This is a genomic window from Mesorhizobium sp. M0500, from assembly GCF_040321165.1.
Lineage (GTDB): Bacteria > Pseudomonadota > Alphaproteobacteria > Rhizobiales > Rhizobiaceae > Mesorhizobium.
The window spans coordinates 284,240-331,739 of record NZ_JAMYRB010000006.1 but is presented as its reverse complement, the minus strand read 5'-3'; the positions used below and the strand labels follow the sequence as shown (position 1 = coordinate 331,739).

Annotated in this window: 40 protein-coding genes and 4 pseudogenes (1 of these 44 only partly in view); 28 read left to right on the top strand and 16 right to left on the bottom strand. The window is 61.2% G+C overall.

What is annotated here, in order from left to right; genetic code table 11:
• Positions 1–594 precede the first annotated feature (594 nt).
• The 10 genes and pseudogenes from NKI70_RS14910 (at position 595) to NKI70_RS14865 (ending at position 10,879) form a co-directional block, all read left to right on the top strand.
• On the top strand, positions 595–1,365 hold the full coding sequence (locus NKI70_RS14910; RefSeq protein WP_352724691.1) for a restriction endonuclease: 771 nt from the start codon (positions 595–597) through the stop codon (positions 1,363–1,365).
• A 212-nt stretch (positions 1,366–1,577) separates the two neighbouring features.
• A pseudogene (locus NKI70_RS14905) lies at positions 1,578–2,345 on the top strand (YoaK family protein); the annotation flags it as partial.
• 462 nt (positions 2,346–2,807) lie between these two features.
• The gene (locus tag NKI70_RS14900; RefSeq protein WP_023675522.1) at positions 2,808–3,122 is read left to right on the top strand and encodes a helix-turn-helix domain-containing protein; all 315 of its coding nucleotides are present in this window, start codon (positions 2,808–2,810) and stop codon (positions 3,120–3,122) included.
• Positions 3,119–5,141, top strand: a pseudogene (gene hyfB / locus NKI70_RS14895) (hydrogenase 4 subunit B). Before NKI70_RS14900 ends, hyfB begins: the two are co-directional and overlap by 4 nt.
• A complete protein-coding gene (locus NKI70_RS14890) occupies positions 5,132–6,088 on the top strand; it encodes a respiratory chain complex I subunit 1 family protein (RefSeq protein WP_023675520.1) in 957 nt (318 codons plus the stop codon). The pseudogene hyfB and the gene NKI70_RS14890 overlap by 10 nt, the downstream one beginning before the upstream one ends.
• Positions 6,088–6,750 (top strand): hydrogenase-4 component E, encoded by a 663-nt coding sequence (locus tag NKI70_RS14885; protein ID WP_023675519.1) that lies wholly within the window; start codon positions 6,088–6,090, stop codon positions 6,748–6,750. Before NKI70_RS14890 ends, NKI70_RS14885 begins: the two co-directional genes overlap by 1 nt.
• Positions 6,747–8,198 carry a hydrogenase 4 subunit F gene (locus NKI70_RS14880; RefSeq protein WP_023675518.1) on the top strand — a complete coding sequence of 484 codons (1,452 nt, stop codon included), beginning with the start codon at positions 6,747–6,749 and terminating at the stop codon, positions 8,196–8,198. Before NKI70_RS14885 ends, NKI70_RS14880 begins: the two co-directional genes overlap by 4 nt.
• A gap of 18 nt (positions 8,199–8,216) precedes the next feature.
• Positions 8,217–9,734 (top strand): hydrogenase large subunit, encoded by a 1,518-nt coding sequence (locus NKI70_RS14875; protein ID WP_352690536.1) that lies wholly within the window; start codon positions 8,217–8,219, stop codon positions 9,732–9,734.
• Positions 9,735–9,746: 12 nt separating this feature from the next.
• Complete coding sequence (locus tag NKI70_RS14870; protein ID WP_352586695.1) at positions 9,747–10,286, top strand: NADH-quinone oxidoreductase subunit B family protein; 540 nt, start codon at positions 9,747–9,749, stop codon at positions 10,284–10,286.
• A gap of 335 nt (positions 10,287–10,621) precedes the next feature.
• Positions 10,622–10,879 carry a hypothetical protein gene (locus tag NKI70_RS14865; protein ID WP_352586693.1) on the top strand — a complete coding sequence of 86 codons (258 nt, stop codon included), beginning with the start codon at positions 10,622–10,624 and terminating at the stop codon, positions 10,877–10,879.
• Positions 10,880–11,053: 174 nt separating this feature from the next.
• Here the strand turns inward: NKI70_RS14865 and NKI70_RS14860 are convergent.
• Together NKI70_RS14860 and NKI70_RS14855 are read right to left on the bottom strand one after the other, a co-directional pair.
• Positions 11,054–11,308, bottom strand: a pseudogene (locus tag NKI70_RS14860) (FAD-dependent oxidoreductase); the annotation flags it as partial.
• A 98-nt stretch (positions 11,309–11,406) separates the two neighbouring features.
• Positions 11,407–12,738 (bottom strand): PQQ-dependent sugar dehydrogenase, encoded by a 1,332-nt coding sequence (locus NKI70_RS14855; protein WP_352724690.1) that lies wholly within the window; start codon positions 12,736–12,738, stop codon positions 11,407–11,409.
• A 341-nt stretch (positions 12,739–13,079) separates the two neighbouring features.
• Here NKI70_RS14855 and NKI70_RS14850 point away from each other — a divergent pair, with 341 nt between their 5' ends.
• Positions 13,080–14,039, top strand: a complete 960-nt coding sequence (locus tag NKI70_RS14850; protein WP_352469816.1) for a DMT family transporter — start codon at positions 13,080–13,082, stop codon at positions 14,037–14,039.
• A gap of 68 nt (positions 14,040–14,107) precedes the next feature.
• On the opposite strand, the gene NKI70_RS14845 is transcribed toward NKI70_RS14850, so the two are convergent.
• Positions 14,108–15,304 carry an ROK family transcriptional regulator gene (locus NKI70_RS14845; RefSeq protein ID WP_352697494.1) on the bottom strand — a complete coding sequence of 399 codons (1,197 nt, stop codon included), beginning with the start codon at positions 15,302–15,304 and terminating at the stop codon, positions 14,108–14,110.
• A gap of 143 nt (positions 15,305–15,447) precedes the next feature.
• Between NKI70_RS14845 and NKI70_RS14840 the strand changes: the two genes are divergently transcribed.
• The 12 genes from NKI70_RS14840 to NKI70_RS14785 all read left to right on the top strand — a co-directional run bounded on the left by NKI70_RS14840 (position 15,448) and on the right by NKI70_RS14785 (position 28,018).
• A complete protein-coding gene (locus NKI70_RS14840) occupies positions 15,448–16,713 on the top strand; it encodes an ABC transporter substrate-binding protein (protein ID WP_352697492.1) in 1,266 nt (421 codons plus the stop codon).
• A 57-nt stretch (positions 16,714–16,770) separates the two neighbouring features.
• Positions 16,771–17,709 carry a carbohydrate ABC transporter permease gene (locus NKI70_RS14835; protein WP_352697490.1) on the top strand — a complete coding sequence of 313 codons (939 nt, stop codon included), beginning with the start codon at positions 16,771–16,773 and terminating at the stop codon, positions 17,707–17,709.
• On the top strand, positions 17,702–18,634 hold the full coding sequence (locus tag NKI70_RS14830) for a carbohydrate ABC transporter permease (protein WP_352697488.1): 933 nt from the start codon (positions 17,702–17,704) through the stop codon (positions 18,632–18,634). Before NKI70_RS14835 ends, NKI70_RS14830 begins: the two co-directional genes overlap by 8 nt.
• A 10-nt stretch (positions 18,635–18,644) precedes the next feature.
• Positions 18,645–19,742, top strand: a complete 1,098-nt coding sequence (locus NKI70_RS14825) for an ABC transporter ATP-binding protein (RefSeq protein WP_352454145.1) — start codon at positions 18,645–18,647, stop codon at positions 19,740–19,742.
• A 4-nt stretch (positions 19,743–19,746) separates the two neighbouring features.
• The gene (locus NKI70_RS14820; RefSeq protein ID WP_352454144.1) at positions 19,747–20,520 is read left to right on the top strand and encodes an SDR family NAD(P)-dependent oxidoreductase; all 774 of its coding nucleotides are present in this window, start codon (positions 19,747–19,749) and stop codon (positions 20,518–20,520) included.
• A 37-nt stretch (positions 20,521–20,557) separates the two neighbouring features.
• Entirely contained in the window at positions 20,558–21,559 is a 1,002-nt protein-coding gene (locus tag NKI70_RS14815; RefSeq protein ID WP_352448127.1) for a sugar phosphate isomerase/epimerase family protein, read from the top strand.
• A complete protein-coding gene (locus NKI70_RS14810; protein ID WP_352448128.1) occupies positions 21,556–22,368 on the top strand; it encodes an SDR family NAD(P)-dependent oxidoreductase in 813 nt (270 codons plus the stop codon). The genes NKI70_RS14815 and NKI70_RS14810 overlap by 4 nt, the downstream gene beginning before the upstream one ends.
• Positions 22,369–22,568: 200 nt before the next feature.
• Positions 22,569–23,816 carry an ABC transporter substrate-binding protein gene (locus NKI70_RS14805; RefSeq protein ID WP_352454143.1) on the top strand — a complete coding sequence of 416 codons (1,248 nt, stop codon included), beginning with the start codon at positions 22,569–22,571 and terminating at the stop codon, positions 23,814–23,816.
• A gap of 4 nt (positions 23,817–23,820) precedes the next feature.
• Complete coding sequence (locus NKI70_RS14800) at positions 23,821–24,774, top strand: carbohydrate ABC transporter permease (protein ID WP_023675501.1); 954 nt, start codon at positions 23,821–23,823, stop codon at positions 24,772–24,774.
• Between the two features lie 7 nt (positions 24,775–24,781).
• Positions 24,782–25,597, top strand: a complete 816-nt coding sequence (locus NKI70_RS14795; protein ID WP_023675500.1) for a carbohydrate ABC transporter permease — start codon at positions 24,782–24,784, stop codon at positions 25,595–25,597.
• 22 nt (positions 25,598–25,619) lie between these two features.
• Positions 25,620–26,954, top strand: a complete 1,335-nt coding sequence (locus NKI70_RS14790; RefSeq protein WP_352697486.1) for a sulfatase family protein — start codon at positions 25,620–25,622, stop codon at positions 26,952–26,954.
• 68 nt (positions 26,955–27,022) lie between these two features.
• Positions 27,023–28,018 (top strand): LacI family DNA-binding transcriptional regulator, encoded by a 996-nt coding sequence (locus NKI70_RS14785; RefSeq protein WP_352568066.1) that lies wholly within the window; start codon positions 27,023–27,025, stop codon positions 28,016–28,018.
• 12 nt (positions 28,019–28,030) lie between these two features.
• Here the strand turns inward: NKI70_RS14785 and NKI70_RS14780 are convergent.
• A pseudogene (locus NKI70_RS14780) lies at positions 28,031–28,470 on the bottom strand (DUF2267 domain-containing protein).
• A 120-nt stretch (positions 28,471–28,590) separates the two neighbouring features.
• The gene (locus NKI70_RS14775) at positions 28,591–28,905 is read right to left on the bottom strand and encodes a hypothetical protein (protein ID WP_352697484.1); all 315 of its coding nucleotides are present in this window, start codon (positions 28,903–28,905) and stop codon (positions 28,591–28,593) included.
• 300 nt (positions 28,906–29,205) lie between these two features.
• Here NKI70_RS14775 and NKI70_RS14770 point away from each other — a divergent pair, with 300 nt between their 5' ends.
• Positions 29,206–29,577: a VOC family protein gene (locus NKI70_RS14770; RefSeq protein WP_352568068.1), complete on the top strand. Its 372-nt coding sequence runs from the start codon at positions 29,206–29,208 to the stop codon at positions 29,575–29,577.
• Positions 29,578–29,653: 76 nt separating this feature from the next.
• Here NKI70_RS14770 and NKI70_RS14765 read toward each other — a convergent pair whose 3' ends face one another.
• From NKI70_RS14765 to NKI70_RS14745, 5 genes are all read right to left on the bottom strand, one after another.
• Positions 29,654–30,850 (bottom strand): glycoside hydrolase family 172 protein, encoded by a 1,197-nt coding sequence (locus NKI70_RS14765; RefSeq protein ID WP_352697482.1) that lies wholly within the window; start codon positions 30,848–30,850, stop codon positions 29,654–29,656.
• 24 nt (positions 30,851–30,874) lie between these two features.
• A complete protein-coding gene (locus NKI70_RS14760; RefSeq protein ID WP_352697480.1) occupies positions 30,875–31,717 on the bottom strand; it encodes a carbohydrate ABC transporter permease in 843 nt (280 codons plus the stop codon).
• On the bottom strand, positions 31,710–32,636 hold the full coding sequence (locus NKI70_RS14755; RefSeq protein WP_352568071.1) for a carbohydrate ABC transporter permease: 927 nt from the start codon (positions 32,634–32,636) through the stop codon (positions 31,710–31,712). The genes NKI70_RS14760 and NKI70_RS14755 overlap by 8 nt, the downstream gene beginning before the upstream one ends.
• Positions 32,637–32,657: 21 nt before the next feature.
• On the bottom strand, positions 32,658–34,013 hold the full coding sequence (locus NKI70_RS14750; RefSeq protein ID WP_352539309.1) for an ABC transporter substrate-binding protein: 1,356 nt from the start codon (positions 34,011–34,013) through the stop codon (positions 32,658–32,660).
• Positions 34,014–34,086: 73 nt separating this feature from the next.
• Positions 34,087–35,091, bottom strand: coding sequence for a LacI family DNA-binding transcriptional regulator (locus NKI70_RS14745; RefSeq protein ID WP_352690525.1), 1,005 nt, complete (start codon positions 35,089–35,091; stop codon positions 34,087–34,089).
• Between the two features lie 896 nt (positions 35,092–35,987).
• Here NKI70_RS14745 and NKI70_RS14740 point away from each other — a divergent pair.
• On the top strand, positions 35,988–36,446 hold the full coding sequence (locus tag NKI70_RS14740; RefSeq protein WP_352724689.1) for a hypothetical protein: 459 nt from the start codon (positions 35,988–35,990) through the stop codon (positions 36,444–36,446).
• Positions 36,447–36,485: 39 nt separating this feature from the next.
• Here the strand turns inward: NKI70_RS14740 and NKI70_RS14735 are convergent, their stop codons facing one another.
• The 3 genes from NKI70_RS14735 to NKI70_RS14725 form a co-directional block, all read right to left on the bottom strand.
• Positions 36,486–37,160, bottom strand: a complete 675-nt coding sequence (locus NKI70_RS14735) for a LuxR C-terminal-related transcriptional regulator (RefSeq protein ID WP_023675488.1) — start codon at positions 37,158–37,160, stop codon at positions 36,486–36,488.
• On the bottom strand, positions 37,157–38,599 hold the full coding sequence (locus NKI70_RS14730) for a sensor histidine kinase (RefSeq protein ID WP_352724688.1): 1,443 nt from the start codon (positions 38,597–38,599) through the stop codon (positions 37,157–37,159). Before NKI70_RS14730 ends, NKI70_RS14735 begins: the two co-directional genes overlap by 4 nt.
• Before the next feature lie 148 nt (positions 38,600–38,747).
• Complete coding sequence (locus NKI70_RS14725; protein WP_352697474.1) at positions 38,748–40,265, bottom strand: S10 family peptidase; 1,518 nt, start codon at positions 40,263–40,265, stop codon at positions 38,748–38,750.
• A gap of 282 nt (positions 40,266–40,547) precedes the next feature.
• Between NKI70_RS14725 and NKI70_RS14720 the strand changes: the two genes are divergently transcribed.
• The gene (locus NKI70_RS14720) at positions 40,548–41,045 is read left to right on the top strand and encodes a hypothetical protein (protein ID WP_352586646.1); all 498 of its coding nucleotides are present in this window, start codon (positions 40,548–40,550) and stop codon (positions 41,043–41,045) included.
• A gap of 61 nt (positions 41,046–41,106) precedes the next feature.
• On the opposite strand, the gene NKI70_RS14715 is transcribed toward NKI70_RS14720, so the two are convergent.
• Positions 41,107–42,498, bottom strand: a complete 1,392-nt coding sequence (locus NKI70_RS14715) for a four-carbon acid sugar kinase family protein (protein WP_352697472.1) — start codon at positions 42,496–42,498, stop codon at positions 41,107–41,109.
• 4 nt (positions 42,499–42,502) lie between these two features.
• Positions 42,503–43,777: a 3-oxo-isoapionate-4-phosphate decarboxylase OiaX gene (gene oiaX, locus NKI70_RS14710; protein ID WP_352697470.1), complete on the bottom strand. Its 1,275-nt coding sequence runs from the start codon at positions 43,775–43,777 to the stop codon at positions 42,503–42,505.
• Between the two features lie 182 nt (positions 43,778–43,959).
• Here oiaX and NKI70_RS14705 point away from each other — a divergent pair, with 182 nt between their 5' ends.
• Together NKI70_RS14705 and NKI70_RS14700 are read left to right on the top strand one after the other, a co-directional pair.
• Complete coding sequence (locus tag NKI70_RS14705) at positions 43,960–44,673, top strand: transcriptional regulator NanR (protein WP_352577753.1); 714 nt, start codon at positions 43,960–43,962, stop codon at positions 44,671–44,673.
• Between the two features lie 333 nt (positions 44,674–45,006).
• Positions 45,007–45,951: a GlxA family transcriptional regulator gene (locus tag NKI70_RS14700; RefSeq protein WP_352697468.1), complete on the top strand. Its 945-nt coding sequence runs from the start codon at positions 45,007–45,009 to the stop codon at positions 45,949–45,951.
• Positions 45,952–46,028: 77 nt separating this feature from the next.
• On the opposite strand, the gene apnL is transcribed toward NKI70_RS14700, so the two are convergent.
• Positions 46,029–47,500, bottom strand: the 3' portion of a protein-coding gene (gene apnL / locus NKI70_RS14695; protein ID WP_352697466.1) for a D-apionate lactonase. Its footprint extends 436 nt past the window's final position; 1,472 of the gene's 1,908 nt are visible here — the last part of the coding sequence; its start codon lies beyond the right edge, outside the window; the stop codon is at positions 46,029–46,031.

Sequence of the window (47,500 nt, the reverse complement as noted above, 5' to 3'; positions counted from 1 at the left end):
CCGAACAGCCAGATCGACGACCTGCTGCCTTGGGCCTATATCCGGGTCCCTGAACTCAGGGCCGTGGCCTGAGAACACCGCTTACGTTTGTACGAAAGGATGGAGAAATGGGCCTAAATGCTCCAGCCGGCCGACACATGTCGACAAACGTTCGAGAGAATAGCACGAGAGGGCCGCAAATTTGGGCTCGGCTTGCTCTTGTCGTCGCAACGGCCTCCTGAGCTTTCGCCTACGGTCTTGGCGCAGTGCAACAGCTTCCTACTTCACCGGATCGTCAATGATATAGATCAGGGACTTGTCAGAAAATTGGTTCCCGATGCGTTGGGCGGCTTGCTGGGTGAACTTCCTACTCTGCCATCGCAACAAGCAATTCTCCTCGGATGGGCCGCTGCAATTCCCGTCTTGGTGAAAATGAGAGACCTACCCAAGGAGCATCGACCACAGTCCGATGATCCCGATTTCTGGGACGTATGGACGCACAAGGAAGCTCGCGAAATTGACTGGCTTCCTATAGCGGCGGAATGGCTCAAGGGCGCGTCGTGAGCTATAAGAGGTCCAGTGGGCGCGCCAGTAGATAGGTGAATTTTGGGTACATTGCTTGCGATTTTCTGCGAAAATAAGCAGAGGTTCTTCAAATGCGCGAACAAGGTCGAATTAAAACCTGACGGTGTTCGCCGAATTCGCGCTTCAAGCTATCGATATTGCCTCGGTGCTAACTTCTTCTACATCCCAGCTGAACAAGATGGCTTGGAGGAGGGTGACCGCGTTTGCTGGGTGCGGGATCGAGAGCTGTACTCGCTAGAGGCTCTCAACAAGGCCTACGCTTCCGGGGACATCCATTTTAGCGACGTGCGCATCGGAAACACATATACCAAGCGTAACCAGGAAAGCGATGGCAAGTTCGTTGAGGTTGAAAGGTTCATTGGGCAAGAGCTCTATGAACAGCTACAAAAAAATCCTGAAGCCCTTCCGAACGTATCGAAGGGCGACTTTGAGGGCCTTTGCGCCGAATTATTCGTGCGCCGCGGATTTGAGGTGGATCTTTTCCGTGAAACGAAGGACGGCGGCATAGATTTTCTCGCCGTAAAAAATGAGGACATCGACCCATTGATCGTCGCTGTTCAATGCAAACAGCCTGACCAACGTGATGGCAAACCACGGAAAGCGCTCGGAAGGCCCGTGGTTCAGCAGATTTATGGCGCCGCAAAAGCCTGGGACTTACATGGTGCGGTCGCCATTTCTGGCTCGACCTATTCGCGGGAAGCTGCAGACTTTGCAAAGAACAAGCCCGAAGAGATACGCCTTCACGACGCCCACGATGTGTTAGACTGGATACAAAAATACCGGTGGAACAAGGGAGAATAGACGTTGGTCGCCCTTCGATAGGGCTATGCGTAGCGACGATGGCGGCCGTGGTGTCAGGTTCCGGCATCCAGATACGCTGTTGGGCATGCCAAACTAGATCATACAAAGCGCGCCCTCGGCGCCACGCATTCACCGTCCTTCGTCTTCCTTTTCTTCCCGAAACACCCAATGAGCCTCTCCCGGCATGTCAGCTTGCGGTCCCGCTTTTCCGCATGGAAAGGCAAGGTTCGCTCATGATCCTGTATCTGCGCCGGCTGACCGGAAAAGAGCGCAGCGACAGAGCCGACCGGCACCTCGCTCGCTTTCTGACGTTCATCGCAGGAGCCGCCAATGCTGGCGGCTTTCTGGCGGTCCAACAGTACACATCCCACATGTCAGGCATCGTTTCGTCGATGGCTGATCACCTGGCACTCGGCAATGTCGAACTGGCGCTTTCCGGATTGGGGGCCTTGTTGTCGTTTGTCGCAGGCGCCGCCTGCTCAGCGGTGCTGGTCAACTGGGGAAGGCGGCAGAGTCTGCAGGGCGAGTACGCGTTCCCGCTTGTCCTGGAAGCGCTTCTGCTGATCTGCTTCGGTCTGCTCGGCAGCCATCTTGCGCGTCATGAAGCCCTGTTTGTGCCGATGACGGTGATGCTGCTTTGCTTCATCATGGGCCTGCAGAACGCCATCATCACCAAGCTGTCGGAAGCCAGAATCCGGACAACGCATGTCACTGGCCTGGTGACTGACATGGGCATCGAACTCGGCAAGCTGCTTTATTGGAACATCTCGGGGCGTGACTCGGACGAACTGTTCGTGAAGGCAGATCGAAGAAAGCTGAGGCTGCTTGCGTCGCTTGTGGCATTGTTCTTTCTCGGCGGCGTCATCGGCGCTGTGGGTTTCAAGCATGTCGGCTTCGCGGCGACGTTGTTTCTCGCGGCCATTCTCCTCGTGCTGGCCTCCATGCCAGTCCTGGAGGACGTCTCCGTTCGCATGAGGCGGCTTTGGCAGTAGCGCTGCAGAGCTTTGCCGCATGCCAGATTTGGCAGCACATTCGCGAAGGCGCTGTTCCTGGATTTCGGCAGCTATCTGTTTGGCCGATCCTGAAGCACGAACACGATGAGACCGGCCCAACGGCATGAGCAAGCGAACTCAGCCATACCCACTCATAACGTAGAGTGGGGTCGAAGAGATAGCCGACGCGCCCGCGGCGGCTCCAATCGAGTGGCCGGCCGAGATAAGGCCCATTGCCAGCCCCATCACGCGCAATCCGAGACGGCTGGCGACAAGACTGGCCGTGACGGCAATGGCCGCATGGCTTTGGTGCGCAGGGCGTATTACCCGGTTTTCTACAGCCTCAAGACAGATGCGCCACGCATCACTAATTGAATGCGCCGCATTTTAATATATGCTGCAAGACGTAGAGATAATATCTCAAAGCTGATCAAAAAGGGGGATGCGACCGTGATAACTGCTCCACAGTTGCGTGCCGCGAGGGCGCTCCTTGGCATCGACCAGCGCAGGCTTGCCGAATTGTCCGGTCTTTCCGTGCCGACAATTCAACGCATGGAAGCCAGCGAGTCGATTATTCGGGGTAACGTCGATTCTCTCATGAAGCTGATCGGGGCACTTGACCTCGCCGGCGTGGAATTGATCGCTGAAGGCGCCTCCAGCCAAATCGGCGGGCGCGGCGTGCGACTGAAAGCGGACTTTGACCCCGCCAAGATCCTTGGCGGGGTCGATACGGATGCCAAACTCCCCGTGAGGAGCGTGGCGTGATTTCGGGGGCCGCGGTCCTCCTGTGGGGCGTCGCTGCGCTCCTGGGGACTGCGGTGCTTGCGATTGCGGAAAGCCGCAGATCCGACTCGGGAACACGCCGCCTGATCTACGGCTTGACGCTAGGTATATCGTCGGCCGTGCTCATGGTTCTCGCGAGCCGCATCGCCGACAATCCCGTCACCCCGTCGACTGTGGTGTTGCCTCTTGGATTGCCATGGATTGGCGCTCATTTCCGTTTGGATGCGCTCTCGACTTTCTTCCTCATCGTCGTCAACTTCGGCGGCTCCATGGCCAGTCTTTATGGCCTCGGCTACGGCAGGCATGAGTCTGCGCCGCATCGGGTGCTGCCGTTCTTTCCGGCTTTCCTGGCCGGAATGAACCTTGTCGTGGTGGCCGACGACGCCTTCACTTTCCTGCTTTCCTGGGAATTCATGTCGCTCGCCTCCTGGGCGCTCGTCATGGCGCACCATCGCGAGCAGGACAATGCGCGGGCGGGCTACATCTATCTCGTGATGGCAAGCTTCGGCACACTCGCGCTGCTGCTTGCGTTCGGCCTGCTCGCCGGATCCGATGGAACCTACACATTCGACGCGATGCGAGCCGCCGACCCCACCCCGTTCGCCGCTGCTTTCGTCCTGGTTCTCATGCTGCTGGGCGCCGGCTCCAAGGCTGGACTCGTCCCGCTGCAGGTTTGGCTGCCACTCGCTCATCCGGCCGCGCCAAGCCACGTCTCGGCTCTCATGAGCGGCGTGATGACCAAGGTCGCAGTCTATGGCTTCATACGCGTTATTTTCGATCTGCTCGGTGAGCCGGCATGGTGGTCGGGCGTTGCCGTGCTTTTCCTTGGCGGCCTGACGGCGGTTCTCGGCATCCTCTACGCGCTGATGGAAAAGGACCTGAAGCGACTGCTTGCCTATAGCACCATTGAAAACATCGGCGTCATCTTCGTAAGCCTTGGTCTCGCGCGCTTTCAAGGCGAACGCCATGCCATCGGCTGCAGCGCTGGCGCTCACCGCCGCGCTGTTCCACGTCCTCAACCATTCCTTTTTCAAGAGCCTGCTGTTTTTCGGCGCGGGCGCCGTGCTGACGGCAACCGGAGAGCGGGATATGGAGAAGCTGGGCGGTCTCATCCACCGCATGCCCTTTACAAGTTTTGCCTTTCTCGTCGGTTGCGTCGCGATCTCGGCACTTCCACCCTTCAACGGCTTCGTCTCCGAATGGCTGGCCTTTCAGGCCATATTGCAGAGCCCCGATCTGCCACAATGGGGACTGAAGGTCATGGTGCCCGCCGTTGGCGGTCTGCTGGCGCTGTCAGCGGCACTGGCCGCGGCCTGCTTTGTAAAGGCGTTCGGGATTACATTCCTCGGCCGGCCACGCTCGGCCGCGGTGGAACTGGCGCATGAGGTCGACCGCTACTCGCTGGCGGCAATGTTCATTCTCGCTTCCCTTTGTCTCCTGGCCGGCATTCTGCCCGGTCTTGTGATAGACGGCCTCTCATCGGTGACACTGCCACTGATCGGCAGTCGGATGCCTATGCAGATGGCCCAGCCCTGGCTGTCTATCGTGCCGATTGCAGCGAGCCGCAGTTCCTACAACGGCCTGTTGGTGTTCCTGTTCATCGCCTTTTCCGCATCCGCTGCGGCATATGTGATCCATCGCTTTGCATCACATGCACTCCGTCGGGGTCCCGCCTGGGGTTGTGGCTTCCCGGATGTGGTCCCGAGCTCGCAGTACACGGCCGTCAGCTTCGCGCAGCCTATCCGCCGCGTCTTCGGCACGTTCGTATTCCGTGCAAGGGAAACCGTCGAAATGCCGGCACCTGGCGAGACCGGTCCGGCTCGTCTGAATGTCGAAATGCATGATGTGATCTGGGAGACGCTGTACCTGCCTATCGGCCGGGCCCTCGACTTTGCGACCGACCACCTCAACCATCTGCAGTTCCTGACGATCAGGCGCTACCTGACCCTCGTCTTTCTCTTTCTCATTGTCCTGCTCCTGGTGCTCGCACTATGGCCGTGATTCTCGAGTTGGCCGTTCAAGGCGCGCAGATGGCGCTGGTGCTTTTGCTGGCGCCGCTCCTGACCGGATTCGTGCGCAAGGTGAAGGCACGGCTCTTGCGCCGCCAGGGTCCTTCCCTGATCCAACCTTACCGCGATCTCTTGCGGCTGATGCGCAAGGAAGTCGTTCTGGCGGACAACGCATCCTGGCTGTTTCGCGTGACGCCCTATCTGATCTTTGCCACCACCTGGGTCGGCGCGGCGCTCATCCCGACATTCGCCGCCGGCCTCACATTCAGTTGGACCGCCGATCTCATAGCCATTGTCGCACTGCTGGGAAGCGCCCGGTTCTTCCTGGCGCTGGCAGGCATGGACGTCGGCACGAGCTTCGGCGGCATCGGCTCGAGCCGCGAGGTGATGATCGCTTCGCTGGCCGAACCCGCCATGCTGCTCATCGTGTTCAGCCTGGCGCTCGTCGCGGGTGCTACGCAACTCTCAACGGTCGCCGCCTTCATGGGGTCACCGGAGGTTGGCTTGCGGGTGTCGCTCGGGATGTCGCTCATCGCCCTCGTGATGGTGGCGATCGCCGAAAACGCCCGCATACCCGTGGACAACCCATCGACCCATCTGGAACTCACCATGGTTCATGAGGCGATGGTGCTGGAATATTCCGGTCGCCATCTGGCGATGATCGAGTTTGCCGCCTTCCTCAAGCTTCTGCTCTATGTGTCGCTGATTTCCTGCGTCTTCCTACCTTGGGGACTGGCGAGCGCCGGGGCAGGACTGGAATCCCTTGCTCCGGGTGTCGTCGCCTATGTCGGCAAGCTTGCCGTCTGTGGCGTTCTCCTCGCCGTGTTTGAGACTGCCATCGCCAAGATGCGCGTCTTCCGCGTCCCGGATTTCCTCGGGGCAGCGCTGATGCTGGCCCTGCTCGGCACGCTCCTGCTGTTCGTCTCACGGAGCCTCTGATGAACGGCCTCACCTTCGACATCGCTCACCTGCTCGCCGGCGGCCTGGTGCTGGTCAGTTTCATGATGCTGTATCAGGATCGCCTCTTTGCTCTGATCAACGTTTTTGCGCTTCATGCAATCGTGCTGGCCCTGTCCGTAGCTTGGCAGGCATACATTCAGGACGCGCATCATCTCTACGTCACGGCGGCGATCGCCCTCGTCTTCAAGGCGATCGTCATTCCTGTCGGGCTTCATCGCATCATTCAGCGGCTCGGCATCCATCGTGACGTCGAGACCGCCGTCGGCATCGGTACGACGATGCTTGCGGGGATAGGCCTGGTGACCCTGTCCATGGTCCTGATGCTGCGCGTCACTCCCGAGGCTGATCCCCTCGCCCGCGAGGACCTGGCTTTCGCGCTGTCCATCATTTTGCTGGGGCTGCTGGTGATGGTCACCCGCCGCAACGCCGTCAGCCAAGTTGTCGGATTCATGTCGCTCGAGAACGGTCTGGTCCTCGCCGCCACGGGGGCCAAGGGCATGCCTCTGGTCGTCGAGATCAGTGTCGCCTTCTCGATCCTTATCGCCTTCATCGTCATCGGAGTCTTCCTGTTCCGCATCCGCGAGAGGTTCGACTCGGTGGATGTCGGCGCGCTCGACGACTACAGGGGAGAACACCGTTGACCGCGTTTTCCCTCGATGCGGTGGCCGCCATTTTGCTGATACCGGTCTTCGCGGCCGCACTTCTGGCGGCGCTGCCGAAATACCGGATATCGGCGGGCGTCAATGTCGCTGCGAGCTTGCTGACCTTGCTCGCCGCACTGTCGCTTCTTGTCACCGACCGCCCGCAGCCTGGGCAGTATCTGCTCGTCGACGATCTCAACATCGTCTTCATCGTGCTCAACACATTCGTCGGCTTCACCACCAGCGTCTTCAGCGCTTCCTACATTGCCCACGAACTGGAGAGCGGGCGGCTGACAGTCCCGAACTTGCGGTTTTATCACGCAATGTACCAGGTCATGATGTTCGGCATGAACCTGGCGTTCGTGTCGAACAATATTGGCTTGATGTGGGTGGCGGTGGAGCTTGCCACGCTGACCACCGTGCTCATGGTCGGCATCTACCGCACGCACGAAGCGCTGGAGGCAGCCTGGAAATATTTCATTCTGGGCAGCGTCGGCATCGCGCTCGCACTGTTCGGCACCATCCTCGTCTACATGGCTGCACAGCCGGTTGTTGGCGAGGGGACGAATGCGATGGTCTGGACGGTGCTCATCGCTCACGCCGCGCGCTTCGATCCGGCTCTGCTCAATGTCGCCTTCATCTTTCTGCTGCTCGGCTACGGGACGAAGGTCGGCCTTGCGCCCTTACATGCCTGGCTGCCAGACGCGCATGCTGAGGGTCCAACGCCGATTTCCGCAGTGCTGTCGGGCTTGCTGTTAAACGTCGCACTCTATGCCGTGCTGCGCTTCAAGCTGTTGCTCGCGGCAAGCCCGGAAGCGATCGCACCTGGGCCATTGATGATCACGATGGGACTGACGTCGCTTGTCTTCGCGGCCTTCATGCTCTACCGCCGCCGCGACATCAAACGCCTGTTCGCGTACTCCTCGATCGAGCACATGGGCATCATCGTGTTCGCCTTCGGCATAGGAGGCCCGCTCGCCAATTTTGCCGGGCTGCTGCACATGGTCATGCACAGCCTGACCAAGTCGGCGATCTTTTTCACGGTCGGCCACATTGCCCAGGTCAAGGGGACACAGAACATCGCCGAAATCCGGGGACTGACGGAAACACATCCTGCCCTTGGCTGGGCGCTCGTCATCGGCGTCGTTGCCATTGCCGGCCTCCCTCCGCTCGGTATCTTCATGAGCGAATTCCTGGTCGTGAGTTCGACATTTGCAAGACACCCTCTTTTGGCGATGCCGTTGGTTTTCGGGATTCTGCTCGCTTTCGGCGCCCTGCTGCTTCGACTGACCGGCGTCGCTTTCGGCGAACCGCGCGGCAGCACTGCACCCGCCGAGGCGTCCTACATTCCGATGTATTCCCACTTGGCGTTGGTGTTTGCCGCCGGCATCTATCTGCCGCCACCGCTGGTCACATGGTTCCAGCACGTCGCAAGTATCCTGGGGTGAGCAGAGGAGAGAAAGAGCATGCCCGCGCTGATCGACCTCATCCTTGCTGGCCAACGTGTCGAATATCATTTCCCGTGGTCGCGCGCCGTGGTGACTCCGAAAAAATGGGGCTTTGCCGTCGAGCAACTGGCCGAGGGCCACTGGAGCTTGCTCGGCCTATGGGGTGAGCCAGGCGCCGTCCACATGGCACTTCTCGATGAAAGCGCCGGGGACATCGGCGTCGTCAGCCTGGAATGCCCCAGTGGCCGCTACCCATCGGTCGGCCGGCTGCATCCGCCCGCACTGCGGCTCGAACGTGCGGCTGCTGACCTGTTCGGGCTCCTGCCACAAGGCGCGCCTGATACGAGACGGTGGCTTGATCATGGCCACTGGGGTGTCAGCTATCCGTTGAGTACCCGCGTCCGGACGTCTGCTGCGACTGCCTTCCCGTACAGTTTCCTGCCTGCAGAGGGGGAGAGCCTGCATCAGATCCCGGTCGGGCCCGTGCATGCCGGCATCATCGAGCCGGGCCATTTCCGGTTCACGGCGAGCGGTGAAACGGTCGTCCGGCTGGAGCAGCGCCTCGGATACGCGCACAAGGGTATAGAAGGCCTGATGGCGGGGTCCGACATCGACCGTGCAGCCAAATTGGCGGGCAGAACCTCTGGCGACAGTACCGTGGCATACTCCCTCGCTTTTGCCCGCGCGGTCGAGGCGGCGCTGGGTGTCCAGGTTCCCCCACGCGCGGTCTGGCTGCGAGCGCTCATGGCCGAGTTGGAGCGCCTGGCCAATCATCTGGGCGACATCGGCGCTATCTGCAATGATGCCGCCTTCGCGCTCATGCATGCCCACTGTGGGGTGCTGCGTGAGCGCGTATTGCGGGCAAGCGATGCTGCCTTCGGTCATCGTTTGATGCGCGACTGCATCGTGCCCGGAGGCGTGGCAAGCTTCCTGAGCGATGAGGGCACGACAGCGCTCAGGTCCCTGATCGCAGAGATCAGGCAGCGGTTTCCCGCGCTGGTCGAGCTTTACGACAACACGGCGTCGCTGCAGGATCGGACTGTCGCAACTGGCCGGCTGAAGGTGGAACTCGCTCGTCAATATCGCGCCGGAGGCTACGTTGGCCGGGCCTCCGGTCGGGACTTCGATGCCCGACGCAATCTCGCTTATCCACCCTATGGCGAACTCGCCTTCGATGTACCTCTCCTCCAGGAAGGCGATGTGAACGCCCGTGTATGGATTCGTATCCACGAGGTCGAACAGAGCCTGTCCCTGATCGAACAAGTCCTGCGACAACTGCCAGACGGGCCGATCCGCGTCGATTTCGCGCAGACAAACCGATCGCATGAAGGCATGGCGCTCGTCGAAGGTTTCCGCGGCGACATTCTGGCCTGGCTGCGCATTGGCAAGGGCGGCTTGGTCGAGCGCTGTCACCTCCGTGATCCGTCATGGTTTCAATGGCCGCTCCTTGAAGCGGCGATCGAAGGAAACATCGTTGCCGACTTTCCGCTGTGCAACAAATCGTTCAACTGCTCTTATTCGGGCCATGATCTCTGAAGGCACGCTATCATGCGCAAGCTTCTTTTTGAAAGCCTGATACGCCCCCCTCTCACCGAGCATCCGCCGTTGGCAAGCAGCACGGCAGTCGACGAACTCGCACGCGCGCTCGATGGGGCTGCTCACAAACGATTGGGGCGAAGCCTGTCGATCCGGGCGGTCGATGCCGGTTCCTGCAACGGCTGCGAACTTGAGATGCACGCGCTGAACAACGCCTTCTATGACATCGAGCGTTTTGGGATCCGGTTCGTCGCATCACCGCGCCATGCCGATGTACTGCTCGTCACCGGGCCGGTCACAAAAAACATGCGCGAGGCATTGAAGCGGACCTACGACGCAACACCCAACCCAAAATGGGTGGTCGCACTGGGAGATTGCGCAGGCAATGGCGGCTGTTTCTCCGGCAGCTATGCGGTGGTGCGCGGAGTGTCCGAGGCCTTGCCTGTCGATCTGCACATTCCAGGTTGTCCGCCGCCGCCAATCGAAATTCTGAAAGGCCTGCTCGCCTTGCTTGAGGGCGTGAATTCCAAGACTGGTGCTGCCCGAAGGTGACTATGTAGAGGCTTTGCCAAGGTTGGCCTTGTCGCTGCATAGATCCAACCAATGCGTAGCCGTGAGTTTAAGGGCATCAGCCAACCTCTGTCCCAAACTTGGAAGGCGCTCGGCGGCGAGAACGGCTAAAACGCCTGCTTTTTCGCCGGCAGCCCAGCGCTTTCGATCGAAGGGGAACCCGTTCCCTAGTCCGAAATGGTTACTTGCGCTGCAGCTAATGTAGTTACAATCTTGTGCAGTCGGAAGCTGCATGGGCCGGCCAGGCGCGAGTACCGTCTTCGCCGGCGTCTCAAGGCAGTCGACCACACGTTTGCGGTGCTCTAAGGGGGAAATCAATGAGATTGACGATTATTTGTGCGGCAATTGTGATGGCCGTATCCACCGCCGCCGTTGCACACGAGAAAAAGAGGGTGGTCAGTACAGCAGTAACGTCGTGCTGCGCCGACCTGTCGGGCAGCACGATCAAGAAAAACAGGGAAACAAAATTGGACTGCAGTTCAACCGGAACTGTCTCCAGCGCGATTTCGAAAGACAAATCGGAGCCGCGCCTGGGATATGAAACGGTTAATCCTGCAATCATATCGATCTATTAGCTGAGGAAATACCAGGCAGGTCTATCGGCGCTCAGGCTTCGGGAGCAGGGCCTGGACCGACTCGCGGCCATTGCCTGCGGACCATATTCAAGCATCGATCAAGTCGGACGCCGCCGCGAAATCAGCCGTTAATCGCTTGGTGGCGGCGCTCGGCCTCATTGCGCATGCCTGCGCTCAATGTTTGATGCGGTCACGCATTGCGTACCAAAGCATGCCGAGCACATAGAGCGGGCCGCGCAGCGCCGTGCCGCCGGGGAACGGCAGCGGGCTTAGGGTCGAAAACAGATCGAGCCGCGAAGCATCACCGGTGATCGCCTCAGCGAGCAGCTTGCCCGACAGCGTCGACAGGATCACCCCCTTGCCCGAATAGCCATGCGCAAAATAGACGTCGCCATAGCGACCGACATGCGGCAGGCGCGATGTCGTCACCTGGCATTTGCATCGAAATCGCAGCCGAATGCAGCCATATCGGGCGTGGCGCAGTAGCCGAAGGCTGGTGAGGTCGGAATCAGAAAGGCCACCTGCGCTCAACGGCCATTCGCCCGGCGGACCCGCCAGATGACATTACCGACGTCATCGGCGACGAGCAGTGCGCCAGTCTGATCGATAGCGACGCCGACCGGCCGGCCCATCGCCTCGCCATTACGCCCGATGAAGCCAGTGAGCACATCTTCCGGTGGACCGCTCGGTTTGCCACCATGGAACGGCACGAAGATGACCTTGTAGCCGCTGTGCACGCTTCTATTCCACGAGCCGTGCTGGCCGACGAAGGCGCCGTTGCCGTAGGCCGGACCGAGCCGCGCGCCTTTGGAGAAGGTCAGTCCCAGCGAGGCGGTATGAGAGCCCAGGGCGTAATCGGGCTTGATCGCTGCCGCCACGAGATCGGGGCGCTGCGGCTTGGCACGTTCGTCGACGTTCTGTCCGTAGTAGCTGTAGGGCCAGCCGTAGAAAGCGCCGTCACGAACCGAGGTCATGTAATCCGGCACAAGGTCGTCGCCGATCTCGTCACGCTCGTTCACGGCGACCCAAAGCTGGCCAGTCTCAGGATTCCAGGAGAGCCCGTTCGGGTTGCGCAGGCCCGAGGCGAAGACCCGAGTGCGGCGGGTAGACCGATCCACTTCAAGGACAGCGGCGCGGTTCTTCTCCGCGGCTATGCCGTTTTCTCCAACGTTGCTGTTGGAACCAACGGTGACATAGAGCTTGCGTCCATCCGGAGTTGCGATCACGTCCTTGGTCCAATGATGGTTGAGGTCCCCGGCCGGCAAGTCGATGATCTTTTCCGGCGACGTGCTGACTCGGGTCTGGCCATTGGAGTAGGGGAAAGCGACCAGCGCGTCGGTATTCGCGACAAAGAGTTTGCCTTTGGACAGCGTCATGCCGAAGGGCGAATTGAGGCCTTCCGCGAACGTCGTGCGTACATCCGCAATGCCGTCGCCATCGGTGTCGCGCAGGAGCGTGATGCGGTTGGCGCTTTTGGTCGCGGCGCCAGCCCGCTTCATAGCCAGGTCCATGAAGACCTTTCTAAGACTGAAGCCTTCGTCATGCTTGGCAGGGGCATTGGTTTCAGCAACCAGCACGTCGCCGTTCGGAAGCACATGTAGCCAGCGCGGATGATCGAGGCCGGTGGCGAAGGCGTTCACTGTCAGCCCCTTCGCCGGGGTCGGCATACCTTCTTTCTGCCAGCCTTTCGCCTCGGCGATGTTAACAGTCGGGATCAGCGTCGGTCTTGGTTTCGGTAAAGTGGGGTTGGGGCCATAGCCGGTTATTGCACCAGTTTTTTGCGCCGGAATGCCAGCGCAGCTCGCCATGACGGTGCCCAACACCGCTACGAGTACGCTTCCTGGGAAGCCGGCATGCATCGGACGTCCTCCGCATGGATTTGTGTCGCGCTCTTTGTGCAAACGGAAGTCAGTGGCTTATTCTTCCAATTGCCTCGAAACAGCGGCGCTCGTGATCCCAGGGCCAGGAATTCGCGACAGATCTGCGCTCGGTAGAAATATGGCGCGAGAAGATTGTGGCAACCGCGCGAATATCTGTCGCGCAATATGAATCATGGGCCAACATGCGTTCGAATGGAAGGAGACCGTGAACGGCGGGACCCACAATGACCCACCGATTGCACCAGCTGGTGAAACAGCTGTTGTTGCTGCTTAGCAAGACGCTGCAAATCTGCTAAAGTCTGCGGTGGGAGGAGACGGATATCCAATCGCTGCCGATAGCACATCCAAGTGTAGCGAAGGCGACACCCGGCGCATCACTTCCGCTCGCCTATTCCCTCGCGACGCTCTGCTGGCTCCTGTCGGCCGGCGTCTATATCGCCGCCAAGTGGGTTGCCCCCGAGATGCCGCCTTGGGCGCTCTGCTTCTGGCGGCTGACGCTCGCGTGCGCGATCCTGCTGCCTATCGTCCATCGTCATCACGGGGCGATGCTCGTGCTGATCCAATCCCGGGTGATCGAGGTGCTGGTCATCGGCACTATCGGGCTAACCTTGTGTCAGGGCATGATCTACACGGGCCTCAACTACACCAACGCGACAACCGCCGGCATCATCATGGCGCTGTCGCCGATCATGACCATGGTGCTTGCCCGCTTCGTGCTCGGCGAGCCCCTCGGTGTCTGGAAAGCGCTTGGAGCGCTGGTCGCTCTGGCCGGGATGGTGGTGATCGTGGCGCGCGGCGACCTTGCCGCGCTGATGCAGCTGCAGTTCAATCCCGGCGAGTTGTGGATCGTCGGCAGCGCGTTTTGTTGGGGCCTCTATACCGTGCTGCTGCGTCGCGCCAAATTCGCTATCGAGCTTCTGCCGATGGTGGTCCTGCTGCTGGGAGCCGGCGCGCTGGCGGCACTGCCCTTCTATCTCTGGGAACTGTTTTCCGGGGATCGTTCGGCACTGCATGCGAACGGCCTTCTGGCTCTCGCCTATGTTGCCGGCCCCGGCGGCGCTCTGATGTACTATCTCTACAACCGTAGCGTCGAGACGCTTGGTGCGGGGCGCGCCAGCATGCTGCTCTATCTCCAGACCGCCTTCGTCGCCGTTCTCGCTTATCTGGTCCTTGGCGAAAGCTTGCACGACTACGATCTCGCCGGCGCCGCCTTCATCATCGCCGGCCTGCTGCTCGCCACCGCGATCAAGCCGAGGCAGCGCACGGTGCGTGTCGCGTAGGCAAACATCAGTTCCGCTGCTTCGGCGAGCAGCTCGCAAAATCAGAGCGCCACCCGAAGCAAGCCGGGTCACTGAAGCCGGCTGTTGTGGCGCAGCACGAGGCCGACCGCGCCGAGCAATGCATCGTTCTCCGTGTGCTTGCCAACGATTATCCGCGTGCGCAGCGCAGGCGCCACATCGCGGGACTTGATGAGCGTGTGGCGTTCATATGATGCGATCAGTGGCGCCAGGAGAATGTCGCCCGCCAAGGCCATGCGGCCGCCGATGATGATGAGCGGCGGATTGAGAACCGAACCGATCAGGCCAAGGCCACGGCCGGCGAACTCGGCGGTGTCCTCGATCATCCGCAGCGCCCTCACGTCGCCCTGCTCGGCCATCATGATCACGTCGTCCATCGTGACCGACCGCCGCACGATGCGCGAAATCTGCTCGAGCGGTCCGGCAAAGCTGGCATAGAGCTCCAGGCATCCTCGATTGCCGCACCGGCAAAGCTCGCCGCCGGGATCGATGCTAATGTGCCCGAATTCGCCGGCGCCGCCGGCGATGCCGCTCACCAGCCGGCCATGTTGGACAATGGCCCCGCCGACGCCCAGATCGATCTTGAACAGCACGAAATCGTCCTGGCCGACGGCCGCGCCCCACATCAGCTCCGCAATGGCCGAGCAGTTGCTTTCATTGTCGGCGAAGATCGGCTGTTCGAGAACCGGCCCGAACACATCGCGGATGTTGACCCCGGCCCAGGTCGGAACGATACTCGCGCGCAGCACCACTCCTTCGCGGCTGACTGGGCCCGAGACGGAGACCCCAACCCCCAGGAGCCCCGCCATCGGCAGACCGTTCTCTTTGTAGCATTGGGCAATCACTGACTTGGCGAGCTGGGCCGCCTGTTGCGGCTGGTAGTCCAGACCCATGGGGATAGTTTGTTCGGCAATGAAAGAATGCGAAACGTCAGCGACGACGCACCGCATCTCGTCGAGGGCCAGATGGATGCCGACGCAAGTGCCTGCGGCGGGATTGAGCGTCAATGTCATGGCAGGCCTGCCGATACCCCTGGCCGAGTCATGATGGGCCGAGGATTCGATCACCATCCCGGACTTTCTCAAGCCGTTGAGCGCGGTTGAAACCGTCGACCGCGCCAAACCGGTAATGCGGGTAATTTGCGACGCAGAAAGCACGCCGCGCTCGCGCAGGCATCGGACGATCAGGCTCTCCGGCGACGCGGACGGCCTGTCGATCAGCCAATTTCTAAGCGAAGGTTTGTTCATGATGGGCACAAAGCACGTTGACTGATAGCCCAAATATGTCATCTTGGAAAGAACGGAGATTACTGAATCTCGCCGGCCACGACCTCAAATCGCGGGCCACAAGCGGTCGATACGAACCGTGCATCACATATGGGAGTGAAACGATGAAATACCTGAGGACGGCCTTTGCGGCCGCTACCGCCTTCACCTTGATTACCGGAACAGCCCTCGCGGAGCCGAAGACCAACCTCTTGCATCAATGGGCCACCGGATCGGACGCCCAGGCTATCGCCAAGCTCGGCGAGATGTTTACCGCCAAGGGTGGCACCTGGCAGCAGACCTCCATCGCAGGCCATACGGCCAATACCCTGGCCAAACTGCGTGCTGATGTGATCGCCGGCAACGCACCTCCCGCTGTGCAGCTCAAAGGCCCCGAGATCGCCGAATGGAACGAGACGGGCATGACAGCCAATCTCGACGACCTGGCGAAGGCGGAAAATTGGGAGAAGGTCGTCGCTCCCGAATTGCTGCCGGTGATGAAGCCGACCGGGAATTGGGTGGCCGCGCCGATGAACATCCACCGCATCAACTGGCTGTGGGCATCGCCGAAGGTCATGAAGGACGCGGGCGTCACCGAGATGCCGAAGACATGGGCGGAATTCAACGCCGCCTGCGACAAGATCGTGGCCAGCGGCAAGATCTGCATTTCGCACTCGACCGCCGACTGGACCGACTCGACCGTCTTCGAAGTGGTCGTGTACGGTCAGGACCTCGATCTCTACAAGAAAGCTTTCGTCGAGGGCGGCGTCGATGCCATGCGCAGCGACGGCATGGTCAAGGCCTTCGAGCAGTTTCGCACCATGACCTCGAAGTACATGGACCCCGGCATGAACGGGCGTGACTGGGATACCATGTCGCATCTCGTCGGCCGCGGCGAGGCCGCCTTCCACATCATGGGCGACTGGACGATCGGCCTGCTGACGGCCGGCGGCTTCAAGGAGGGCACCGACTATGTCTGCGCTCAGGCGCCGACCGATTGGGGCAAGCCCGGTTTCATCTTGAATTCAGACTCCGTCGTGTTCTTCAAGCAGAAGGACCCGGACTATATCGAGGGACAGAAGCTGCTTGCCAGCATCATCCTGTCGCCCGAATTCCAGACCATTTTCAATCAGACCAAAGGGTCCATTCCGGCCCGCCTCGACGTCGATCTTTCGAACGGCTTCAATCCCTGCCAGCAACTCTCGCAAAAGGATCTGCAAGCCTCGATCGCCGCCGGCACGCTCGTGCGTTCGATGGCGCACAACATGACGGTTCCGCAAAAGGTCCGCGGCGCAATAATGGATAGCATCACGGAGTTTGTAGCAACGCCGGATATGAGTGCGCAGGACGCGGCCAATGCGATGGCGGATGCGGCCGAAGCGCAGAAGTGACGCTGCCGATGATGGCCGGGGGCGAAGCTCCCGGCCAGACCTCGCCGGAGCAGCCCGATGTCCACCCATGATCTGATTGTACCAGCCGCAGCTGCCGCGGCCCGTCCGTGGCGCGAGCGCCTGGGCACGATGGTGCCCATTCTGGTGCTGGCGCCGTCGATAGCGGCGAGTTTCATCTATGTTTTCGTCTTCACGCTCTGGACACTCTACATCTCGCTGTCCAATTCGTCGCTGTTGCCGACCTATGGGTTCGTCGGCCTGGACAATTACGCTTCGCTCTGGGCAAACCGGCGCTGGAACATCGCCTATACCAATCTCTTCCTGTTCAGCGGCTTCTATATCGTTGGCTCGATGGCCGTTGGCCTGCTGCTCGCGATCGCGATCGACCAGCGCGTCCGCGGCGAGGCGGCTTGGCGCACCATCTTTCTCTACCCGTTGGCGGTGTCCTTCATCGTCACCGGTACGGTGTGGAGCTGGCTCTATAATCCTGTCGACGGTATCCAGGCCTTCGTTCGCGGGCTTGGCTGGACCGACTTCAGCTTCGCCCTGACGGCCAACCGCAACACTGCGATCTATGCGGTGATCATAACCGGTATCTGGCAGTCGTCCGGCTTCGCAATGGCACTTTTCCTGGCCGGTCTGCGGTCGGTCGATCCGGATCTCGTCAAAGCCGCGCAAATCGACGGCGCGTCGGTTTTCCGGACCTATCGGAGGGTCATCCTGCCAACCATCGCTCCGATATTCCTGGCGGTGGCGGTCATTCAGATACAATTCGCCATCAAGACCTTCGACCTGGTGGCGGCGTTGACGCGAGGCGGCCCAGGTGTGTCCACCACCTTCCCCGCCATCTATGTCTACGACCTGATGTTCCAGCGCGGCCAAATCGGCGAGGGTGCCGCCGCGGCGATGATGATGCTCGCGGCGGTCGCGGTGGTGCTGGTGTCTTACTCGTTGTGGATCGTCTGGCGCCGGCGGGCGGAGGGCCGCAATGGCTGAAATTGCTCCCGATGCCAGCTTTGATCCGGCCCGCCCCAATCCGACCGGCTTTGATCCGGAAGCTGCCGCCGCCACGCGCCGGCATTTCTGGAGCCGCTTCCTTGTCTATGCCGTGCTGACGCTTTTCGCGATCGTCTATCTCGTGCCGCTACTGGTGGTGATCTTCAACTCATTGCGCGAGCAGTCGGAGATTGCCCGCAACGGCCTCATCTCCGTACCGCGCAGCTTCCGGTTCGATGCGTGGGCGCAGGCCTGGGGATCCTACTGCGTCAGCGGTACCTGCGAGGGCATGAAGCGCAATTTCTTCAACTCGCTGGCGATGACGATCCCCGCCACCATCATCTCGACCATTCTCGGCGCCATGAACGGCTACATCCTCTCCAAGTGGCGTTTCAGGGGTTCCGAAATGATCTTCAATCTGATGCTGCTCGGCGTATTCATGCCCGGCCAAATTTCGCTGATGCCGTGGGCGTTCCTGCTCGGCAAGCTCGGCCTGACCAATTCCACATACGGGCTGGTGTTGATCCACGTCGTCCAGGGCATCTCGTTCACCACCCTGTTCTGCCGCAATTTCTACGTCAGCATACCGGACGACCTGATCAAGGCGGCACGCATCGACGGCGCCGGCTTCTGGCGGATCTTCCGCAAGATCATCCTGCCCCTGTCGCCGCCCATCCTGATCGTCACCGTCATCTGGCAGTTCACCGGCATCTGGAACGAGTATCTGTTCGGCGTCGTCTTCACATCGGGCCAGCAGCAGCCGATTACGGCGGCGTTGGTCGCGCTCACGGCCGGCGGCACGACCGCGCGTGCTTACGATGTGATGAGCGCAGCCGTGCTGATCGGCGCGTTGCCTCCGCTGCTGATCTATCTGTTTGGTGGAAAATACTTCGTGCGCGGCCTCACCCAGGGCGCCATAAAATGAGGCGTCGCCGATGTCCGCGTTGATGATCCGCAACCTTCACAAGAGCTACGGCTCGCTCGAGATTCTTGCCGGCATCGATCTCGAGGCTAAGACCGGAGAATTCGTCGCCCTTGTCGGCCCGTCGGGTTGCGGCAAGTCAACCTTGCTCGCCATGATCGCCGGACTGGAAACCGTCACGTCGGGCGAGATATGGATCGGCGACCGGCTGGTGAACTCGGTGCAACCCAAGGACCGCGATATTGCGATGGTGTTCCAGTCATACGCCCTCTATCCCACCATGACGGTGCGCCAGAACATCACCTTCGGCATGGAGAGCCGCGGCGTGCCAAAAGCGGCGCAGGCGGAAGCTGTCCAGCGGGTTGCCGCACTCCTGCAGATCGAACAGCTGCTTAAACGCAAGCCCGGCCAGCTCTCGGGGGGCCAGCGGCAGCGCGTTGCGATGGGGCGTGCCCTCGTGCGCGACCCGAAGCTGTTTTTGTTCGACGAGCCCTTGTCCAACCTCGACGCCAAGCTGCGCGTCGACATGCGTACCGAAATCAAGAAGCTTCACCATCGCGTCGGCAAGACCACGGTGTATGTCACCCACGATCAGGTCGAGGCGATGACGCTTGCATCCCGCATTGCGGTGATGAACCAGGGCTCGGTACAGCAGTTCGACACGCCGAAGCGGATCTACGACCGGCCGACCAACATGTTCGTTGCCGGTTTCATGGGATCGCCGGCGATGAATTTCATTCCCGCCCGGCTTACGGGCTCGACCAGCATCTCGGTACGCGCCGCTGACGGCAGCGACGCCAGCCTCGCCCTTGCCGCGCCGATGCCCGCCGGTGCGCCACAGGACGTCGTGCTCGGTATCCGGCCGGAACACATCTACCGTTTCACGACCGATCTGAAGTCGCGCAAACCTGCTGTGGCGTCCATGCAGGCGCCGGTCGAATTGGTCGAGCCTACCGGGGCCGAGACGCTTGCCGTGCTCAGGCTGGGTGACCTGGAGATCACCGGCCGTTTCGAGCCGGATGACGCTCCCGTCATGGGCGAGACGATAACGCTAGGCATCGACATGTCGCGTGCCTGTCTGTTCGATCCAACAACCAAGGCGCTTCTGTAGTTTGATGTCCGTACAATTCGCGACTTATCCGAGCTTGACCGATCGGGTCGTGCTGATCTCCGGCGGCGCCTCCGGCATTGGCGCCGATATGGTCCGCGCCTTCGTGGCGAACGGCGCCCGGATAGCCTTTCTCGATGTGCAGGACGAACCAGCGGAGGCGTTGGTGCGCGAGCTCGCTGGTGCCGCCGGGCAGGCTCCGTTATATCTCCATTGCGATGTGACCGACGTCGATGCGCTAAAGGCGTCGGTAGCAGGCGTGCGCGCGCGGCTTGGTCCGGTCGCCGTCCTGGTGAATAACGCAGCCAATGATCAGCGCCATCCCATCGACGCGGTAACGGCCGACTATTGGGACCGCAGCTTCGACGTCAATCTGAGGCATCACTTCTTCGCCGCGCAGGCAGTGCATCCGCATATGAAGGAACTCGGCTTCGGCTCGATCATAAACTTCTCCTCCATTGCCTGGCGGTTCGGAGCGGACCAGATGGTGGCCTATGCCACCGCCAAGGGGGCCGTGGTGGCGCTGACGCGTGCGTTGGCGCGGTCGTTCGGACCGGATAACATCCGCGTCAATGCGATCGAACCCGGCGCCGTCATGACCGAGCGGCAGCGCGAGCTGTGGTTCAAGACGCAGGAGGCAGTCGACCAGACGGTGCAGCGGCAATTGATTCGCCGCGTCCTGCTGGGCGAGGAGATTGCACGCACCGTGCTCTTCCTGGCGGCCGACGACAGCCGCATGATCACCAAACAGTCCATAACCGTCGATGCCGGTCTGCGCTAGTGACGCCTCTCCGCTCTCCATTGGAACCGCCAAGCTGATGTTTCGTCTCGGCCTCAACCCTTACGGACTGACCTACTATCTCGGCCTGCAGGGCCGCGGCACGCCGCGGCACAATCCGGACGGCGTGGGGCTGGAAGGCTTCATCACGCTGGCGCAGGAACTGGGCGCACGCACGCTCGAGATCTACGAACCCTGGTTGACCGACTTGACTGACGCCGAAATCGTCGCCCTGCGCAGGCGTCTTGCCGCGCTGGACATCGTCCCGGTGGTGAGCGGCGGACTTCTAGTGGCAGGTCCGCTGGACAACGCCTTTCGGGCTGCGCGCCTGCTCGAGGCGACGACGATCCGTATCGCACTGACGCCTGTCCTGTGCGGCGACCGCAATGCGTGGGGTCCGAAATGGAGCGAGTTCAACGCAACGATTCGCGCTGCCTTGACGGAATGGGGGCCGCGTGCGGCGGCCGAGGGACGCGTGCTCGGCATCGAGAACCATCAGGACTTCGGCAGCGACGAACTGGTTGCGTTCTGCGAACTCGGCGGGCCGGGTGTCGGCATCACCTACGACACCGGCAACACCTTTCCTGTCGGCGAGGCGCCGCTTGCCTTCACGCGCCGGATCGCGCCCCATGTCCGCCACGTTCACCTCAAGGACTATCGCGTCCAGTTCACGGATGAGGGCTACCGCCTGGTCCGCTGCGCGATCGGCGACGGCGCCGTGCCTTTCGCCGAACTGGCAGCCATCCTTGGCGAGCACCACGACACGCTGACGGCGGTGCTTGAGCCCGGCGCGCTGGAGGCCCGTCACGTTCGCTGTCTCACCGACGACTGGTGGAACGGATATGCGCCGAAGACCGCCCGCGAATTCGCGGCCTGCCTGAGTGCTGCGCGCCTGAACCGCCTTGCGGACGACGCCGACTACCGCACGCCATGGGAGCGCGATGATGACGGTGCGCTCGTTTCGTACGAGCTCGACATGATCCGGCGCAGCGCCGCCAACATGATGAAATTCGATTTCATTGCAATGGAGAAATCAGCATGACTGCCCGAGAACTCAGCGGCCTGACCGCCTTCGTCACCGGCTCGGGACGCGGCCTCGGCCGCGTGATGGCCGACCGCTTGGCCGAACTTGGCGCAAACGTCGCGGTCCACGACCTCGATTGGGCCCGGCCATCTCAATATGGCGAATTCGCGGACCTCGGCGACTCTGCCAGGGGCTTGGAGAAGCATGGGACGCGCATCACCGCGGTCACCGGCAACATCGGCGACAAGCAAGCTGTCGCGGAAATGAAGAGGAAGATCGAGGCGGAGCTCGGCGACGTGCACGTCTTGGTAAACTGCGCCGGCGGCGACATCGGCGCCAAGGGCGTAAAGCCCAATCCCAACAACGCACTGGACATCGACTACGAAGACATCAAGGTTCTAACCGAGAACAACCTCATCGGCACGATGCTGGTCTGCCAGGCGTTCGTTCCGCCGATGGTCAAGCGTGGCTCAGGCTCGGTGATCAACATCGCCTCGGCGGCAGCGCATATCGGATGCTCGCCCGAGGTGGTCTACTCGACGCTCAAGGCGGCTGTCGTCCATTATACGCGCTGCCTCGCCAAGGAACTGATCGACGATGGCGTACGCGTCAATGCGGTGAGCCCCGGCGCCACCAAGACGGCACGGTTCCAGGCGAGCCGCGTGGTCGATCCGCAGCGCATGGATTCGAGCAAGAAATCGCTGAACCGGTATGCGGAGCCTGAAGAGATCGCCGAAGCGGTGGCCTTCCTCGCCGGTCCGCGCGCGCGCTTCATCAACGGGCAGGTAATCCGAGTCGATGGCGGTTTCACGATCTTTCCAGGTTAGGCCGCGATCGTCCATACCGGGTACCGGAAGCAACTTCGCCATCGCGCGCTGTAAATAGCTCCGCCCGAGTTCGGCCAGAACTATGCACTGCATTACAGTCGGAGCTTGACAAAAACTGCGGTATAGCGGGTATATTAATCGAATAATATGACACCATCCATTGTGAGGAAGGCGGGTGGCAAACCTGGGAGGAGACCAAGATGAGCCGCTACAAGTCAGTCGGATTCCTGCACGGCATGGTTTTGGGCGTGGCCCTGACGACCGCGACTGCGGCCCATGCCGAGACCTTGACGCTCTATTGGAACGCCGGCCACGCCTATCAAGCTTATGCCGATGCAATAGCAAAGTTCGAGGCCGATCATCCCGGATGGTCGGTGCAGTGGGAGAAATTCCAGTGGCCGGATATGCGCACCAAGCTGGTGGCGGATTTTGCGGCGAAGAGTCCGCCCGATCTCGTCGCCGAACCCGGCGGCTGGGTGCAGGAATTCGGCCAGCGGAATCTGCTGCGGCCGCTGAACGACTTCATCGAACAAGACGGCAAGGCGATCGGCTATCCCGACGACTGGCAAGCCTATTCCGTCGAGCGCAACAAACTCGGCGACCAGTACTATGGCGTCCAGATCCACCTCACCTGCGCCACCCTCGTGTACAACGTCGATATGCTTAAGCAGGCGGGCTTCGACGCGCCGCCTGCGACCTGGGAGGAGTTCCTGAAGGTTGCCAAGGCGACGACGACCGGCGCCCGCTTCGGCTTCGCTCCCAACCCCAGCATCGGATATTATTCGTCGTGGCTGCTGCAGAACGGCGTAAGCTATTACGATCCCAAGACAAACAAGGTCAATCTCGACAGTCCTGAGGCGATCGAAGCGATCCAGTTCCTCGCCGACCTGATCCACAAGGAAAAAGCAGCGACCAAGCCGGCGGCGGGTGCTGACTATGAGGGTCCGCAAAAGCTGTTCACGGCCAACCGGGTCGCAATGATCATAACCGGTCCGTGGGACGTGAAGCCGATCCGCTCGGGCAACCCGAAGCTCAACTGGGCGGTTGCGCCATCACTCAAGCACAAGGTGCAGGCGACGTTCGCGGGCGGCGTCAGCGTGATGATCCCTAAGGACGCCAAGCACCCGAAGGAGGCCTGGGAGTTGTTGAAGCGGCTCGTCGCGCTCGACACGGAACTGGCGGCTACCAAGGAAGCGGGCATGACGATGCCGCGCAAATCCTGGGCCGAAAACGCCGAGGTTCAGGCCGATCCGGTCATCGGCAGCTTCAGCAAATGCCTGCCTTACGCGCAAGACGTCACCGCCGAGCTGCGCCTCACCGGCAAGCACGCGCGAATCGAGAAGCTTCTGCAAAGTGCGCTCGAGGATATCATCTACAATCAGAAGCCAGCAGCCGAGATTATGCCGAAATTCGCGGCCGAGGCCAACGTCATCCTGGCCAACAACTAGGCCGATGTTTATCAGCGGCAGCACCGATACGGCCGATACGGACATTCGCGTCGGCGCGATGCCGACCCGGCGAGCTGCCCGCTTCAGCCGGCGCACCAGACAAACGCTTCTCGCTTACCTGCTGCTGTCGCCAGCAATCCTCTATTTCTCGGTCTATTTCTTCTATCCGATAGGACTGGAGTTTTGGGCGAGCCTGTACAGCGGCCAGCCGCTGATCGGCGAGAGCCGATTCGCCGGACTGGACAACTACGTTGCTGCCCTCGGCGACGCGCGCGTTCGGCAGTCGCTCTTCGTGACGCTGGCCTTCGCGATAGGCGTCACCGCGGCCAGCATCGCCATTGGCCTCGGACTGGCGGTCGTGCTCAACCGGCCGATCCCGGGGCGCACTCTGATCCGCGCAATCATCTTCTTTCCCTACATCACCTCCTTCGTGATCGTCGCGTTGATGTGGCAGGCAATTCTCGATCCCTACACTGGCATCTTGAACAGCTTCCTTGCCGAGCTTGGGCTGCCGACCCAGAATTGGCTCGGCGACACCTCGACCGCGCTGCCGACCCTCATCGCCATCACGGTGTGGAAGGATGTCGGCTATGCCATGCTGATCTACCTCTCCGCGTTGCAGTCGATCCCGTCCGACTTCTACGATGCCGCATCCATCGACGGCGCCACGCCGACGCAGCAATTCCGCTATCTGACCTGGCCGTTGTTGACGCCGACCACGCTGTTCATCGCGGTCGTCAGCACGATCAGCCAGCTACAGGAGCTGGCGCCGGCCTACCTGATAACCAAGGGCGGACCGGCCGACGCGACGCGGTTCTTCAGCCTGCACGTGTTCGAGGCAGCCTTCTTCGAGCTCAACATCGGCTACGCCTCGGCGCTGTCTTTCCTGATGTTCCTGCTGATCCTGGCCATCACCTTCGTTCAGTTCCGCCTGCTCAACCGCGAAACCACCTATTGAGATTGGCATGACATTCGCAAAAACGCTCCCGTCCTACCTACTGCTGCTCTTCTGCGTGGCGCTGTCGATCTTTCCGTTCCTTTACATGCTTTCGCTGTCGCTGCAGAGCGATGCCGACGTCTTCAGCGGCATTCCGATTCTGATCCCCGAGACGTGGCAATTCACGAATTACATCGACATCTGGCAAAAGGCGCCGTTCGCGCGTTTCACGCTCAACAGCTTCATCATCGCCGGCGGGATTACCTTCCTCCATCTGATCTTCGATCCGTTGATCGGCTACGTCTTCGCGAAAATGGAATTCGCCGGTAAGCGCGTCATGTTTGTCGCGGTGCTGTCGACGCTGATGATCCCATTCTTCATCCGCATGATCCCGCTCTATGTGCTCACCGCGCGGATGGGATGGCTCAACACCTATCAGGGCCTTATCCTTCCATTCGCCATGAGCGCCTACGGAATCTTCCTGATGCGGCAGTTCATCCGTCCGATTCCCGACGAGTTGCTTGACGCTGCACGGATGGACGGCTGCTCGGAACTCGGCCTTTACTGGCGCATCGTGCTGCCGCAGGTCCGTCCGGCACTGGCGACGCTGGCCCTCCTCACCTTCGTGTTCCAGTGGAACGAATTCCTCTGGCCGCTGGTCGCCGTCAACACCACCGAAATGCGGCCGATCACGACGGGACTGACGCTTTTCAACCAGGAATTCTTCACCCAGTGGAACCTGACGGCGACGGGCGGGATCATTCTCTTCATCCCGAGCCTGCTGCTGTTCCTCTTCACGCAGCGCTACTTCGTCCGCAGCGTGATGCTGGCAGGCATGAAATGACCATTCGGAGTTATTGCATCCCATGACGTCTCGCCGACCGAACGTGATCGTCTTCTTCACCGACCAGCAGCGTTGGGACACCGTTGGCGTCCATGGCAATCCGCTCGAGCTTACGCCAAATTTCGATCGCCTCGCCGGGACCGGCACGTTCGTGGCGAATTCGTTTACCTGCCAGCCCGTTTGCGGCCCCGCCCGCTCCGTCTTCCAGACGGGGCGGTACCCGACCATCACCGGCTGCTACCGCAACGACATCCCACTGCCGAAGAGCGAGCGCACGCTCGCGCACCATTTCGCCGCAGCAGGTTATGACACCGCCTATATCGGCAAATGGCACCTGGGGTCCGCCGAGCCGGTCACCCAGGAAGAACGCGGCGGCTATCGCTACTGGCTGGCCTCCAACATCCTGGAGTTCACTTCCGGCCCCTTCGACACCGTCGTCCACGACAATGACGGCAAGGCGGTGAAGCTGCCGGGATACCGCGTCGATGCCCTCACCGACGCTGCAATCCGCTATGTCGCATCGAGGGAAGACGAGCCGTTCTTCCTATTCCTGTCCTTCCTCGAGCCGCATCACCAGAACCAGACGGACAACTACCCTGCCCCGCTCGGATACGAGGACAGGATCCGCAAGAAGCTCGCCATTCCCGGCGATCTCGCCGCACTTGGCGGCACGACAGCGGAACATTTCCCCGGCTATCTGGGCATGGTCGCACGCCTCGACGAGGCGTTTGGACGGCTGGTCGAGGCGCTCTACAGCCTTGGCCGGCTTGACGACACGATCATCCTCTTCACCTCCGACCATGGCTGTCACTTCAAGACCCGCAACAACGAATACAAGCGTTCCTGTCATGAGGCGTCGATCCGCGTGCCGACGCTATTCCACGGCCCCGGCTTCCAGCGCATCGGCACATATGAAGGCCTGGTCAGCCTCGTCGATCTCGCGCCGACCCTGCTCGCCGCGGCCGGCCTGAAAGTGCCCAATTCGATGCAGGGCGTCTCGCTGCTCGACGCACTGCAGGGCGAACGGCCGTCGCGCGACGAGATATTCATTCAAATCAGCGAGCACCATGTCGGCCGCGCGTTGCGCACCAGACGGTGGAAATATGAGGTCGAGGCGCCGGGAAAAGACGGCTGGCGGGATTCCGGCAGCGATTTCTATGTCGAGGCGAGGCTCTACGACCTCGATGGCGATCCGAACGAGCTAACCAATCTCATAGCTTCGCCCGATCACGCAGAGACGCGTGCATGGCTGCGAGGCCGCATCGTGGCCCTGATGGAGGAGGCCGGCGAGGCAAGGCCCGAGATCCTTGCCGCCGGGTATGGAAGCTGGAATGAAATCCGGCTGAGCGACAGCTGATCATGTCACGTCGCGCAGCGGATCCAACAATGCACGAGAGAAGTTCCGATCGCAGAAAGGCGCCGACCATGGCCGATGTCGCCCGGCGCGCCAATGTATCGACCGCTGCCGTGTCGTACCTGCTCAGCGGCGACAGCACGCGCCTGAAGTTCGTCGGCAAGGAGGCGCGGCAGCGCATCCTCGAGGCCGTCGCTGAGCTCAACTACGTGCAAAACCGCACCGCGCGGCAGCTGCGCCGCCAGCAGGCCGAGCGAATCTGCCTTGTACTGCCTCGTCTCGGCGTGCCGTTCAGCGACCGGATCGCGCAGGATATCCAATCTGCAGCGGCGCTGAGGGGATTTTCGACAATTATCACCGCGGGAGACGCCTTCGAGCGAACCGACCGGATCGTGAGGGAAATCGAGAGCGGGCTGGCAGACGGCATTATCGCCGACTGGCAGCATCTCTCCGAGCCCGAGGTGATGCTCTTGGCCGCGCGCCTGGCGGCCGCGGGCCGGCCAGCGGTGATCTTCCATCCGACCATCGAGCCGGCAGGCTTCTCGGTTGTGCGCCAGCATACCGGCAGGGCCGTCTTCGAGGCTCTCGACTACCTCTACGGAGCCGGCCATCGCTGCATCGCCTATATGGTGCATGAGCAAGCGGTGGACGCGAGCCGTCTCGCCGCCTATCGCAGCTTCCTGCAAGCACGCGCCCTTCCGCTGCGAGACGACCTGGTGATCGGCGGTGCAGAGGCGCGCAAGGCTGCGTTTGCCAATGCTACGGCGCTGGCCGCCCGCAAGGATCGGCCGACCGCGCTTTTCGTCGAATCCGATTTTGCCGCCGTGACCGCCCTGCACGCATTCGAGGAGGCCGGCCTCTCCGTGCCCGGCGACATTGCAGTCATCGGCTGCGGCAATATCGACGAGGGCGAATTCAGTCATCCGGCATTGACGACAATCGGCCCCGAAACTGCCCACTACGACCATCTTGCCGATCATCTGATCTCATTGATCTCAGCAACACCGGGCGCAATACCTACCCTTTTCAGCGTTTCGTGGCAGTTGGTCCGTCGCGCGTCCGCATGAGCAGGATCGCCGCTATTTGACGCCCACGCTTTCAGGCCAGAGGACCTGGATTTCCTTTGGCAGCGCATCCCGCACCTTTGCCGACTGGCCAAGGTCGATATGCCGTGCAAGCACACGCAGCACTGAGCGTGCCGCATCCTCGGGATCGACAGGACGAGTCGATTTCAATTCATCGGCGATGTGTTGCAGGAACTTCTCGAGCGAGCGTGTCTTGTCGGGCATGTCGGCGGGCCGATAGCGATCATAGTAGGCGCCGCGCACTAGCAGCGGCAGTTCCGCTCCCAAGTTGGCCCCAGTCCGATCTGCAGCCTGTCGCGAAGGGTTCGCAGAACGGCGCCCAATGTATGCCAGGCGACGTGTCGATCCGGACCAAGATCCGCCATGATCTCGTCAAGCCAGATGTTTGTTATTTGCAGCGTTTTGTCAAAAACGTCCAAGCCGGTTGCGCTCATCGTCGCCTCCTCGAAAGGTTCTGCGGGCGAAACGGCGACCGGAGATTATTGTTTCGTGGTCCTGTGAAAATCGTCCTGGCAAAGCGGCGGAAACCGGTTCGGTCGAAGAGCCTGTCGGCGTCAGGTCTGCTCTACACTCTGCATCTGCTGGATTTCGGCGATCTGTCGGAAGCGGCCGTTTTCCACCCCGTTGAGTGCAGTCACAGCGGCCAGATTGTCGCCCTTTTCATCCCACCGCACCGGCTCGCGATAGGCGATTCCCTTGAAACGGATATCGCGCACCGCCGCCAGAACGTCGCGCCGGCTCGGATATCCCTTGGATACAGTGCTGGCGTCTTTGATCGCGGCAAGGAGAAGGCAGGCCGAATCGTAGGCATTCACGGCATAATTGCGCTTCGGCTTCGCCTCGCCAGCTTCGGCGAGCGTCGCTTCCAAGCAATCCCTTCGCGCGTCAACGACGCCCGTTCAACCTTCCCACAGTTGTATTCGGCGCCCTGCGTTCCGATCATTAAAGTCGTCCTTGCTGATCCGAAAGGTGGTTGTCCTCCGCCTAACTGAGCTTGTGCTCATCGGTTCCGAACGCCGTCTCAGCAATGAGACCAGTCCTCACGTTGCCCGAGCCCGGGTATCTCTTGACTGACTGAGCGGCCCGCGCCGACAATGGCATTGGGAAGATGGCGGGATGGCGCCACGGTGTTCGGCACCACTTGGCGATCAAGCTGCGAAAGGGCTGTCATGGATTGGAAGCTGGAACTAGTCCCGGTCCCCGTATCGGACGTCGATAGAGCAATTGCCTTTTATGTTGGGAAGGTCGGCTTTCATCTCGATCACGACCACACCGTAAGCGACGAGATACGTTTCGTGCAATTGACGCCGCCCGGTTCGGCCTGTTCGATTGCCATGGGCAAGGGCCTCGTCGACAGCCCCGCGGGATCCATAAGGGGCCTGCAACTGGTCGTGCCCGATGTCGATGAGGCACACCGGTACCTGGCCGCTCAAGGTATCGAGGTCAGCGATATCAAGGATTTTCCCTGGGGCAGATTTGTCTTCTTTGAGGATCCCGACGGCAACACCTGGTCTGTCCAGCAACTTCCACCTCGCAGCTGAGGTGGCGCGCTGCGGCAGTGTCGTGCCCCGACGCAGATAGCGCGGGATGCACGGTTCAATTCGAACGCATCCCGGCCTAACGCCTCTTCTCGTCGAAGGCGGCATTCCAATTGTGATAAGGCGCGCGATAGGTGGGGATGCGGTCCTCGACATCGGCAAGCGCTTCGAACGGCTTGTGCGGTTCGGCCTGATACCAGAAGGCGACCGACGAAATGTCGTCCGAGCGGCGATTGGCGTGACCGTGCTCGATGGTCACCCGGATCCGTTTGTGGAAGATGACCGGGTCCTCTATGTGCCAGCGATAGAGCGTAACCGGCTCGGTCCAGTTCGGCCCGCCGGCGGCGATGATGCCGTGATAGGGCGCGCTGTAGTCCTGTGTCGGGCACCATGCCGTATTGAAATAATCTTCCGTGCCGGTGCCGTGCAGCGTCGGCGGCCAGGCATCGTTGGCGCCGGGGCCGGTCTCGCCGCGATCGTCGATCAGTTCGGCCTTCGGTCCGATGCGCGGATCGGGCTTGCGCACTGTATCCGGCACGGAAATGCCCGGCTCGCCATCGACGAAGATCATGTCGTCGCCCTCGCCATACCAGTCCCATAGTGCGGAACGCCGCCGCGAATAGACGGAATAGAGCACGCCGACATAGTGGCCATGACCTTCCGCCTCCAGGATGGTGTAGTTGCGGTTCCCGTCGGTGTTTTCCCCGCCAAACAGGACCTGCTCGTTGGCCAGCCCCGTCTCGTCTATGCCATCAGGTCGCTGCTGCCTGTATTGGGCGTGGAAGCGGCCCAGGCCTTCCTCGAGTTCCTCATGCAGTTCGAGATCGACATAGTAATAGAAAAGCAGGTCGTCCTCAGCCTCATTGGTGACGGTGAAGCGCATGTGGCTGGCAAACGGCATCGGAAAGTAGCAGTTGAAGGCCTTGCCATCCTCGGGACTTGCCTGCACCGGCAGGCTGGCAAAATTGCGCGTGCGGGCGTGGCCCATGCCGAAGAAATCGCCGATCGGCGTTTCGATGCTCGGATGTGCCTCACCATCCCAATAGGCGCGCAATACGATCTTGCGCAGGAACGCCTCGCTCTCGCAGGCGAGCGTCGCCCAGATATGCGTGACGATGCCGGCACCGTCATGCTCGGCAATCACCACCGTCTGGCCGGGTTCAATGTGCAGCCGGTCGTCATTGCCGCCGGTGTGGTCGTAGCTTGAGAACCGGCGGGTTTTGGCGTCGCGCAATTTGGCGAGCCCGCGAAGCGGCGACAAGCCGGCATTATCCATGTGTTTCTCCTCTTGCTTCAGCGGTTATTTCAGGCCGCTTGTCTTGATCGATTCCATGATCTGGCGTTGGAAGATCACGAAAAGAACCAGCATCGGCACGGCTACGATGGTCGAAGCGGCCATGACGTAGTTCCAGGCGGCGGCGTACTGGCTCTTGAAGTTCGCAATGGCTACCTGCACCACCCAGAGATCGAGGTCCGATGTGATCGTCAACGGCCACAGGAAAGCATTCCAGTTGGCGAGGAAGAACAGGATCGCCAGTGCCGACAGGATCGGCCGGCTGAGCGGCAGGATGATGCTCCAATAGATGCGCCAGTAGCCGGCACCATCCATGATCGCCGCTTCTTCCAGTTCCCTGGGCAGCGACAGGTAGTATTGCCTGAGCAGAAAGATGCCGAACGCGTTGAAGATCGCCGGAATGATCAGCCCGGCATAGCTGTCCAGTATGTGCAGCATCCGCGTCAGGATGAACAGCGGCACGATGATGACCGGCAGCGACACCAGGAAGGTCGAGAACATGGCAAGGAACAGCGTGTCGCGGCCCGGAAAACGGAGCCGTGCGAGCGAATAGCCGGCCATCGAATGGAAGAACAGCGCGGCGACCGTCACCGTCGCCGACACGAAGAACGAATTGAAGAGATAGCGCAGGAACGGCACCTCGGTCAGCACATAGAGGAAATTGCCGAGCGTCGGGCGTTCCGGAATGAGGCTCGGCGTGAAGACGTCGCTCGCCGGCTTGAGCGAGATGATCAGCATCCAGACAAGCGGGAATACCGTCATCAGGCCAAGTGCGGCGGTTGCCAGCATCCAGGCAAGTCTCGCCGCTCGTATCTGCGAACGGCCGGAAGGAGTTCGGCCGTCAGTCATGCTCGAAGCGTCCGCCGCGCGTCAGCACGAAGAAGAAGACCGTGACCAGCATCAGCGCCAGCACCAGCAGCGATGCCATTGCCGATGCATAGCCGAACGCGCCGAACTGGAATGCCTGCTTGTAGATATAGATGATCAGCACCGAGGTCGAATTGACCGGACCGCCTTTGGTCATCACATAGATCAGGTCGAAGACCTGGCCGCCGGCGACAGCCGCGACGAGCGAGACCAGGAGGACGAAGAAGCTGGTCGGCTTGAGCAAGGGCAAAGTAATGTACCAGAAGCTCGTCACCGGCCCGGCACCGTCGATCTTTGCAGCTTCGTAGTACTCTGCCGGGATGTCCTGGAGCCCGCCGAGGAAGATCAGCATGTAGAAACCCATCAGGAACCAGACGCTGACCAGCACCAGCGTGAACAGCGCCAGATTTGGATCGCCGAGCAGCGAAATTCCGCCGAGGCCGACGAGCGGCGCCAGCCGGCTGACGATGCCGACCTTTTCGACCAGCATGAGCTGCCACACGAGCGCCACCACGACCAGGCTGACCATCTGCGGCGCAAAGAACATCGAGCGCATGACCGCGTTGAAGCGGTTGGTCTTCTGCACCAGAAGCGCCAGTCCCAGTCCGGCGACGTAGAGCGCCGGCACCAGCATGACGGCATAGGCTACCGTCACCTTCACCGACGACCAGAACAGCGGGTCGCCCCACATGCGCCTGTAATTGACGAACCCGACGAACCTGTAGCCGCCGAAGCCGTTGACCTCGAAAAACCCGACGGCGAGCGACAGCAGCATCGGCACGCCGACGAACACCAGCAAGCCGAGCGCATCGGGCAGGACGAACAGCCATGCGGCGTAGCGCTCCCTTTGCTTGGCGGTGAGGCCGCGGGCGGAATTCGCGCCCGCGGCTGGCGGTTTCATCTGATCCATGCTGGAAAGGGCCTAAAGGATCGGCGCGCCGGAATAGGAAGCGAGGAACGCATCGAGTTGCTGACTGGCCGTCGTCGCCGCCTGCTGGGCATCAACCCCGCCAAGCTGTGCCGACTGGATGGCGTCGGAGATGATCTTGTAGGCCTCCGGCGGAACCCGCGGCTCGGCGCGCGTCCCCGGATGGATCTCCTTGGCGAAGGTGCCGAACTTGCCGGTGCTGAAGACATCGGCGCCGGCCTTCAGCGCGCTGTTGCGCGGCGGCATGTCGCTCTTGGCGACAGTGCACCAGTTGACGACGCGGTCGATCGATGCCGGATCCATTGAGGCCAGCGCCCAGGCGCAGAACTGGGCGGAAGCATCCGGGTTCTTGCCTCCGGCATTGGCGACAAAGGCCCAGCCACCGCCGACGGTGACGTATTTGCCATTGGCCGGTGTCGGCAATTTGAAGATGCCGTAGGGCACGTCCTTGGCGTTGTTGTCCATCGCCGAAATGCCCCAGATGCCGCAGTTCTGCATGGCGCACAGCCCTGCCCCGAGATTGGCGACTATGTCGAAGCCGCCGCCGACCACCTGACGCGGCGCCACGCCGGTATTGATGGCATCCTGCCAGAGTTTCAGCGCCTGGACGGTGGCCGGCGAATCGAAGGCGCTCTTGCCGTCCTTGCCCTGGAATTCGCCGCCGCCCTGCCACAGGAACGGATACCAGGTGAAGTTCTGGTAATAGCCGGGAGTCGTTTCGAACAGCACGCCGTAGCGACTGGGCGTCGTCAGCTTTTTGGCGACCGCCAACAGCTCGTCCCAGGTCTTCGGCACGTCGTTCTCGTTGAGCTTTGCATCCTCGAACGCTTTGACCGAATAGTAGAAGGCCATCGGCTCGACTTCCATCGGCACACCGTAGATCTTGCCGTCCACCATGCGGTTGGCGATGACGCTTTCCGGGAAATCGGCTTTGGCGGCATCCTCGATATGCGGCGTCAGGTCGGCAAGTACGCCGCCATTGTAATAACGCAGGAAATCGCCGGGGCTGATGAGGAAGATGTCAGGGCCCTCGCCCGACGCGAAGGCCGTTGCCAGCTTGGAACCGGAGATGTATTCGCTGTTGACGACATATTCGAGCTCGACCTTCTGGTCGTGGCCGTCGTTCCAGTCGGCCACCAGCTTCTCGAACCACTGGACCTGCGGCTTCACGTCTCCCCCAGGCGCATAGAACTGCCAGAATTTCAGCGGCGCTTCCTGAGCGCGCACGGCCATCCTGTTGATGAACGGGAAGCCTGTGAGGCCGGCGGCAGCGAAAGTGGCGCCGCCCTGGATCAGCCGACGGCGGTTCAGGCTGGCCAATGGCCGGTCGCGGGTCGTTTTGTCAGTCATCAATTCCTCCCTTGGATGTTGTTCGGTCGAACGTTGGCGAAGGGACCTCCGTTCCCTTTGCCGGCACCTGGCGTCACGCGCTGTCGAATGGGCTCAACACGCATGGGATCACTTCGGTGCGCGGCGCGCCCTCGACTTTGCCACCCAGCCGTTCGAGCAGCATTTGCGTGGCGCGCTTGGCAAGCATTGTCGGACTGTTGCCGACACGGGTCAGCTTCGGCCTGACATATTCCAGTTGAGGCAGGTCATCGAAGACTGCGATGGCGATATCCTGAGGGATATTGATCCCATGGTCGTAGAATTCGGTCAGCGCACCGGAGGCCATCAGATAATTGGCGAAGAACATCGCCGACGGCAGGTTTCCGCCGTGCTTCTCCCTGAGCCAGGTGACCGCTTCCCGCCCTGACGGGGCAAGATAGCTTCCCTCGAACCGCAGATCGGCGGAGATTGGCACGCCATTGTCGGCGAGCCCTTTTTCGAAGCCGGCGGCACGCGCCATCGCCTCCTTGAAAAAGGCTGGCCCGGTGACATGGGCGACGCGGCGATGGCCCCTCTTCGCCAGATACTCGCCCATCAGATAGCCGCCGCCGAAATCGTCCAGCTGGACGCTGTCGACAGCATGGTTCGGCAGATGGCCGATGAAGACGGCGGGCAGATCGAGGCTGAGCAGTTCGCTGTGCATGCCGTGCAGCGCGAAGTCGGCAACGATGACGCCGTCGACCCGCTTGCGCCCTATCTGGCGCAAATACTCGCGGCCGTGATCCTGTGAATGTCCGCCCGGCACGTCGGTGTTGAAGATCAGCATGTCGAGGCCGACCACTTCGAGCGTCGACTGCGCCGTTTTCACCAGCTCCGGATAGAACGGGTTGCGGATGTCCGGGATCAGCATCGCGATGATGTTGGTGCGGCCGGTGCGCAGGCTTTGCGCCTGCGGGTTCGGCGTGTAGCCGAGTTCGTCGATCGCCGCTTGTACGCGTTCACGCAGCGATTTCGATACCCGGTCCGCATGGTTGATGACATGCGACACGGTCGTGCGCGACACGCCCGCTCGCGTAGCAACTTTGGAAATCGTGCTCATGGTGACAGGTTATGAGCACATGAATGCATTTGCAAATCGATTTTACCGGTGTATCGCAAATTAGGGCCGTCAGGCGGATTGCGCAAAATGCCAAAAGAAAAGGCCGGACTGTTAAGCCCGGCCAAGTGTGAAGGTCTATAACCTCCAGAGGGGAACGCGCCGGACGCAATGGGAGGAGACATCCGACGCAATTCGCATATGGGTCTGTATTGGTGGCGTTTCAACGATGCGGCAGTAGACCAACGGCGTTGCTGCCATAGAGCCAGAAACGCAAAGCATTCGAAGGGGGCGGTGGATCGCAGCTGCCAGTTGGACACAAAGGTCGCCGAATGCAGGGTGGCTCCTGGCATAGGGACTTCAGTCTGTAGGCCTATCGACCAAGGACCCGCACAGCCAAACTTTGGTCCGAGGCTGCTATCGCAAAAGCCCGAAATGCGAGAGTTTCAGGAACTGAGTTCCGAGGAGCCCCGTTGCGATGCCGACTGTTACAGGAGGCCGCCATGGACCCGAGCATTCACCAGGCACGTTGGCTGCTTTTTCCGCTATTTGGCCTGTGTTTCGGGATCGCGGCCATTGGATTTATTGTTGGCTGACAGTGGGAACTCGGCGCTATCGCGGAGAGACGCAACCACGGGAAGGCAAAAGGCTTGCGCAGTAAATAGTCCCTTCCTGCGCTAGCGAGACCCACCAGTTACCATCGTGGGACTGGTGGGCCTTGACGTTCCGGACGCAAACCATTGTTTTAAGCATCACACGAATTCGAACAGGAGGCAGTACGACAGAGCCGTATGATTAAAGGGAGTTCCGACATGCGACTGGCAAGTTCATTGATGACGACCCGGAAACGAAGGACCGGATCTTCACGAGGACGTCGTGTCGGCATTTCTGTAGTCGTCTTGACCTTCATTCTCGTCGTGAGCCCCTATCGCGTCTTGTTCGATGGATCATCGCAGCCGCTCGGCCCGCAGGCTGCCTGGGCCAAAGATGGCGGGAACGGCAATGGCGGGAACGGGAACGGGAATGGGAACGGCAATTCGGGCAATTCGGGTGGAAACTCCGGCAATTCGAACTCGAACGCTGGTGCCGGCAAGGGCAAAGCAAAGTCGCAGGACGACAATCTCCCTGATCCCGCCCCTGCGGTAAACCCCGATAGCAAGCCAAAACTCTTTGTCAACGCATCCACAGGAGACCGGGTCGAGGTGAGCGGCCCGAGCATTGGCGTGGTGCATTCGAACGGACTCAGCGAACGCATCGACAGCGACCAATATGAAATGCGGGATGCCGAGGGCCGCATCATCATTCGGCGCCTGGCGACGCGTTCCGATCGGGACAGGTTGCTTGGAATGATCAACTGAGGGCCAGTTCACATGGCCGCGCAGTGCGGCAATTTCGGCTCAAGCATGATCGCGAACAGGCGGATGGCGGCGCTCAGTCGCGTCGCGCAAGGTCATGGCGGCTTCGGTCCTATTGCTGACGTTGAGCTTGGCCAGGATTCGCGTCATGTGGTGCTTTATCGTCTTTTCATGCAGGTTCAGCCGAAGCCCGATCCGCTTGTTGCTCAGTCCCGCGGCAACCAGCGTCAGGATCTCCCTTTCGCGGCTGGTGAGGTCGGCAAGTCCTTCAGCTTTCGCCGGCTCTTTTGATTGAGCCGAGAGATCGGCCAACAGGCGCGCCGACAATTGTGGACAGACATATCGTTCGCCCGACGCTACCGTGCGCAGGATCGCAGCCAACGTCCTCGACCCGACCCCCTTCAGAACATAGCCCCTTGCCCCGCTCTGCAACGCGGTCATCACGTGCTGGTTTTCTTCCGAAACGGTCAGCATCACAATTTTCAGTGCCGGATGCCGCTCAAGGGCCGGTCCGATCACGCCAAGGCCACCTCCAGGAACCGAGATGTCCATCAGCAGAATGTCGGGCCGCTGGTCTTCGATTATCCGCAGGGCATCGTCTCTGCTGCTTCCTTCACCGACGATCTCGAACCCGCCGATCTGATCGAGCGTGCGCACAACGCCTTCCCTGAACAGCGGGTGGTCGTCGACGATGGCGAGCTTGATGGCTACTGTCATGTCTGCCCCATTTCAACGATGTTGAGAGCCATTCTTACGACTGTGCCACTCTGTGAGGAAGTCACGGTAAACTGACCCCCGAGGCTTTCCACCCGCTCGCGCAGCCCAACGAGTCCCAGCCTCTCGGGACGCACGATTTGCGGGTCAAAGCCAGCGCCGGCGTCGGCCACTTCGATACAAACGCGCTCGCCGTCGAAATGTTTCTCGACCGACTGACCTTCACCTCCGGCATGACGGAATCCATTGTTCAGCGCCTCCTGGACGAAGCGGAAGATGCAGATCTTGGCCGCCGGCGACAACGGCGCATGGCCGCCGGTCATCGATAATCTCACTTTGACGCCGGTTCGTTCTTCGTGCGCCTGTACGGCTAGCTGGAGAATTTCACCCAGTTCGGCATGCTCGATATGCGGCAGGACAAGGCCCTTGCTGATGCTCCTGATCTCGCGCATGGCATCGTCCAGATGTGCTTTGATGGCCAGCAATTCCTGTGCACGCTTCGATTGCGGCGTAGCGGGATCGGCAATGACGGGGCTGTCGATCCCCAGCGCCGCGAGAGCAACCAATTGCGCGGGGCCATCGTGCAAGTCCGCACCGATGCGCCTGAGATAGCGTTCGTTAAGTGCGGTGGCACGCTGCGAGGCACGCTGCACCCGCAGCCTCAACAGTCTGTTTTGCGCAAGCAGATCGGAAAGCTCGGCAATGCGCTGCTTCAACGAGCGGCTCTGCGAACTGATCATGCGGCTGCCACGGAACACGATTGCCGACAGCCCGAGAAAGAAGGCCGCTGTGACGGCGGCAACGTCCAGCCAGGTTCGAATGAGCGCCTGATGCAGGTTTCTTTCAAAATCAGTGGCGACCTCGTAGAATTCCGAAACGGCCACCACTTCCCCCGACCATGGCTGCAGCACCGGATTGTAGATCTCGAGGAGATGCAAGCCGCTGGCTCTTTCGGCCTCGCTGTCCGGATCGTCGAGCTTGTCGAACTCCGAGACCATTTGGCCTGCGAATGCCGCCCGGAGATTGTCGCTGGGTTCAAAGCGCTTGCCGATCAATGTCTTGTCGGTCGAATACAGGATGGTTCCGTCGCGACGCCAGAGCTTGAAGGATTCGAGCCTTGTGCCGAGTGCCCCTTGTCCCAGCGTTTCATCGAGCGCGTGGGCGACGCTCTCGTCGAGCAATTCGCTCTTGCGCATATCCGGTAGCAGCGGCGCGATAACGCTGTCCACGTAAAGAGCCGTCGCGGAAGCCGAATTCTGCGTGACCACGGTTTCTATATGGTTCGTGACGGAAATCCCCACCACCACCATGGCTGACAGGGAAAATAGACCGCCCGCGAGCAGGAACTGCGTTGCCAGCGACAGCGCATTCCAACGGTCAACAAGGCTTGTCAGCCTGTGTGGCTTGGTGTTCCGAATGGCCCGCTCGGCAGCACGCCGCACCAGTGGCGCGATTCTGGAGAGCCGGCTAATCCGTTGTCGAACGTCGCTGAAAGACGCCATCCTAGGTGTGTAACCGATCAATCGCGATGGAACTAGGGCCTGATGAGAGGGCGAACAGCGTATCCGGCGCTTTTTTGGGCAAACCGTCTCATTGCGTCGTTCGGTAAAGCTCGGACGCGGCCTGCTTCAGTGCCGCCCGTCCATCCGGCCTCAGATACATCATGTGCCCGCCCTCCAGCACCTCGGTGCGAATGGGCTTTGCGCCGGCAAGCGAAGGAATTTGACCAAGCAGGTAGCGCGAGCCCATGTACGGCGTCACCAGGTCGCTGTAGCCGTTGACGATCAGCACGCCGAGGCTGGGGTTTAGCACGCGCGCCTGTTGAAGGTCGTCCATGACACCCGCATAGCCCTGACGCGTCGCGCTCGTCCCATAGTCCCAATTGCCGCTGACTTCACGGTTGAGAAGCCGATAGCTGATATCCGTGCGGAAGTTCAATTCATCACGCACATAGCCGACGAAAGCGGAGGTGAGCGCCGGCACGCTTCGGTCGAGCACCGGATCGGGACCCTCGACTCCCAGGCTCTCTGGCGCCACGTCCGCTGTCGCGATGTTGCCGTCATAGGCGCTGAGAACATTGCCCTTTGCCCGTGCAAACTCCTTGGCGAACAGCCCTATGGGAATGCGTGCAAAGTGCCGCTGGACGAGATCGAGCGGCAGACCGGTGATTGCGGCGACACGCTGGCTCGCCAGGCGTCCACCCTGCTCCAGCCCACCTGCCAGCGCGGCCAGATAATCGCCGAGCGCATAGCGTTCGACTTCCGCCAGCCGCTCCTGCAGGGCCGGGCCGGAAACGCCTTCGCTGTGTAGGCGCACTGCCGCCAGCGACGGCAGTTCCAGCGCCCAGTGGAGCGGCTGGAACTCGTCCGGGCGCACCAGCGTGAATTCGAGCGCCGGCGAAATCAGCACGACGCCACTCGGGCTGATGCCGATGTCTTCCTGAAGCTTCCTGGCGAGCAATGCTGCTCGAAAGCCGCCATAGCTTTCGCCAGCCAGGAAGACAGGCGATACCGTACGGTTCGTCTGCGCCAGATAGAGCCGGATAAACGCGCCTATCGACGCGGCGTCCTGGCTGACGCCCCAGAAGCTGTGTGCTTCCGTGCCGGGCGCTTCACGGCTGTAACCGGTTCCAACAGGGTCCACAAAGACCAAGTCGGTCATGTCGAGCCAAGTGTCGGGGTTGTCGAACAGCCTCTGCGGCGGCGGCAAGAAACTTCCATCGGCCGCCGTCGCCAGGACCCGCGGACCGAGCGCGCCGAGATGAAGATAAGCGGAAGCTGCTCCCGGACCGCCATTGAACACGAAGGTGATCGGGCGCCGCGGATCCGGTCCCGTTTCTTTCCCGGAATGCAGTGCATAGGCGACGTAGAAAATCTCGGCGGTGATATCGCCTTTGCCGGACGGCAATGACAGCGTGCCGGCCTTGGCCTCGTAATCGAGCGTGCGTCCGGCAATGACGGTCGAATGATCGGAAGTCTGCGGCGGTGGCAGGAGCGAGAGAACCCCGCCTGTGGGCGGCGGCCGCTGGGCCGTCTCGGCGTGACCCACCCCAACTCCGGCAACCAACAGCAGAAGAGCGACGGCGATTTCTTGCAGCTTGATAGGCATGATGTCTCCGGAGCAATTGGCTGGAAACTAGCACACCGTCGGCCGAAACAAAGTCACAGCACCGTGCGCCAGTACATCTGACAAGAAGAGGGGTCGGATTTGGAAATCCGATGCCCAGGCGGAAGATAGGGCGCGAGGGTCACGGCGGCAGCCTCAACCTCTTCCAGCAGATGCGTGCGGCGGAATGGCGGACCAAACGACTTCGTGAATTTTCTGCCGGTTGACTCGATTGGCCCACTTCCTAGGTTGGCATTCGGGGCTCCCGTGCAATCCGAAGTTGGTATGACATCTTTCCACACCCGAAAGCTTGCCCTTCTCCTTCTATCGGCAAGCGCCGCCATCCTGTCTTCCTGCGTCATGCCCGACGACACGTCGAGCACTGCAAAGGAGGACGCCACGGCGGCGGCAGCCCGCAGGGAGATGGTCGGCCTTAGCGAGGCGGACGTTCGAATGTGCGCCGGCTTTCCGACCGCCACTGCCGAGGTCGGCAAATCCGGCCAGATCTGGACCTATCAGCGCGTCGTTCAACGCGGCAATCTCAACATTGTGGTTCCGACGGTGGCCATTGGCCCGGTCCCGGCGCTCGGAGGTTCCGTCAACGTCGCCCCCGGCGGCTATTGCAACACACAAATTCGAATGGTTGACGGTCATGTTGCCGAAGTTGCCTACGCCGGCGACAACAACCTGCCGAACAACCGCGATGCGCTCTGTGTCAGCACGGTGGACGCCTGTGTCGCCTACGCCCGTCAGTATCATCCAGGCAGGGCAATGGGCAGATAGCGGGATGAGTGGCATTGCCGCTGATCTGAACGCCTGAGATTTCTGGTTTGCCGGCTAGTGACTATCCTCGATCCCGATCGAGCATCACCGATTTGACCTGATATTCCCCGCTCTCAACCGCCGACCCGACCCCATCGCGAATAGTGGAGAAATAGCGGTCGGTTCCGACCTGCCCGCCCTTGAGGGCAATTTCCAGCCCATCGATCGCCTTAATGCTTGAATGCGCCACACAAAGTGGCGAGCCCGGCGATGCCGGCAGCGGCATTCGCACCGTCAGCGCGTCGACGCCCATCTGGCCAAGTGCATGGCTCGACGTGTCGCCGCCGGCGATGACCACGCGCAGTAGCTTCTCTTGAAGCGTCAGTTCGCGGAGAACCTCGCCAAGGCCGTGGCCGAGCTTATGGCGGGCGCCTTCCCGGAGATCGATTTCTGCACCGCGGTCGGCCGCAGGCCCGAGCGCGGTGTAGAGGATGACGCTGCGCCCGGCCCGTAGGCTGGAGCGGCCGGTTGCCACCGCCCGCGCAATCGCGTCGTTCGAAGCCTCAGAAACCAGTTCGACCGGGTCGAGCTCGATCCCGTCGAAGCCGTCGGCCAGAGCATGACGGATCTGTCGTTCCGTCGTCGGCGAGCAGCTCCCCGAGACCACGGCGATCCTGTCGGCAGCGCCCGGCGGCGAAAAGGCGGATTTGGTATCCACGATCCGGTTCGATGCCCATTCGACCAGCAAGGCATATTCGATGCCTGAAGAGCCGACGACGAAATAACCGCCCGGCTTGCGAGCGCGCCAAATCTCCTTGCCGGCAAGTGCCTGGGTTTCCAGGCTATCGACATCGACAAGCACGATACCTGAGCCATTCTCCACAAGCCGGTCGAATGCTTTCGACCGCGACGCAGACTGCAGCGTCGCCAGGTCGACCAGGCCCGAGGCGAGGCTGGTCTGGCGCGACAGATGGATCAGCAGGTCGGATTCGTCCATCGGCGTGGTCGGATGGCGGCTCATCACGGGATGGCGGTCGATGCGGAAATATTTTTCGCGATAGGCCGCGAACAGATGACCGAAGGCGGTGTAGCGCTTCAGCTGCGGCGCGCCGACCACCAGCGGCACGCCGTCTTGCCGGAAAACCGAGCGGCCGATTTCGATCGCCCGGCCGATGCTGCCGATTGCCGGGCTGGAATCGAAGGTCGAGCAGACCTTGTAGTGGCAGATCTCGGCGTTGACGGTCTTCAGCCAGGCGAAGGCATCTCGCAGATGCGTGTCCATCCACTGCGGCGTCTCGCTGCGGCTGGTGCCGGCCAGCCCGAGGGCGCGGCAATGCGCAAATTGCGAAAGCAGCGCCTCGTCCGGCTGGCGCATGAACAGGACGGTCGGCACGCCGCCGAGCTCGAGCGCCTCCATAACGTCGGTCGAGCCGGTCAGGTCATCGCCATAGTAACTCAGAAGCAGGTTTTGCATGACGTCAGGCCGCCTCGCCGCCGCCGAACTTCTCGATCGACCGCGCCAGCTCGACATGGCTCAAGGCATAATCCGCCAACGGAATGTCTTGGACCGCCGCCTGCCAGGCCTGCTGCACGGCGCGCACGCCGGCGCCCGGCCCGTCCGGGTGGCTGACGATGCCACCGCCGCAGAGATAGAGAAGATCGACCGTCCGGCCGGTTCGCTGGAAGGTTTCAGGCGCCTGCCCGCCCCACTGGCCGGAGCTGGCGACCGGCAATGCGCAATCGGCCGGCGAAAAGATCGGCGTGGTCACCGCCTTGAAGGATTCGACGAAGGACCAGTCGGGTTCCCAGTATTTCGAGGCGATGCCGTTGATCTGGAACTGGTCGACGCCGAGCAACCGCCAGAACTGCTGCCAGACCTTGAAATCCATGCCGAGGCCGGGATGGCGGGTGAGAATGTCCCAGCCATTGCGGTGGGCATGGAGCACCAGGCTGGAGCGCTTTCGGAGGTAAGCCATGCCACCAAAGCCGATCGAATTGATGTTGACCACCGCGCAATTGCCGCCGGCCTTTGCCACCAGATCGTGGTTTCGCATCATCTCGTCGGGATCGGCATGTGAAATGCCGAAGGCATACATGACCTTCTTACCGCTCTTCTGCTCGTGGTCGAGGATCAGCGGCATGATTGCCCTCACTCGCTCCGACAGCGGTGAATAGGCCGGGCTCATCAGCTTCTCGTCGTCCTTGATGAAGTCGACGCCGGCGGCAATCAGCTCTTGCACCATTGCGGCCGTCTCGTACGGGCGGAGTCCCAGCGCCGGCTTGACGATGGTCCCGATGATCGGACGATCCGCGACACCGGTCAGCCTGCGGCTGCCCGTGACGCCGAATTGCGGGCCCGGATGCGCGCCCCGGTACTCCTCGGGTAGCTTCATGTCGACGACACGGATGCCGGACAGGCCCTTGATCGAAAAGGTGCCGCCGATGGCGATGGTCATCAGCGCCGACAGGTCGGTGCCGATGGCGTCCAGCGGAAAGGCGATATCGATGTCGGCGCGCTTGACCGGGCCGTTGCGTGCTTCGGGGCTTGCTCCGGAACCGGTTTCGGGAAGGGACGGCCGGTCCGCGTCCGGCAGATGCCGTATCGCCAGGACTCGCGCTGCGACCCTGGCCTTGAGCTCTTCGGTCTCGCCGGCCAGCGCGACGAAGGTTCCGGTCGACTGGTCGCTTGCGATCTTGGCCGCCAGCGCCTCGATATTGCCGGGCGTTTCGATGCGATAGGTAAGAACAATCATATTCGCGCGGCCTGCCGGGGTGGTTCGAAAAAGGTTCCTTGGCCCTCCAAATCTGGTATAATGAGTACATAACCATTGCAAGCCCTATCCGGCTTGGCGGTAAGGGCGAGCCGGCAACAGGCGTTCCGGAATTCACGGCGAAAATGCTAGGTATAGGCCGGTCAAAGGAGTGATTCGCGACGATGAACCGTTCGGAGCCGATCGTCCGGCGCAAGCTTTCCGACGAAGTATTCTTGAGACTGAAGCGCCTGATCACCGGCGGCGAATTGCTGCCGGGTGACGACATGCCGTCGGAGCGCGAATTGATGGAGCGTTTCGAGGTCGGCAGGCCGGCGATCCGCGAAGCGATGCAGGCGTTGAGCAATATGGGGCTGGTCGCGATCTCGCATGGTGAGCGTGCCAAGGTGCTGCAGCTCACCGCCAAGTCGATCATCAAGCAGGTCGACGGCGCAGCCAAGATCATCCTGTCGTCATCGAAGGACACGCTCGAGCACCTCAAGAACGCGCGCATCTTCTTCGAGCGCGGCATGGTCAAGGAAGCTGCAGAAAAGGCCACAGCCGAGGACGTGCAGCGGCTGCGGGAAACGGTCGCCGAGCAGCGCAGCCATCGTGGCAACTCGGAAGCCTTCATATCCGCCGACATGAAATTCCACACACAGATCGCGGCAATATCCGGTAACCCGATCTATGTCGCCGTCAGCGAGGCAATGCTAGGCTGGCTAAAGGAATACCACACCGAAATGCTGATCTGGACCGGCAAGGAAAAGTTCACGCTGACCGAGCACGAAGAAATCGTCGGACGCATCGAAGCCAAGGATGCGGATGGCGCCGAGAAGGCGATGATCAAGCACCTCGAACGCTCGCGCGCGCTCTACGTGATGAATTCCGGCAACTGAAAATCAAGTGCAGGTCCCGACCGGCGTCGCGGTCGGACCTTGTTCTCGGCCTACTGGCTGACCACAGATCAGCCTGAGCCCGGACCGACGCAGTTTTCTGTTGCCCTCTGAATCCGGTGTATTTGCCGCGTGTTTTCATTCAGCGATTTCAGCATTTGCATCTTCCCAGCCATGGATTTCCGCGGCCCGCTTTCGTCAGCAGGCCCGCATAGGCCCTGCTGGAGCCCCGCGCTTGTTCTGGAATTGGCAATTCTTGCAAAGACCATGCTAAGCTTGCCATCCACGAGAACGACACCGGGGGGTACCGCAATGGCTGTCAGGAGCCTCCACGTCGTGATCTGGCTGCCGTCGAATTTCTATTCGGCCGTCGTCTCGACGCTCGTGGAAATGTTTCAGCTTGTGAATGACGTCTGCCGTTCACAGGTTCTCTCCTGTGAGTTCGTTTCAAGGGGCGCGCCGTCGGCATCAACCACAGGAATTTTCTTCCCGACGAAGGCTCAACCATCCCGGAAAATGGATGTCCTGATTCTCATTGCGATGTCGGGTGTCGAGATTCCGGAGCTTCTGCGCTCGCTCGACGAGGAGAGTGAACATTCAAAACCGCTGATCGCGCTCGCGCAACAGCAGGACGCAATCATCGCAGCACATTGCGGCGCGTGTTATCTGCTCGCCAATTCGGGATTATTGGACGGTAAACGCGCAACGATATCCTGGTGGCTGAAAGCCGAGGCAAGCCGCCGGTTTCCGCAAGTGCGATGGGACGCTTCCCGCCTGCTCATTCGCCAGGACCGCCTTTACACATGCGGAGGCGGGTTTTCCGGACTCGAACTCGCCAGGGCTTTGCTGATCGATCTGGGCTTCTCGAAGGAGGAGCGGATCATTCGAAAACTTCTGGTTCTTCCTCCGCCGCGCAAATTCCAAAGTCCCTACGAATTTTCCCTCGACGAAATTTCGAACGAGGCCAGCCCATTCGAGAACAAGCTGCGCGAGCTCTCGAAAGACAAGATGTCGGAAATCGATCTGAAATTTCTCGCAACTGAATTGGGCATGTCTTCGCGAACCCTGTCTCGCAGATTTTTCGACGAACTCCAGACAACGCCGGGAAAATGGATCCAGGAACGGCGGCTGGAGTTGGCAAAATCCATGCTTGAGGAAACGAAACTGAGTGTTTCAGAAATTTGCTATCGCGTCGGATATCAGGACGTCGCCTCGTTCAGCCGTCTTTTTTCCAGGACAACTGGAATGGCACCAGGCGAGTTTCGAAAGCAGATCCGGTGACAAGTCGGCATGGAAGTGCTGCCGCTACGGGCAACCGCTGCGGAAGTGCGGCTATCCAAGAGCCTCGGCAAATGACTTCAGCCGATCCGGACGATTGCGTAGGGTGTCATCACAAGATGGTCTCGGCCCGACGCGTCTCGCTGAGTCTGGCGTGACGTTCGTCCATCCCCGATCTTCAGAGGACCCCGATCGGAGCCGAGCCCGGAAACATCGACCGGAAAATCGTCCGAGGTAAGGTTCGCCAGCCAGACGATGATCTTGCCTGTCTGGGAGCGGCCGGCCAGTGCCAATACCCGCGTCTCATCGGTCGTTGTCGCCGCCACATGCGCATGGCCGGCCAGATCGCAAAGTCCTTTCACCGCGTGGAAAATCGGCCGGGGTGCACCTTCTTCGACAGGTTCGCCCGACGAGGCCAGTACGCCGAATGGTCCGGTGAAGCTGCAGAGCGTCAGCATTTCGAGCCCGGCCGGCGCAACGCGTGCGGCATAGCCGATCGTCCATGCGGCCCCGAACAGCCCGGCATGGCGAGGGTCGCGGTCGGCCATGGCAATGCGCTGATTGTCGGGATTGGCCTTGGTCGCGCCGCCATAAGGGTTCTGGCGCATGGCAATGGTCGACGGCCCGATCCGATAAGGTATTGTTCCGAAGATCGTTCGTACTGACGCCGTGATGAAAGGCAGTGCCTCCAGCGATTGCATAACGCTGAGATCGTCGGCGGCGTGCACGATCGGGCAGGTGCAATGCGTGACGAAATCGAGCGGGTCAGCCGGCACACGCTTGCGATTGAGTTCGGTGAAATAACTGAACATGCCGCCGCCGAGGCGGGTGTCGGGAAAGGCGCGCCGCGCCGCGGCATAGACGTCTTCGAGCGGTGGGCATTGCGGCCATGCGCTGCCCGGCGGCGTCGACTGCCGGTCGACCGAGGGCGAGACGGCAATGGCCGAAAGCTTGAGCCCGGCCTGGCGCACCATGTCGGCGACGCCTGAAAGCTCGGCGTCGAGATCGCCGTCGCCGGCAATGACGCATTCGAGCGTTGTCCGGACCGGATAGGCGGCGGCGAGCCGGGCGTAGGATCGCAAGGCATCGAGCTCGTGGCCGCGCGTCGGGTCATAGTGGAACATCAATTGCTGCGGACCAAGCTCGGACAGCACCGATAGCTTGTCCAGCGCCGCCTCGACCTCATCCGGGTAGATGATCACGCCGATGCCCGGCAGCACCGGTCCGGCTTGGCCGAGCCTAACATGAATCGGTTCGGCGCTTGCCGCGGCGGCCGGCACTTTCCCGCGACCCGCTACCCGCAAGCTGATGGTTTGGCGGAAGGTCTCGCCGGCCGGCAGCACGTATGGCCATGGCAGCGCCAGCGGCCGGACATAGGTCTTGTAGGAGGCATCCGACCAGTTGCGCTGGTCCTCCATCTCGAAAGTGTCGCCTTCCATCCGGCATTCGGCGGTGACGTCGGGCCGGACTTCATGAGTGATGGCGCGCAAATCCTTGAAAGGTTGCCAGGGATCGATCAGCTCTGGAAGCCGCGTCGCGACCACGCTGCCGT

Bases quoted from the DNA above. Each gene is read 5' to 3' on its own strand.
- NKI70_RS14820 (WP_352454144.1), top strand. From the start codon at position 19,747: ATGTCCGTACAATTCGCGACTTATCCGAGCTTGACCGATCGGGTCGTG.
- NKI70_RS14875 (WP_352690536.1), top strand. From the start codon at position 8,217: ATGCCCGCGCTGATCGACCTCATCCTTGCTGGCCAACGTGTCGAATAT.
- NKI70_RS14830 (WP_352697488.1), top strand. From the start codon at position 17,702: ATGGCTGAAATTGCTCCCGATGCCAGCTTTGATCCGGCCCGCCCCAAT.
- NKI70_RS14855 (WP_352724690.1), bottom strand. From the start codon at position 12,738: ATGCATGCCGGCTTCCCAGGAAGCGTACTCGTAGCGGTGTTGGGCACC.
- NKI70_RS14720 (WP_352586646.1), top strand. From the start codon at position 40,548: ATGACATCTTTCCACACCCGAAAGCTTGCCCTTCTCCTTCTATCGGCA.
- NKI70_RS14785 (WP_352568066.1), top strand. From the start codon at position 27,023: ATGGCCGATGTCGCCCGGCGCGCCAATGTATCGACCGCTGCCGTGTCG.
- NKI70_RS14770 (WP_352568068.1), top strand. From the start codon at position 29,206: ATGGATTGGAAGCTGGAACTAGTCCCGGTCCCCGTATCGGACGTCGAT.
- NKI70_RS14750 (WP_352539309.1), bottom strand. From the start codon at position 34,013: ATGACTGACAAAACGACCCGCGACCGGCCATTGGCCAGCCTGAACCGC.
- NKI70_RS14715 (WP_352697472.1), bottom strand. From the start codon at position 42,498: ATGCAAAACCTGCTTCTGAGTTACTATGGCGATGACCTGACCGGCTCG.
- NKI70_RS14840 (WP_352697492.1), top strand. From the start codon at position 15,448: ATGAAATACCTGAGGACGGCCTTTGCGGCCGCTACCGCCTTCACCTTG.
- NKI70_RS14825 (WP_352454145.1), top strand. From the start codon at position 18,645: ATGTCCGCGTTGATGATCCGCAACCTTCACAAGAGCTACGGCTCGCTC.
- NKI70_RS14765 (WP_352697482.1), bottom strand. From the start codon at position 30,850: ATGGATAATGCCGGCTTGTCGCCGCTTCGCGGGCTCGCCAAATTGCGC.
- NKI70_RS14755 (WP_352568071.1), bottom strand. From the start codon at position 32,636: ATGAAACCGCCAGCCGCGGGCGCGAATTCCGCCCGCGGCCTCACCGCC.
- NKI70_RS14760 (WP_352697480.1), bottom strand. From the start codon at position 31,717: ATGACTGACGGCCGAACTCCTTCCGGCCGTTCGCAGATACGAGCGGCG.
- NKI70_RS14735 (WP_023675488.1), bottom strand. From the start codon at position 37,160: ATGACAGTAGCCATCAAGCTCGCCATCGTCGACGACCACCCGCTGTTC.
- NKI70_RS14835 (WP_352697490.1), top strand. From the start codon at position 16,771: ATGTCCACCCATGATCTGATTGTACCAGCCGCAGCTGCCGCGGCCCGT.
- NKI70_RS14805 (WP_352454143.1), top strand. From the start codon at position 22,569: ATGAGCCGCTACAAGTCAGTCGGATTCCTGCACGGCATGGTTTTGGGC.
- NKI70_RS14885 (WP_023675519.1), top strand. From the start codon at position 6,088: ATGAACGGCCTCACCTTCGACATCGCTCACCTGCTCGCCGGCGGCCTG.
- oiaX (WP_352697470.1), bottom strand. From the start codon at position 43,777: ATGATTGTTCTTACCTATCGCATCGAAACGCCCGGCAATATCGAGGCG.
- NKI70_RS14890 (WP_023675520.1), top strand. From the start codon at position 5,132: ATGGCCGTGATTCTCGAGTTGGCCGTTCAAGGCGCGCAGATGGCGCTG.
- NKI70_RS14815 (WP_352448127.1), top strand. From the start codon at position 20,558: ATGTTTCGTCTCGGCCTCAACCCTTACGGACTGACCTACTATCTCGGC.
- NKI70_RS14795 (WP_023675500.1), top strand. From the start codon at position 24,782: ATGACATTCGCAAAAACGCTCCCGTCCTACCTACTGCTGCTCTTCTGC.
- NKI70_RS14745 (WP_352690525.1), bottom strand. From the start codon at position 35,091: ATGAGCACGATTTCCAAAGTTGCTACGCGAGCGGGCGTGTCGCGCACG.
- NKI70_RS14865 (WP_352586693.1), top strand. From the start codon at position 10,622: ATGAGATTGACGATTATTTGTGCGGCAATTGTGATGGCCGTATCCACC.
- NKI70_RS14800 (WP_023675501.1), top strand. From the start codon at position 23,821: ATGTTTATCAGCGGCAGCACCGATACGGCCGATACGGACATTCGCGTC.
- NKI70_RS14725 (WP_352697474.1), bottom strand. From the start codon at position 40,265: ATGCCTATCAAGCTGCAAGAAATCGCCGTCGCTCTTCTGCTGTTGGTT.
- NKI70_RS14845 (WP_352697494.1), bottom strand. From the start codon at position 15,304: ATGAACAAACCTTCGCTTAGAAATTGGCTGATCGACAGGCCGTCCGCG.
- NKI70_RS14705 (WP_352577753.1), top strand. From the start codon at position 43,960: ATGAACCGTTCGGAGCCGATCGTCCGGCGCAAGCTTTCCGACGAAGTA.
- NKI70_RS14790 (WP_352697486.1), top strand. From the start codon at position 25,620: ATGACGTCTCGCCGACCGAACGTGATCGTCTTCTTCACCGACCAGCAG.
- NKI70_RS14810 (WP_352448128.1), top strand. From the start codon at position 21,556: ATGACTGCCCGAGAACTCAGCGGCCTGACCGCCTTCGTCACCGGCTCG.
- NKI70_RS14870 (WP_352586695.1), top strand. From the start codon at position 9,747: ATGCGCAAGCTTCTTTTTGAAAGCCTGATACGCCCCCCTCTCACCGAG.